Origin of the sequence: Photorhabdus tasmaniensis, assembly GCF_011189505.1 — a bacterium.
In the GTDB taxonomy this organism is placed as follows: domain Bacteria; phylum Pseudomonadota; class Gammaproteobacteria; order Enterobacterales; family Enterobacteriaceae; genus Photorhabdus; species Photorhabdus tasmaniensis.
This window is the reverse complement of the sequence record NZ_PUJU01000020.1, coordinates 1-57,671: the sequence shown is the minus strand read 5'-3', so window position 1 is coordinate 57,671 and position 57,671 is coordinate 1. Positions and strand designations below refer to the sequence as shown.

The following is a 57,671-nucleotide window of genomic DNA, read 5'->3' as shown; positions in this document are numbered from 1 at the left end:
GGACGATTAAAGGTGGTGTCTCCACGGGTTATCGCTCACCAGATCTGCGTCATGTAGCTCCAAATTGGGGGCAAGCAACGGGTGGCCGTTTCTTGAAAGGCATGATTTTAGGCAATTCAGATCTTAAGCCAGAGAAAACTGTTAGTGAAGAAATTAGTGTTATCTGGAACAATCAGGATAACTTTAATATTGGTGTAACTGTTTTTAATACAGATTTTAAAGACAAGATCACTGAAATTAGAGATTGCGATAAAGGCAGCGCTAAACCATGTGCTCCAGTTAATGGAGTAACTTATGACTTTATTAGTAAACGTGAGAACGTTGATAAAGTAAATATGCATGGTGTGGAGGCGACAATGAACTGGGATATCATCGAAGACTGGTCGTTGACAGCAAACTACACTTATACTGATTCAGAGCAAAAAAGCGGGGATTTCAAAGGGAAAGCACTGAACAAAACGCCTAAACATATGGCAAATGCGACTTTGAACTGGCAGACTTTACCGGAAATGCAAACCTGGACGCGCGTTAACTTCCGCGGCAAAACTTCGGATTACTTGTCACGTACCCGTATGGACAAGGGGACTCCCTCCTATACTTTTGTAGATATTGGTGCCAGCTATAATCTGACTAAAGAGTTACGTGTGTTAGGTGGGGTATACAACGTATTTGATAAACGCGTTACGGAAGAAAATTATGGAGCACAACTGGATGGTCGTCGCTATAACATTGGCATCACCTATGACTTCTGATAAATAACTTTTATTCAATGTGTCGCTGACCCCTTGCCTGCTTTTGGCGGGGGGTTTTGTTTTTTACTTAACCCGCAAAAACTGGGTGGCAATCCATTTTGTGTTGTGCTACAACTTAGTGCATGTCAAAAGAATGTATAAGACATAGTTAAATTCCATAGCGTGACCAATTTGTGTGGTAAAAAATATGGACTTTTAGTGCGGTGACTATTGCTATTTCAAGTCTTCAAGTGCAGAATTCGCCCACTGGAAAATAACTGATGCGTTTATATGTGTCGGTTATTTTTTTTGCTTAGACTTATTTTTTACTATACTAGAGGCCGGACTCTGAGCCGGATAGATAATTGGCCCACGAGCAACCATAACAAGAATCGGTTGCCGTAATGAGGAACGCTAATATGGAGCAATTATTCTTTTTCGCACTTGTGCCAATTGGCGCAAGCTGCTGTGTTGATGACTACGGAGCGTTGAGCTCTGCGTATAATCCAGCCTCTAATTCCACTGCCTATAGGCAGAAGCGAAGTCTTCCCAGTAACTGTCGATTAAGTAGTACCGTAACACGAATCGAAGTTATGGGAGGTTTCGCTCATGTCGCATAATACTGCAATTCCAATTGGCACCAACCAAACTGGTGCGAACAATCGTGTTCAACTCAGAAAAACACTGACCTTAGTTCAGGTGGTGATGATGGGGCTTGCTTATCTGCAACCTACGACCATCTTTGATACTTTCGGGATTGTTTCTGGCTTGACTGATGGTCATGTAGCAACATCTTATGCTATTGCTTTGATCGCAATTCTCTTTACTGCCCTGAGCTACGGGAAATTGGTAAAACGTTTCCCTTCTGCTGGGTCTGCATACACTTACGCACAAAAATCCATCAGCCCTCATGTTGGCTTTATGGTGGGTTGGTCATCATTGCTGGACTATTTGTTCATGCCAATGATAAATATCTTGTTGGCGAAAATTTATCTCCAGGCCATTTTTCCCAGCGTAGATCCGTGGATCTTCGTTGTAGGTTTGACATTGCTAATGACAGTTTTTAACCTGCGTGGTATTAACGTTGTTGCTAATCTCAACACCGGTATTGTTATTGTTCAGGTTGCAGTTATGTTTGTATTCGTGGGCTTGTTGATCCACGGTGTATACAATGGAGAAGGTGTTGGAACTTTATGGAGCGCAAGACCATTTACTTCTGAAGATGCCCATCTAATCCCGATGATTACCGGGGCAACGATTTTGTGTTTTTCGTTCCTGGGATTCGATAGCATTAGCACGTTGTCCGAAGAGACGCCGAATGCAGGCAAAGTGATCCCGAAAGCGATCTTTCTGACGGCATTAATCGGCGGCATCATCTTTATTATGGTTTCTTATTTCTTACAGCTCTATTTTCCTGATATCTCTCGGTTCAAGAACCCGAATGAAGCCCAGCCAGAAATTATGCTGTATGTAGCGGGTACTTTATTTCAGTCCATCATTATGGTGTTCTCTTGTGTCACCGTTTTGGCTTCTGGTATGGCGGCTCACGCAGGTGTTTCCCGTCTGCTTTATGTTATGGGGCGTGATGGTGTGTTTCCTGAGAAAGTATTTGGCTATGTGCATCCGAAATGGCGAACTCCAGCAATCAACGTATTGCTGGTCGGTCTTGTCGCGTTGTCTGCAATGACCTTTGATTTGGTTACTGCAACGGCTCTGATTAACTTTGGTGCGCTGATAGCGTTCACCTTTGTAAACTTGTCGGTCATCTCTCAGTTCTATATTCGTGAACGTCGTCACCGTACACTGAAAGATACAATCAACTTCCTGGTATTACCGGTGATTGGGGCTTGTACTGTTGGTGTGCTGTGGATGAATCTGGAACAAAGTTCTATGGAGTTAGGGCTGACTTGGGGAGCAATTGGTTTGATTTATATGATATTCCTGACCCGCAGCTTCCGTCAGCCGATGCCTCAGTGTTCTGAAATGGTTTAGTCTCCGGTTTGAAAAAGAATAACGGCGCCGAATTTGGCGCCGTTGTTTTTTGTGTTTCCCCTTGTAGTAATAATTCATAATAAGAATCTTAGGAAAAAAAACAGGGAGGCAGTTTGCAGATAAGAAAAATTTCAACAGTAAATGGAGAAAAACAATCTATGCTCTGAGAGGCGATTAAATTATAGAGGAAGAGACCATGAATGATGCAAAGACCTCTCAAAATCAACAATTCATCACTGCCTTGACCAATATTGTCGGTAAATCTCATATCCTGACTGCTCCCCATAAAACTGAACGTTATCGTAAAGGTTTTCGCTCTGGCCAAGGTGACGCTTTAGCTGTGGTATTTCCTGGTTCGCTGGTGGAACAGTGGCGTGTGTTTAAAGCCTGCGTTGAAGCAGATAAAATCATCTTGATGCAAGCGGCCAACACGGGTTTGACCGAAGGCTCTACTCCAAATGGTAAGGATTACGATCGCGACATAGTGATCATTAGTACATTGCGCATGAATAAAATACAGATCCTGAAACAGGGTAACCAAGTAGTTGCACTGCCTGGCAGTACATTGTGGCAACTTGAACGTGCCCTGAAACCACTGGGACGCGAGCCGCATTCTATTATCGGCTCTTCCTGTATTGGTGCTTCTGTGATTGGTGGTGTTTGTAATAACTCCGGTGGCTCTCTAGTTCATCGTGGGCCAGCTTATACTGAAATGGCGTTGTACGGATGGGTTAATGAACGTGGTAAACCAGAATTGATTAATCATCTGGGTATCTATTTGGGAGAAACACCGGAAGAGATCCTCTCTTGTCTGGAAGAACAACGTTACAGTGAGCAAGATGTAGAGTATGGTCAGCGTAAAGCGTCTGATTGTGAGTATGCGCAACGAGTACGTGATATAAATGCCGATACACCATCTCGTTTTAATTCTGACGAACGCCGTCTGTTCGAAGCCTCAGGATGTGCAGGTAAATTGGCTGTGTTTGCGGTCCGGCTTGATACTTTCCCGGCAGAGCCATTGTCTCAGGTATTTTATATTGGCACTAATCAAACTGACGTATTGGCGGAATTGCGGCGTCATATATTAGCGAATTTTCGTCATTTACCGGTGGCGGGTGAATATATGCACCGGGATATTTTCGATATTGCAGAAATTTACGGTAAAGATACTTTTATTATGATTGATAAGTTTGGCACTGATAAGATGCCGGCTTATTTTACCTTGAAAGGACGAATGGACGCTATTTTCAACAAGGTCCCATTTTTACCTTCCCATTTGATAGATCGCATAATACAAGGGTTGAGTCGCTTATTTCCTCCCCACTTGCCTAAGCGTTTGAAAGAATATCGACATCGTTTTGAGCACCATTTGATATTGAAAATGTCTGGTGATGGTGTTGAGGAAGCCAAAAATTGGCTGGAAAGTTATTTCAGCCGAGCAGAGGGCGCATTCTTTGCCTGTACGCCGGAAGAAGGGGCTAAAGCGTTCCTACATCGTTTCTCCGCTGCCGGTGCGGCGATTCGTTATCATGCTATGCATAGCAATGAAGTGGAGAATATCCTTTCGCTTGATATCGCTCTGCGCCGTAATGATCGTGAATGGTTTGAACAATTACCACCGGAGTTTGATGATGTATTAGTGCACAAGCTTTATTGTGGACACTTTATGTGCCATGTGTTTCATCAGGATTACATTGTGAAGAAAGGCGTGGATGTATATGCACTGAAAGAAAGAATGATGGAACTTCTTGATCAACGAGGTGCGGAATATCCGGCAGAACATAATGTGGGACATCTGTATCAGGCTAAACCTCATCTCAAGGCTTTTTACCGGATTGCCGATCCTACTAATACGCTCAACCCAGGAATTGGAAAAACATCCAAACTGAAAAATTGGGGCGGGGGATCTTAATGTTAATATTCTCAGCATTTATAACACGATGCTGATGCTAAAAAAGTTTAAATCTGTCAGGATTGATGAAAATTATCCTGTTAGAAAGAAAGGCGAGTGTCTAGCTCGCCATTCTATGTTTGTCCACTTATTTGTTTAATTACCCAGCTAGTTCTGCTGCATATTCCATTAGTGCTTTAAGTTGGCGGCATTTTTCTTCGTTGCCTTGGTGTTCAATAAAGAGCTGTTCAATGATAAAGATATATTCACTGAGTCTGTCTTGAGTTAACACGTCTTGACGGTGACGCAACCAGCTTTGTTGTTCATCATCAGTCAGAGTCGCAGGGTAGTTTCTGGCACGGTAGCGGAATAACAGCGTTTTAATCCTTGGATCCTGAAAAGTCAGATCAAGCGCAGGCAAATTCTGAGGTAATGTTTCACGAATAATATTCATCGCTGTTTTATCTGCATCACTAAAAAAGCCATTATACAGTTGAGCGTCAACATTATCTGATTCAGGGAAAGGCTCGGCCTCAGCAAAGAGTTCGACAACTTTCTCTCTGATTTGTGGATTATTTCGTAGGATAGTTAGATTTTTTTCACAATGATCACGATCCAATTTAAGACGTTGAGCATCTTCTGTTCTCAACGTGTTATCAGGTGCGATTATCGGACACTTATTAATATGAACCAATTTGACAGGAACTGATGGCTGATTGGGCTGCAATTCATCATGGCGGGTATACAAACGTTCACGTAAAGCATCTGCATCCAGCTCCAATAATGGTGAAATATCTCTGGTCAAATCGCACATGATAACGGCATTCCGGTTTATTGGGTGCCATGCCAAAGGAGCAACCAGACTGGTATTACTACGGGCAGCGCCAAACATACCGGAAACATGAACCAATGGTTTCATTTGAGGAATATCGATGAGATTGCTGACTTTCTGTTTATTTCTTAACTGAAAGAAATAATTGAACATTTTAGGTTGAGCTTGTTTAAGCAATTTTGCCATTGCAATCGTGGCGTAAACATCGGACATTGCATCGTGAGCTTGTAGATGCTCAACATTATTTGCTTTAGTCAAATGCTCCAGTTTAAAGCTGGGCAGACCATCGTCATTCTTGGGCCAGATAATACCTTCGGGGCGCAGAGCATAACAGGTCCGTAATACATCCAGCAAATCCCAACGGGAATTCCCTTTTTGCCAGCTATAAGCGTAGGGATCATAAAAATTACGGTAAAAAATATTCCGGCTGACTTCATCATCAAACCGGATATTGTTATAACCGAGGATGCAGCTATTCGGTACACTGAATACGTTGTGAATTTGCCGGGCAAATTCCGCTTCATTAACCCCTTTTTCCCGTGCAACCTGAGGCGTAATGCCTGTGATCATGACCGCTTCCGGTTGAGGGAGATAATCATCGGCAGGTAAACAGTAAATAACTAATGGCTCTTCAATAATATTGAAATCCATATCAGTGCGGACACCGGCAAATTGAGCGGGTCTGTCCAATGCAGGATGTTTACCGAAAGTTTCGTAGTCATGAATGTAGAAAGTGGGTTGTTCGCTGCTATTTTTCATTGTTGTTCAATGTCCAATGAGGTTAATTATTTGTTTTTTCTGCTTTTTAGAGGGGAATGATATTTTGCCCAGAAATATGGGTAATTATTGCTTACTATCTTAGAGAATCCATATGATTGCAATATCATATCCATATTTTCCTACTTTCTGCGCTACGATGGGATGTCAGTTATTAACATTTTTGGGGCTTGGAATAAATTATTGTATGTTTTTAGAACATTTATCCTTGACAATATTGATCTGCCTACTGCAATATGCATTAAAGTATTGAAAGGATAAATGAGGTGAATATGTCAAATTTAATTTATTTAACGGTTAAAGGTCAAAACCAAGGGTTAATTTCTGCGGGTTGTGGCAGAAGGGACTCAATAGGTATCAAAGCGCAAAATGGGCACGAAGATCAGATCTTCGTCTATAGTCTGCAACATCTTATGACTCGCAAACAAAATGTTTCACATCATCCGGTAATTATCACTAAACCTATTGATAAAGCTTCTCCTTTATTAGCAAAAAGCTTGGATGATAACGAAAGGTTAGAGTGTTTTCTTGAATCTTACCGTACCAGCGAAAATGGTGGACTTGAGCTTTACTATACAATTCGCCTTGGGCAAGCGTATATTGTTAGTTTAAAATCAGACCACCCGCATTCATTAACCAGTAATCATATGATGCCACAGGAAATTCTTTCAATGGTATATACTAATATTACTTGGAATAACGTGGCATGTTCAACGGGTGCGTATAGCATTTGGGATGAAAGGGTTTTTTAATGGACGGAGCTAAAGAAATTGCTGAAAAAATGGTTTCGACTATTAACGATGACAGTAGCTGGTTTACAGGATTTACTGAGGGAGTATTAGATATTCCGGTGGATTTTTATTATCTCGGTTATGATTATCTTGATACTGACCATCGATGGGATAATGAAAATGACAAATATCGTTTTGTTGGATTGATAAAATCAAAAGCAATTACGTTTAATAATCTTGAAAGGGTGATTCAGATTATTTTTGAGGATTATTTAGGTAAGCTGAGTGAAGAGCAAAAGCAACGATTAATCGAAACGAAAGTTGGGAAAGTATTTGGAGGTATGATTTCGAAGTATGCCATATTCAGAGGGAGCCTTGGTGCTTTTTTTGGTGCAAGATGGTTCACAAAATTTGGAGGATCAATGACGTTTGTTGGGACGTTGGGGATTGGTGCTTCAGTATCCAGGGCGATCTATACTTCTAGGGAATTAGCTCAAACAAACCCGAACTTATATATGTTATTAAGGAGAGAGGGTAACTTGGATTTACTCTATTTCTTGGTTGAGAGTAAAATGGAGTCATATGTCAGAGCCTTAGAGGCGTATGAAGAAGATCGTAGTTTATTTAATGAGATATTTAATGAATTCTCCGCAGGACTGGATAAATGATAATGACGATAATAAGTATATTGATGAAAATCGTGATGCATCTAATACAAGGGTTAGCTGTTAGTGTTGGCACAATTTCAATTGGTGGATTAATCTATTTTACACTAATGTCAACATTAGAAAATCGATATCAGTATGCGATAGTTGCAGGTACATGCTTGGCGTTTTCTGCTTTTATTTTCTACATCACAGAAAAAATAAAAGAAAAATGTGGGTTATTCCATTAGATTATGAAAAATGGTTCACTAAGCTTGGCGGATCTGTAACATTTACTGCGACCTTGTGGAGTGTCAGTATCCAGGGCGATCTATACTTTCTGAGAATTAATTCAAACAAATCCAATCTTATATTATGTAATTAATGCGAGAAGGTAACTTGGATTTACTCTATTTTTTGGTTGAGAGTAAAATGGAGTCATATGTCAGAGCCTTAGAGGCGTATGAAGAAGATCGTAGTTTATTTAATGAGATATTTAATGAATTCTCCGCAGGGCTGGATAAATGATGATGACAATAATAAGTATGTTGATGAGAATAGTGATGCATATGATTCAAGGGGTAATTGGTGCCGTGTGTGTATTTTCAGTCATGGGCTTAGTTTATTTTACCTTGATGTCAACATTAGAAAATCGATATCAATATGCGATAGTTGCAGGTACATGCTTGGCATTTTCTGTTTTTTTTTACTATATAACAGAAAAAATAAAAGAAAAATGTAGATTGTTTCATTAAGTTTATAATTAACAGGTAGATTCACATATTAAGGGTTATTCTTTGCCAGAATATAAATTTTTCCTTCTAATGACGCAATAATTCTTGTTTGATAATTACTGCCATTATAGTGCCAAATGGAATAATTTCATTTTATATATTGAAGTAGGTAGTGATTTATTGTCATTACTTTTCTAAATTTCCTGCAAAATCTTTTAAGGATTTCCCTATTATTGAGATACTATCACGGTAACCTATAAATACCGTCTATCTTTTATCAGATTAGTCGCCTTAAGCTCTATTGTTAAGAATAATAGAATCAGTGCTTTCTACTCGTTATTTGCTGATGGATTAGGTCGTTAATCTCACCAGCAAACGCAATGTGAAAAAATGGCAGGAGATAGGATCCTGTTATGTTTGGTTTTTTTAAGGATAATTTAGCCCTTGAAGATGTTCATTCATTAACTCAATATATTTATCGTTTAAGCCTGTTTCATATTGAATTCTTTCAAGTAAATTCTCTCTATTGACACTATAAAATGGTCTAATAGAAAGGCCATTTTGGGGATGGATTATTTTTATAATCGGAATCTTGGTTTTACGTGTGTAACCAAAGGAAATTTCATATCCATCTAAATCAAAAGGAATTTTTTTCATCACTTAACCTAATTGCCTTCACATTTTTCATCAATTTAAATAATGTTTCGTTAATAAGGAATCTTTTATTTTATTATTAAGATGAATGTCACAAATATAGTGTATTTTTCAATGCATTTGAATAATAAACTAATAAACTAATAAACTAATAAACTAATAAACTAATAAACTAATAAACTAATAAACTAATAAACTAATAAACTAATAAACTAATAAACTAATAAACTAATAAACTAATAAACTAATAAACTAATAAACTAATGGTTGGTTATGTGATTGGTGTATGTTTTTATTAAAACGTATTTTCTGAAAGCGCTGTCTATTATGCTGTTAAAACCATTATAAAATATTTATTATTTAAATGTTTAATAGTGTCACGCGGAATTAATAGTCTTTATTTGATTGTTTTCTTGATAATTGGCTCAGTAATTCTATTTACAAATAGAATGAGATTAATTTTATAATTTTTCATCTAACTTCTATGAAATAGGGTCAGAATGATTATCACATATAAGTCTTTTCTCTGATAAATATATAACTCCGTTTTCAGGTCATTGTGGCGAGAATAGTGCTTAATGAACATAATGCTTTTGCGCTAACTGTGGTAAGAAATGGAGAGGGAAGGAGAGAAAAAACGTCTATTTTCTACCTGAGAAGAATTGACTGTTTATTATTCATCTACATTGGTCAGTTGTTTTCGATTGGACAATGTGCTGAAATTTTCAGCAAGAGACGGGAAGTGAGCAGTTTCTGTAATCAATTAAAATCAATAAAGAACGGAAACTAACTTGTCTATTAATGGCTTTAACCTGTATTGTGTAATCAGATTGGATAATTTGTATGTTTGGGTTGAATAAAGGTAGGAAAATGGACAACATAAATAAGCCGTCATTCCACAATGTGTTGGAGTTTGTGCGTATGTTTCGTCGTAAGAATAAGTTACAGCGCGAAATTGTAGACAACGAAAAGAAGATACGTGACAACCAGAAACGTGTTTTATTGCTTGATAATTTGAGCGAATACATCAAGCCGGGTATGTCAATTGAGGATATTCAAAGCATCATTATGAATATGCGTAGTGATTATGAAGACCGTATAGATGACCACATCATCAAAAATGCGGATCTTTCTAAAGAGCGCCGTGAGTTGTCTAAGAAATTAAAAACAATGGGTGAACCCAAGTAATATCATCAGATAACCACGCATGAATGCGTGGTTATTCTTAGCGATTATGCAACAGCCCAATCAGGTTTAAGCTCTGGATCAACCAAGGCATAGATCTGCTGATATGAAGATTCCTCTTCTGCCATTATTGCCAGTTGATGCGCAACATCTTTGCGGCTGACGACACCATGAATATCATTCTGATATCGTTGGCAATGGCCTGTTCCTGGTTTGTCTGTTAATCCGCCTGGGCGAATAATTGTGTAATTCAGAGAGCTGGTTTGAAGGTAGCTTTCTGCCATTGATTTACGTCGGACAGATTGACCAAATAGTGATTTAGCTCTGGGGGACAGGGTTTTCCAACTTTCGCCACAACCTATTGATGTAACCAGTAACATACGCGTTGTTCCGGTTTTCTCAAGGGCATCAATGATTGCCATATTACCGAAGAGATCTGAATCAATTCCACCAATAGTAGAAAACACAATGGCTTCTGAACCTGCATCCTGTACGGCCTTTTCTACATTGATAGCATCACAGGCATCACCTTGTATCACGTTGATGCCCAAGGCCTTGAGCTCAAAAGCTTGCTGAGAATTGCGGATCAATGCAGTTATGGGGTGTTTTTGTTGTAATGCGATAGTGACTAAGTGGCGTCCAATCCCACTACCTGCACCAAAAATAAGCCACGGTTTCATAGGGCTGTTCTCCAGATCAAATAATAATGAATCAGTAGAGTGATAGTTACTCAATTTTAAACTTCATTCAGATGGAATGGAACTAACGATAAGTATTTTTGTGGGAGTGGTGGCAAAAAAATGGCTCCCAAAAAAGAGCCATTTTGCTAATATTAAATGATGTTGCTATTCAAAAGATCGCGGTTTAGCCATTGGGGAAGTGGCTGCGTTAGTAGCTGAATGGCCTCCAGCGCCTCCTTTCCCTCCGAAATGAGAAATAGAGCGTTGCCATTCGTTGATAATAATAGATTGTTCGATCATCTCTGGAGCGGATGCTTTGGTCATCGGCGCGTAGGCATGATGAACTTTGGCTATTATAGCAACAGGTTGTTTAGCTGTTTCATCTTTACTCTCTTCAATAGTAACCACTTCTGCAATTGCTTCTGTTGCTGGCTGCTGTTCAAATTCAAACGTAACCGGTGTTATTGTCGCAGGTTCAATAATTAACGGCTCTTGCTGTACTGATTCAGTTTGTTGTAGAACAACATCATTTTCTTTTGCAAGGGTAGATTCAGGTTTTATTTCATCCTGATAAGCTTCCGCCACCTCTGCTACCTTAGGCGATTCAGTGATGGTGGTTGGTTCGGATTCAGTCACAACTATTGCAGGTGCTGTTTCTGTCGCTATTGTCGGTAGTATCTCATTTTGTTGTTCGACAACAGATAGTTCCTCAGGCATGTCTGTGGAAACTGGAGTGACTGGATAGCGGACCCAAACTTTGCCGGAAGCCATTTCTGGTGATGCAACCGCCAGAGATAGTGGTACCGGTGATTGAGGCAGATTTCTCTCATCGCGGTAACGGCGGCGGCGTTGACCACTGACACGCAGATGGCGAGGTGAACGACGAGAGCGGCGTGGCATCACATTGTCTTGCTGCTCTTTACTTTCAGCCTGTTGTGATGGTTGAACTGTTTCTACTTGTATCTCAACGGGTGCGGGTAGTTGTTCTTCCGTGACAATAGGTACGGGCAGTGAAGTGATCGTTGTCGTTTCTTTCACTTCATCTGTGATACGAATTTTTTGCTCAAGCTGACGACGTTGGCGGCGTAGTATAACCGGCAGACGTTCTTCAACCTCACTTTCAACAACTTCTGGTTTCTGGGTTTCAAGTTGCTGCTGACGCTTTTCTTCCTGACGACGGCGTTGACGTTCTGCACGTTGCTCACGACGTTGCTGCTGCTGAGTTTCGCGAGCAGCGATCTCTACGGTTGCGTCGTTATCTTGAACACCATTTTTCTGCTGAGTATGACGATTTTTCCGTTGTTCGTCACGGTCGCGGTTATTACGCTGCTCATCACGCGGCGGATGATTATCATCACGATCTTTGCGTGAATTCTGACGGCGGTGATTGCGTCGCTCAGAAGGGCGACGGTTATCATGACCAAATGGTTTATTGTCTTTTTGCTGTACTGGCTTCTCTTCTTCTGCGCTGAACATTTTTTTCAAAGCAGTCAAGAGGCGGTTTAAGAGGCCTGGTTGTTCTGTTTTAACCTGAACTGGGTGGTTAGGTTTTTGCTCTTTTACTTTATGCGATGGCTGCTGTGTTGGCGCATCGGTTGGTAAGGCAAAAGCAGAAATAGCAGGCTGCTCAGGTCGTTTACGCTCAGGTTGGACATCTTCTTGAGGATTTGCCATTCCAGTTTCATGAAACTGAGGAAGCAGGTAACTCAGTGTAGAAACCTCTTCACCCTTACGCATGCGCAGAACAGAGAAGTGCGGTGTCTGCATCTGATCGTTAGGAACGATCACCACACCAACATCCCCTTGACGGCGTTCAATTGCACTGACTGCCTGGCGTTTTTCGTTTAACAAATATGAAGCGATTTGTACCGGAACAATGGCATGTACTTGATGCGTGTTCTCTTTCAGCGCTTCTTCTTCAATCAGACGTAAGATGGACAATGATAGGGATTCGTTATCACGGATAGTACCTGTGCCACTACAACGCGGACAAACATGATGGCTGGATTCACCCAGTGATGGGCTCAGACGCTGACGGGACATTTCCAGCAAGCCAAAGCGGGAGATACGACCAATCTGAATACGGGCGCGATCCTGACGGACAGCATCACGTAAACGGTTTTCTACTTCACGTTGATGGCGTACGGGCGTCATATCGATAAAATCGATAACAATCAAACCACCCAGATCACGCAGGCGTAACTGACGAGCAATTTCATCTGCTGCTTCAAGGTTGGTATTAAACGCTGTCTCTTCAATATCACCCCCGCGTGTTGCACGGGAAGAGTTGATATCAATCGCGGTTAATGCTTCTGTGGTATCAATAACGACAGCTCCACCTGATGGCAGGCGAACTTCACGCTGAAACGCAGATTCAATCTGGGATTCAATCTGATAATGGCTAAACAGGGGAACTTCACCACTATACAGTTTAATTTTGCTGGTGAAATCCGGGCGACCAAGTGCAGTGATATGTTGCCGTGCCAGATCGAGGATCTTGGGATTGTCGATTAAGATTTCACCAATGTCTGGGCGCAGATAATCACGGAAAGCGCGGACGATGACATTGCTTTCTTGGTGGATTAAAAATGGAGCGGAACGGTTTTCAGCGGCCTTTTTGATCGCTTCCCAATGTTTGAGGCGGAACGATAAATCCCACTGTAGCGCTTCGGCGGATTTACCGACGCCGGCAGTGCGAACAATTAGTCCCATGCCTTCCGGTACTTCTAAAGAGGCTAGGGCTTCTTTCAGTTCTGTGCGGTCATCTCCTTCGATACGGCGGGAAATACCACCGGCACGGGGATTATTAGGCATCAATACCAGATAGCTGCCCGCCAGGCTGATAAAAGTGGTTAATGCAGCCCCTTTATTGCCACGCTCTTCTTTATCGACTTGAACGATAACTTCCTGGCCTTCCCTGAGAACATCTTTGATATTAGGGCGACCATGAGGGTGATAGTTACTAGGGAAGTATTCGCGGGCTATTTCTTTAATAGGAAGGAAACCATGCCGTTCAGCACCATAGTCAACAAAAGCGGCTTCCAGACTAGGTTCAATTCGGGTGATTTTACCTTTGTAGATATTTGCTTTTTTTTGCTCGTGTCCTGGACTTTCGATATCCAAATCATAAAGGCGTTGCCCGTCAACCAGAGCAACACGCAACTCTTCTTGCTGAGTTGCGTTGATTAGCATTCTTTTCATTGTAACTTACTCATTATTTTTTCATTAGTTATAGAGCCACGGGCAAATATAGATGAGCTACTGGTAACCGATGGTCTCGTGTCTTTTACAAATCCGCCAACCTCCCGGCTGTCGTTTGTATAGAGACGCATATTTTCGGCGAGCCTGAATTTTCACTTAAAAAACAGCACTCTTTTCTAGGAGTAATCTGCAAATATGAATGACGCGGATTTGATCCAATACCAGTAAACTGCTACCCGTAGCCCGCTAATTATTTGATTCCCCAGTACGTCTTACGCCATTGCTGCGTTTTTGTGCAATCAAACAAAGAACAAACGTTTAACTTCGCCATTCAGAATTAAAAAACTGATGGTGGCTACGCATTATTCCATTGCTGTTGGGGTGATAGCAAGGTGACTTTATGCCTTTAAGTGGTTTTTCTGATGAAATATGAAGAAATAGTTAATATTTAGTCTTTATCTTAAAGTAGGAAAGGCGACAGGCAGAAAGTATGCATGATTTTTACTCATATTTAAAAATGAGTGGCGCTCTGCTTGAGTGGTAATTAAAATCACTGCCATGAAAACGAATAATCAAATTGTACAATTTGTCACTATTGATGACGATGAGGCTGGACAGCGTGTTGATAATTTTTTATTAGCGCGTTTGAAAGGCGTTCCTAAAAGCATGATTTACCGGATTGTACGTAAGGGTGAAGTCCGGATAAACAAAGGCAGGATAAAACCTGAGTATAAATTGTCTGCGGGAGATATCGTCAGGATCCCGCCTGTCCGGGTTGCAGAACGGCAGGTGGTGCCGGTTTCAGCCAAACTGGAGAAAGTGGCTGCATTGGGTGAGTGTGTCTTATATGAAGATGACCATATTCTGGTGATCAATAAACCTGCCGGTACCGCCGTGCATGGCGGCAGTGGCTTAAGTTTTGGGGTTATTGAAGGGTTACGGGTTTTGCGCCCGGAGGCAAAATTCCTTGAATTGGTGCATCGTCTGGATCGTGATACCTCTGGAATTTTGTTAATTGCGAAAAAACGTTCAGCTTTACGGGCCTTGCACGAGCAATTACGACTTAAACAGATGCAGAAAGATTATCTGGCTTTAGTCCGGGGACAATGGCAATCACATTGCAAGGTTGTTCAGGCGTCACTGCTGAAAAATATCTTACAAAGCGGTGAACGAATTGTGAAAGTGAGCGGCGAAGGTAAACCTTCTGAAACACGTTTTAAAGTAGAAGAGCGTTTTGCCAATGCAACGCTGGTGAAAGCCAGCCCAGTGACAGGCCGAACTCATCAAATCCGCGTACATGCTCAATACGCCGGGCATCCGATCGCTTTTGATGATCGTTATGGCGATAAGGCTTTTGATTCTCAACTATCAGATACCCGCCTTAATCGCCTGTTTTTGCATGCCAGTGCGTTGAAATTCACCCATCCTTCGACGGGGGAGACATTACGCCTTGAAGCGCCGATGGATGAACAATTGCGCTGCTGTATAAAAGTGCTGCGTAAAAGTAATTGTAATTAATATATTGCCGTCAGTGGGTTTACCCCCTGGCGGATTAATAATTCAGTCAGTGTAATTAAGGGTAAGCCAACCAGCGTATTCGGATCTTTTCCTTTAAGCCGTTCAAATAAAGTAATCCCTAATCCTTCGCTTTTAAAGCTTCCTGCACAATTAAGCGGTTCTTCCGCTGTTAAATAAGCCCGGATTTCATCATCAGTCAGATCCCTGAAATAAACATTGAATAATTCACAACGGGTATCAATTACCCCTGTTTTACTGTTGAAAAGAGAAATGCCGGTATAAAAGGTGACGCAATGACCACTGGCTTGCCGTAATTGTTTAAATGCATTTTCAAAACTGTGTGGTTTGCCGGTTATTTCACCATTAATAACACAAACTTGATCAGAACCAATAATCAAGTGCTGAGAATATTTTGTTTGTAATGCCTGTGCTTTGGCCTGTGCCAGGCGCATAACGAGCTGTTCTGCGTTTTCATTAATCTGAGGTGTTTCATCAACATCGGGAGCCGCACATATAAAGGGCAAACGGAGTTTCTCCAGTAGCGCACGGCGGTAAGCTGATGTAGAAGCTAAAACGATTTGTGTCATAATTTTTCTAAAATATATGGCGAAATAATTGCAGGCATTTTAAACTAAGCACGGCTTAATAAGCGAATATTTGGCGGAAAGGTGAAGATGTATGGCCTTTTTCTTTGACTATATCGCATTACAAAGATAATATGCGCGCCTTATGCAAAAGCTAAAATTACCCCTGACCATTGATGCGCTTCGCACAGCTCAGAAACGATTAGACTACATAGGTAGTTATTCTCCTGAGCAAGTTTTGCGTATCGCGGAATCTGTGGTTAGCGTGGACAATGATGTAGACAGCGTTTTATCGTTTCAGATAGATAATCAACGTCTGGCAGTTGTGCGGGGGCATTCCGATGTGGATGTTACGCTTGAGTGCCAGCGTTGTGGCGGTAATTTCAGCCATCACGTTCACATAACATATTGTTTTAGCCCGGTCATCAATGATGAGCAGGCTGAAGCATTACCGGAAGAGTATGAGCCAATTGACGTTGACGAATTTGGCGAAATAGATTTGCTGGCGATGATTGAAGATGAAATAATTCTTTCTCTGCCGGTGGTTCCGGTACATGATTCTGAACACTGTGAAGTGTCCGACGCGGATATGGTGTTTGGTGAATTACCTCCAGAGGCTGAAAAACCAAACCCATTTGCCGTATTAGCCAGTTTAAAGAAAAGTACTTAAGGAGTAAGGTCAATGGCCGTACAACAGAATAAACCAACTCGTTCTAAACGTGGTATGCGTCGTTCCCATGATGCACTGACCGCACCATTATTATCTGTAGATAAAACCTCTGGTGAAACTCACCTGCGTCACCATGTGACTGCCGATGGCTACTACCGTGGCCGCAAGGTCATCAACAAATAATCTCCGCCAGTCATTAGCAAGTTGATACCTTGACTAATCTGACTTTAGCGTTAGACGCCATGAGCGGGGACTTTGGTCCTCGCGTTACGGTGCCTGCTGCGTTGCAGGCACTGGCGTCTAATCCTAAACTTAAATTATTGTTGGTCGGGATCCCCGATACCATCTCTCCTTTGCTTGTAAATACTGATGCTAAGTTGCTCAGTCGTTTGCAGGTGGTTCCTGCCGAACAGGTTGTGGCTAACGGTGCAAAACCATCGCAGGCAATTCGTGCCAGCCGTGGTACATCAATGCGTGTTGCATTAGATTTAGTGAAATCCGGTGTGGCACAAGCCTGTGTTAGTGCGGGGAATACCGGGGTATTGATGGGGCTATCCAAATTGATACTAAGATCTATTGATGGTATTGACAGACCCGCTTTAATGCAAGTATTGCCCAATCTGAAGCAACAGAAAACGGTGGTACTGGATTTGGGTGCTAATGTTAATTGCGATAGTCGTATGCTGGTGCAATTCGCCATTATGGGTTCAGTAATGGCAGAGGAAGTGGTCGGTATAGCGAATCCTGCGGTAGCACTGCTTAACATTGGTACAGAAGAGAGTAAAGGGCTGGATAATATCCGCGAAGCCGCCACTATTTTAAAGAATATTCCGGCAATAAACTACATTGGTTATCTGGAAGGCGATGAGTTGCTGACAGGCAAGAGTGATGTATTGGTGTGTGACGGCTTCGCAGGTAACGTGACGTTAAAAACGATGGAAGGAGCAATCAGGATTATCTTATCCTTGCTTAAATCATCGGATGGACAAAAGAGACAATTATCCTGGTTGTTGAAAATAGTCAAGAAGTGGTTGCAAAAACGGATGACAAAACGCTTCGGTCACCTGAACCCTGACCAGTATAATGGCGCATGTCTGTTAGGATTACATGGAATTGTAATCAAAAGCCATGGGGCGGCTAATGAGCATGCGTTTAAAGCCGCAATCGAACAGGCTGTTCAGGCCGTTGAAAGGCAGGTTCCTGACAGAATTGCTGCCCGCCTGGCAACAGCATTACCCAAGAGTGACTGAACATACATGTATACAAAAATTTTAGGTACAGGCAGTTATCTGCCTGCGCAAGTGCGCACTAACGCTGATTTAGAAAAAATGGTGGATACCTCTGACGAGTGGATTGTTACCCGCACAGGCGTTCGTGAACGCCGTATTGCTACTGATGATGAAACCGTTGCGATGATGGGTCTTTGGGCTGCGGAAAAAGCAATTGAAATGTCTGGCATTGATAAAGATCAGATTGGTTTAATCATTGTGGCAACCGCTTCATCCAGTCATGCTTTCCCAAGTTCTGCGTGTCAAATTCAGCACATGTTGGGTACCAAGAATTCAGCTGCTTTTGATATTTCTGCTGCTTGCTCTGGTTTTGCTTATGCATTGAGTATTGCTGACAAGTTTATTAAAACAGGTGCGGCAAAACATGCGCTGGTCATTGGTTCTGATTCTATTACCAGAACGCTTAATCCAGAAGATCGCGGAACACTTATTTTGTTTGGTGATGGTGCGGGTGCGATGGTGGTAGGGGCTTCTGATGAGCCAGGAATTCTTTCAACTCACCTTCATGCAAATGGTAGCTATGGTGAATTGCTGGTGTTGCCTTATCAGGATCGCCAAAATCGAAAAGAACCTGCGTATGCCAGTATGATCGGTAATGAAGTCTTTAAAATTGCAGTCCGTGAATTGGCTAATCTGGTTGATGAAACATTAGACGCTAACAATCTATCGCATAGTGAGCTGGATTGGTTGGTACCTCATCAGGCCAATTTGCGTATTATCGCAGCGACAGCTAAGAAGTTGCACATGACTATGGATAAAGTGGTGGTAACGCTGGATCGTCACGGTAACACTTCTGCGGCATCGGTACCCACTGCATTTGATGAGGCCGTGCGTGATGGTCGGATTAAACGTGGTCAGCTAATCTTAATTGAGGCTTTTGGTGGTGGGCTGACTTGGGGTTCAGCACTGATACGTTTTTAATTTGACAGGAAAATGAACATGTCTGAATTTGCAATGGTATTTCCTGGGCAGGGTTCTCAGTCCCTTGGTATGTTGGCTGATTTGGCCACAATGTTCCCGGTTGTAGAGCAAACTTTTGCTGAAGCTTCTGATGTGCTGGGATATGATCTTTGGACTCTGGTTCAACAGGGGCCGGAAGAAGAATTAAATAAAACGTGGCAAACCCAGCCCGCGTTATTGGCAACGTCGGTTGCTATTTGGCGGGTCTGGCAAGAGAAAAGTGGAAAAGTACCATCACTGATGGCTGGGCATAGCCTTGGTGAATATTCTGCATTGGTTTGCGCCGGTGTCATTGATTTTAAACAAGCGATTAAACTTGTTGAACTGCGTGGCAAATTGATGCAAGAAGCGGTACCTGAAGGCACAGGTGCAATGTATGCTATTATTGGTTTAGATAATGAATCCATTGACAGAGCCTGTAAAGAAGCTGCTCAGGGGCAAGTTGTTTCCCCTGTTAACTTTAACTCGCCAGGTCAGGTTGTTATTGCCGGTGAGAAAGAAGCTGTAGAACGTGCTGGTACTGCATGCAAAGCTGCGGGCGCAAAGCGTGCGTTGCCTTTGGCTGTCAGTGTGCCGTCGCATTGCGCATTGATGAAACCAGCCGCAGATAAGCTGGCAGTTGTTTTGGAAGGAATTGAATTCAATCATCCTCAGTTCCCGGTGGTAAATAATGTTGATGTGAAAATAGAACAATCTGCTAAAGCTATCCGTGATGCACTGGTACGACAACTCTATAATCCTGTCCGTTGGGCGGAAACAGTTGAATTTATTGCTGGACAGAGTATTGGACAGATATTAGAAATAGGGCCAGGTAAAGTTCTGACGGGTTTAACTAAACGAATTGTCAGTACCTTAAGTGTAGCAGCGGTGAATGACACAACTTCATTAGTCACCATATTGGAAAGTAATTGAGGACAATACATGAGATTAGATGGAAAAATTGCATTAATAACAGGTGCCAGCCGTGGGATCGGCCGTGCAACTGCTGAACTATTAGCAGAGCGTGGAGCCCATGTCATTGGTACAGCAACAAGCGAAAAAGGCGCTGAAGCTATCAGTGCTTACCTTGGTGAAAACGGTAAAGGTTTTGTACTGAATGTTGCTGATCCTGAATCTATTGAACAATTGATGTCTATCATTCGTACCGAGTTTGGTGGAATTGATATTTTAGTGAATAATGCCGGTATCACTTGTGATAACTTGGTGATGCGCATTAAAGATGATGAGTGGCAGGATGTTATTGACACGAATCTCTCTTCCGTTTTCCGTATGTCAAAAGCGGCAATGCGCTTTATGATAAAGAAACGTTATGGCCGTATTATTTCTATTGGTTCTGTCGTTGGAGTAATGGGTAACCCTGGGCAAGCGAGCTATGCCGCAGCAAAAGCAGGAATTATTGGTTTCAGTAAGACATTGGCTCGTGAAGTCGTTTCTCGGGGTATTACGGTTAACGTTGTAGCTCCAGGGCTTGTTGAAACGGATATGCTCAAGAAGTTGCCAGATGAGCAGTTGGCAAATTTTTCGAATGATATACCCGTTAAGAGACTTGGAGATGTGAAAGAAATTGCCAGTGCTGTGGCTTTCTTAGCTTCTGATGAAGCGGCCTACATCACAGGTGAAACAATACATGTCAATGGCGGCATGTATATGAACTAAAAAGTGAGCGAACCAGTTGCATTTTTTGTGTTAAATAACGCAAAATAGAGCAAGATTGTGGTTCGACCAGCCGGGATTTGGTTGCATCTTTTCCTGTATTTTATAAACTACGAAAACCATCGCGAAAGCGAATTTTGATAGGAAATTTAATAGCATGAGCACTATTGAAGAACGCGTTAAAAAAATCATCGTTGAACAACTTGGTGTTAAAGAGGAGGAAGTTGTTAATTCAGCTTCTTTTGTTGATGACTTGGGCGCTGATTCTCTTGACACAGTTGAACTCGTAATGGCTCTGGAAGAAGAGTTCGATATCGAAATTCCAGATGAAGAAGCAGAAAAGATCACTACAGTTCAGGCAGCTATTGATTACGTCCAGAACCAAAGCGAATAAGTGAACACACCTAGGCGGTCACTCGACCGCCTATGTTTCTGCCTTAAATTATTTCCCTCCCTGGAGGATAAGCGTGTCTAAGCGTCGAGTAGTTGTGACCGGACTAGGCATGTTATCTCCTGTCGGTAATACAGCTGAATCTTCTTGGAAAGCTGTTTGTGCCGGACAGAGTGGTATCAGCCTGATTGACCATTTTGACACCAGTCGCCATGCAACTAGATTTGCTGGCCTGGTTAAAGATTTTAATCATGAAGATTTTAATATTTCGCGCAAAGATGCACGAAAGATGGATGATTTCATTCAATATGGTATTGCAGCAGGTGTGCAAGCTATTGAAGATTCTGGAATCGAAGTAACAGAAGCCAATGCTAGTCGTTTTGGTGCTGCTATTGGTTCTGGTATTGGTGGTCTGGGTCTTATTGAAGAGAATCACGGTGCGTTAGTGGCTAGTGGTCCTCGTAAGATCAGTCCATTCTTTGTACCTTCCACGATTGTAAATATGGTAGCAGGCCATCTAAGTATCATTTACGGCTTACGTGGGCCAAGTATTTCTATCGCCACCGCATGTACATCAGGTGTACATAATATCGGTCATGCTGCTCGTATTATTGCTTACAATGATGCGGATATTATGCTGGCAGGTGGTGCAGAAAAAGCCAGTACGCCTCTGGGGGTTGGTGGCTTTGGTGCTGCCCGTGCCTTGTCTACCCGTAACGATAATCCACAGAGCGCAAGCCGACCGTGGGATAAAGACCGTGATGGTTTTGTTCTGGGGGATGGCGCAGGGGTTCTGGTGTTGGAAGAGTATGAGCACGCGAAGAGACGCGGTGCGAAAATTTATGCGGAAATCGTTGGCTTTGGTATGAGCAGTGATGCTTACCATATGACGTCACCACCAGAAAATGGTGCTGGTGCTGCGCTGGCGATGGAAAATGCTCTGAAAGATGCCGGTATTACTACCAGGCAAGTGGGATATATTAATGCTCACGGTACGTCAACACCCACCGGCGACTTGGCAGAATCCCATGCGGTTGAGTCAGTATTTGGTGAAGGCACCGATGTTTTAGTCAGTTCGACCAAATCAATGACCGGCCATTTGTTGGGTGCGGCGGGTGCAGTGGAATCTATTTTCACCATCCTGGCACTGCGTGATCAAATTGTTCCGCCAACTATCAACCTGGAAAATCAGGATGAGAACTGCCGTCTGGATTTCGTTCCTAATGAATCCCGTAAGGTAGAGGGCATGGAATATGCGCTGTGTAACTCTTTCGGTTTCGGTGGGACGAATGGCTCACTGATTTTCCGTAAGATATAAGCCTTAATTGATAAGGCAAAGCCTGATGTGAACAGAAACATGTTGCTGAGTTTCTCTACAGTGTGATTTTGTAAATACTTTCAGGCGAAAGAATTAAAGAGCGCCAATAATTAATCATTATTGGTGCTCTTTCCATGGCAGGTTATGTGGGCATTTTTGCACTCATGTCGGCTATATACTATGATACCGCTTCTTGATAAGTTGGTTGAAATACCTTTTTTGAGTAATTAAGAACAAAGTCATATGTATTGGATTAATGGCGAGCGGTGCAACTATCTGCCAGTGAATGATCGTTCAATTCAATTCGGGGATGGTTGTTTTACAACAGCAAAAATAGATCAGGGGCAGGCCGCTTTACTGTCATTGCATATCCAAAGATTACAAAAAGGTGCTGAAAGGTTATCTCTTCCACAACCCAATTGGCAACAGCTTGAAAACCATATAAAACAGATTGCTTCCACTACGGAACAAGGCGTACTAAAAGTTATCCTTTCCCGTGGAGCCGGAGGGCGTGGTTACAGTGCACAGGGTTTCACGCGACCAAATCAGATCCTGTCTCTCACTCCTTATCCCGAAAAATATCTGAAACAACGCCAGGAGGGCCTTTCTCTGGTCTCCAGCCCGATACCCATGGGAATAAATCCCTACCTTGCCGGAATTAAACACCTTAACCGATTGGAACAGGTATTAATTAAATCATTTATCGAAAAATCCAATGCTGATGAAGCCTTGGTACTTGATACCAATGGTTTATTGGTTGAGTGCTGTACTGCAAACATTTTCTGGCGTAAAGGAAAAGATGTGTATACTCCTGATTTGCGGGGCTGTGGTGTTGAAGGCGTGATGCGGGAAAAAATAATACAGTTATTATCAGAAAGTGACTATAACTGTTCCTGTGTAAATCGTTATCCTGAAACATTGGCTTATGCAGACGAGGTAATAGTTTGCAATTCTTTAATGCCAGTGATACCGGTCAGTGAGATTCTGGCTCATGAAAATCAGCCCGCATGGAAATATCAGTCAAGGGAGCTGTATGAATATTTGCTTCCTGAATGTTTGAAGTTGTAATTTGCGCTGTGTTTAAGTGATTAATTGATGAAACGGAAAAAGCACTTTTTTAGCCTATTAGCTTTGATTGTCGTGGTGGCGGCAATATTACTCCATGCCGGTTATAAGAAAGTTGAAAGATTTGCAGATCAAACATTGGCAATCAAACAAGATCGGGTATTTACATTACCCGCAGGTATTGGCCGCCATAGTTTGGAAGCATTATTGGTTCAGGATAACGTGATTAAAGATAGTCATATTTTCCCTTGGTTATTAAGGTTGGAGCCAAAACTTGCCGAATTTAAAGCGGGAACTTACCTGTTGACACGAGAAATGACATTGCGGGAAATGTTGCAATTATTTTCCAGTGGCAAAGAGGCACAATTTACGGTCCGTTTTGTTGAAGGTAGCCATTTATCTGATTGGTGGAAAATACTACAACAATCTGAGTATCTTAAACATGAACTGAATGACAAAAGTGCTCAGGAATTGGCTGAAATACTGGGTATCAAAGAGACTGATACTTTGGAAGGGTGGCTCTATCCAGATACTTATCACTATACGGCGGGGACAAGCGATGTCGCATTACTGAAACGAGCATACCGGCAGATGAAAATGACGCTTGAAGAAGAATGGCAAAAGCGCGATAAAAACCTGCCCTATAAAAGTGCTTATGAAATGTTGATCATGGCGTCGATAATTGAGAAAGAAACAGCTGTTGAGGCTGAACGGACAAAAGTGGCTTCTGTATTTATTAACCGTTTACGGTTGAATATGCGGTTACAAACTGATCCGACAGTGATCTATGGCTTAGGAGAAAAATACACAGGCACTATTTTTCGCAAAGATTTAACCACACTGACACCATACAATACTTACATGATTAATGGCTTGCCACCTACGCCAATTGCTATGCCAGGTCTTGCTTCGATAAAAGCCGCTGCGCACCCGGCAAAAACTGAATTTCTCTATTTTGTCGCGGATGGTAAAGGCGGCCATACTTTTACGACCAATCTGGCGGCGCATAACAGGGCGGTGAATATTTACCGTCAGGGATTAAGACAGAGCAAATGAACAGCAAATTTATTGTTATTGAAGGGCTGGAGGGTGCAGGAAAAACCTCAGCAATGGAAACGGTCGTTGAAATATTGCAGCAGCACGGTATTCAGAACTTGGTTTTTACCCGTGAACCGGGTGGAACGCCACTGGCAGAAAAACTACGTGAGTTGATTAAGCAAGGTATTGAAGGTGAATCTCTGACAGATAAAGCAGAGGTGTTGATGTTATATGCAGCCAGGGTACAACTGGTTGAAAATGTGATTAAACCTGCTCTGGCTCGCGGTGCATGGGTTGTGGGTGATCGTCATGATCTCTCCTCCCAAGCGTATCAAGGGGGAGGTCGTGGTATTGATAAAAACTTGATGACCTCGCTGCGTGATACCGTTCTGGGTGATTTTCGCCCTGATCTGACTATTTATCTCGATCTTCCTCCTCAGATTGGTCTACTGCGCGCCCGTGAGCGCGGGGAATTAGACCGAATTGAAAAAGAGTCGATGGATTTCTTTGAGCGTACTCGCAGTTGTTACCTGGAGTTTGCGGCACAAGATAAGCGTATTGTGACTGTTGATGCGGCTCAGCCAATAGAGCAGGTACACGCAGATATTTGCCAAGCCCTTGAGCAATGGCTGAAACAGCAGGAAAATGGCTGATGAATTGGTATCCGTGGCTTAATCAGGCATATCGTCAGTTGGTAGAATTCCATCAGCAAGGACGAGGCCATCATGCTTTATTGCTTCATGCTAATGCCGGCACCGGGGCTGATGTGTTGATATATGGGTTAAGCCGCTGGTTGATGTGTCAGAATAAACAGGGGATGAAAAGTTGTGGGGAGTGTCATAGTTGTCACCTGATGATGGCAGAAACGCACCCTGATTGGCATATTATGTCACCGGAGAAGGGTAAAACCAGTGTGGGTGTGGAAGCGGTACGTCAGATTACGGAAAAGCTTTATAGTCGTTCTCAGCAAGGCGGCGTAAAAATTGTCTGGCTGCCTTTGGTTGAGTGTCTGACAGATGCTGCTGCCAATGCATTATTGAAAACGTTGGAAGAGCCGCCGGAACATACCTATTTTCTTCTGGAATGTCGTCAGCCAGCCAGCCTTTTGGCAACTTTGCGCAGTCGCTGTTTTTACTATTTTCTGCCGGTGCCTGAAGCAGAAACCAGCTTTTATTGGTTGCAAAAACAGTTATCTGTCATTTCTTCGGTTGATGCAATGACGGCTTTGAAACTGTCTCAGGGAGCGCCGGTTGCGGCAGAACGATTGCTGCAACCGGAACAATGGCAGATTCGGAGGCAATTCTGTCAGGCAGTTGAACAGGCTTTGGATAAACGTGATGCTTTGTCACTTTTATCCCAGCTAAATCACGAAGATGCGCCACAGCGCCTTCACTGGCTTATCAGTTTGTTACTTGATGCAGTAAAGTGGCAACAGCGGGCACCAGATTATTGCATCAATCAGGATCAACAAACGCTGATTTATCAACTAAGTTCCATGCATACTATGGTGGTTTTACTACAAGGCGTTGATGACTGGACATATTGCCGTCATCAGTTACTCTCAGTCGTGGGCGTAAACAGAGAGTTGTTACTGACAGAGCAATTGCTCAATTGGGAAAAACAGTTTACTTCACAATTCTGAAATCTTTTTTGTATACGAGTTTAATATGTTGTTAGTGGATTCGCATTGTCATCTTGATTGTCTTGATTATGAAAAACTACATAAAAATGTAGATGATGTTGTTGCAAAAGCGGCGGATCGGGAGGTTAAATTTATGCTGGCAGTAGCGACTACGCTACCTGGTTTCCAGCAAATGAAAACCCTGATCGGTGAGCGGGGAAATATTGTCTTTTCCTGTGGTATTCATCCGCTTAATCTGGATGAAGGCTATGATTTTGATGAGCTGGCACGTTTAGCAGCCGGCAAAGAAGTTGTCGCATTGGGTGAAACCGGGCTGGATTACTATTATCAGCAGGATAATGCTGAACTACAGCGAACCTCGTTTCGTGAACATATCCGTATCGGCCGTAAACTCAATAAGCCAGTTATTGTTCATACCCGCAGTGCCCGTGATGATACTTTGCGGGTATTGCGTGAAGAACAGGCACAAGAATGTGGTGGTGTTTTGCATTGTTTTACTGAGGATAAAGATACCGCCAGAGAATTATTGGATTTAGGCTTCTATATTTCGTTCTCCGGTATTGTGACTTTCCGTAATGCAGAGCAAATTCGTGAAGCGGCAAGATATGTACCGTTGGATCGTATTTTGATTGAAACCGATTCGCCTTATCTTGCACCGGTGCCGCATCGTGGCAAAGAAAACCAGCCTGCATACGTGCGTGATGTTGCGGAATATATGGCTGTGCTCAAAAGTGTGAGTATTGAGGAGCTGGCTCGGGTTACCACGCAGAATTTCTGCGATCTATTTCATGTTGATGTAGGCAAAATTTGATTTATCAACTTGAATTTGTGGTTTGTAAGCGTTCATATATCTCTTGTTATTTGAATAAAAGGAAAATGTGATGGCAGAAGAAACTATTTTCAGCAAAATTATTCGTCGTGAAATACCTTCTGATATTGTTTATCAGGATGATCTGGTCACTGCATTTCGCGATATTTCTCCACAGGCACCGATTCATATTTTGATTGTTCCTAATGTTTTGATCCCGACAGTGAACGATGTCAAGACAGAACATGAAGTAGCGTTGGGACGAATGATGACGGCTGCTGCGAAAATTGCTGAACAGGAAGGTATTGCCGAAGATGGATATCGCTTGATTATGAACTGTAACCGTCATGCGGGGCAGGAAGTTTACCATATTCATATGCATCTGGTTGGCGGCCGCCATTTAGGGCCATTACTGTTGAAGTAAATGCGAAGCACCAAAGTTCGCTTATTATATAGCCAGATATTCGGGGATGTTTTTCTCAGAATGGTCCCCGGATATCTTGGTTTTTAAATAAATGCTGCTGTTTTATTACTGGAGTTGAACTGATAATAGATTGCTGGTGTCACAGCCGAAACTTATCTGCTTCTTTAAACTCTGTAATTGGAATAGGTTGATGAAAAGAATTGTTTTTGTAGCACTCTCTGTCATGTTTCTGGCTGGTTGTCCATCCCTGCCTCCGCAGCAGCCTGAGCCTCCCACGCCGGTTATACCTGTGATCCCAACAGAACCGACGGTACCACCTGAAAAAGTTCCAGAGCCACCTAAAATGCGCGAAATTGATTGGGAAGGGACGGTGCAACCATTGGTAGAGCAAATGGTTAAGGCAAATGGGTTGGGAAATGGCAAGTTACTGTTAGTTGATACAGTAAAAAATAACACCAACGGTGTGTTGCAAACCATGCAAATCACTGATGTTTTGCGTCAAGCTATCAATAGTAAGAATATTTTTGTATTAGTACCGCAAAATCAAGTACAGAGCGCTCGCCAATCTTTGGGCCTGTCTGAAGAAGATAGTTTGGGGTTACGCAGCAAAGCGATTGGTCTGGCTCGTTACTTAAATACGGATTATGTTCTCTATTCTATCGTTTCAGGTAACAGTGACAAGCGTGATATGGTCATGCAACTGATGATTGTACAGACAGGTGAGATTCTCTGGTCAGGGCACGGTGACGTTAAGTAATCAAGATTGTTTATTGCGGGCGTTATGCAGGCAATGGCCTTATACAACAGCAAGTAACTGGAAGATAAGGCCGTTAAGCGGTCTGACAAATGAAAACTATTATGCCACCAATGGCGAATATCATATTGTCGGCCGCAGACAGTGGCAGCAAGGGAAGCAGCTTGGCGTTAACCGTCAGCGTGAAAATGCTATCCTGCGTCATCTCAGCCAGACAAAAATTGCTCCACAAGTCATTGCAATGGTTCCCCACTGGTTGTTATTGGAATGGCTGCCCGGTCATATTATTGAGCAAAATGAGTTTTCTCAGCCTGATTTTCTGCAAAAACTGGCGGCATTATTGACTACTTTGCACCATCAGCCATTATTCGGTTATCCGCTTCAATTACGGCATCAGTTAGCAAGCCACTGGTTGCAAATTGATAAAGCACGTCTTACTCCTCGTTGGTTGCGGTTGCATAAACGATTTATATCGTCGCCAATGCCTTCAATACTAAAACTATCACCTGTTCATATGGATGTTCATTGCGGTAACTTGCTGAATACGCCTCAGGGTCTGAAACTCATTGACTGGGAATATGCAACTGATACCGATATAGGATTTGCGTTAGCAACACTGTTTTGCACTAATCATTGGGATGAGCCGCAGCAGCAGGATTTTTTGCGTTGCTATTGTGGTCAGCCATCAGGATACCGGGATCGAACGTTATTGGCGCGTCAAATTAAACGTTGGCAACCTTGGGTTGACTATATGATTCTGATGTGGTTTGAAGTGCGTTGGAAACAGAGTGGTGATCCACAATTTTTAGCGTTAGCGCAACCGTTGCGTCTCTCTTTTGGTCTAACGTTTTAAATCAATTATGCTGCATTGATTGCAGCACATGAATACAAGTGAGGAATGTTATGGGTCCGGTAATGTTAGATGTTGTCAGTTATGAATTGGATAATGAAGAAAAGGAAATTTTGCAACATCCATTAGTGGGCGGTTTAATTCTGTTTACCCGCAATTTTCATGATGTTGAGCAATTACGCGAATTGGTACGTCAAATTCGTCAGGCATCCCGTCATCGTCTTGTGATTGCTGTTGATCAGGAAGGTGGCAGAGTTCAGCGTTTCCGTGAAGGTTTCACTTGCCTACCTGCGGCTCAATCTTTTGCTGGATTGAGTGATAATTTTAATGGCATTAAATTGGCGGAAGAAGCGGGTTGGCTGATGGCGTCTGAAATGATTGCAATGGATATCGACATCAGTTTTGCGCCTGTTCTGGATTTAGGTCATCAATGTGTGGCTATTGGTGAACGTTCATTCCATGAAAACCCTGAGCAAGCCAAGATAATGGCAGAGAACTTTATTAAAGGGATGCATTCTGCCGGTATGAAATCGACAGGTAAGCATTTTCCGGGGCATGGTGCTGTCTGTGCCGATTCTCATCAAGAAACACCTCACGATGATCGTCCATTAGCGGTCATTTGTCGTCATGATATGTCTATTTTTCGTGATTTTATCCAGCGTAATTTGTTGGATGCGATTATGCCGGCTCATGTGATCTATTCTCAGGTGGATAAGCATCCTGCCAGCGGATCGTCATATTGGTTGAAATCGGTACTGCGTCAGCAATTGGGTTTTAATGGTGTGATATTTTCGGATGATCTCTCTATGGAAGGTGCGGCGGTTATGGGCAGTTACGCTGAACGCGGGCAGGCTGCGCTGAATGCAGGTTGTGACATGATCCTGGTGTGTAATAACCGTGATGGGGCGGTCAGTGTGCTTGATAACTTGCCTCAAACCAAAGCAGAGAAAGTAGCGGAATTGTATCATCAGGGCGGACAATTTAGTCTGAATGAGCTAAAGAACTCAAAACGCTGGCAGCAGGCTAATAAAGCATTAACGGTTTTATATGAGAAATGGCAGTGTTGTGTTCGGTGAGGGATGTTAAGAGATAGGGGAATACGGGGGAGTCACATACTCCCCGTTTATCGAATCTAGTGTGTGCTATTACGTACCTAGTTTTCGGACAAAAGGTGAATGAAACAAATAAGCGCCAAATCCAACCAACTGGAAATAAATTGCTAATTTTTATAATTGGCGTTTATTTATTCAAAAGAATTTGATGTTGTTCAATTTTGGTATGACCCACTAACCAGCCGTGGTATTCTGGAACTATCACATCAGTTATTTATTTCAAGCCAAATGTTATCTAAGGATATTGTTTCAATATCCTTAGATAACATTTGATTTACATTTTGAGTGGAGTAGTCATGTCAACACCAAAGAAGAGAATTGTGATCATTGGTGGAGGTGCTGGTGGTTTGGAACTGGCAACCAGTCTGGGGCATAAGCTGGGGCGTAAAAAGAGAGCAGAAATTGTGCTGGTGGATCGTAACCAGAGCCATTTATGGAAGCCGTTATTACATGAAGTCGCGACAGGATCACTTGACGATGGGGTTGATGCGTTGAGTTATCTGGCCCATGCCCGTAATCACTATTTCACTTTCCAATTAGGGACCTTGACCGATATTCATCGTGACACCAAAAAGGTTTCTTTGGCTGAGATCCGGGATGAATATAATGAGGTGTTGGTTCCTGAACGTGAACTGAGTTATGACATTCTGGTTATGGCGCTGGGCAGCAAATCTAATGATTTTGGTACGCAGGGTGTGAAACAACACTGCATCTTCCTGGATAACCCACAACAGGCTCATCGTTTCCATAATGAAATGCTGAATCTGTTTCTTAAATACTCTGCAAGCAGTGGTCAGCAAGATAAGGTTAATATCGCTATCGTTGGTGGTGGTGCAACAGGTGTTGAGTTATCAGCGGAATTGCATAACGCGGTAAAACAGCTTAACAGCTATGGTTTTGAGGGGCTGAGTTCAGAAGCGCTGAATGTGACGTTAGTCGAAGCAGGCGAGCGTATTTTGCCTGCATTGCCGGCACGCATTTCCGCTGCGGCGCATCAGGAACTGACAAAACTCGGCGTCCATGTATTGACCAAAACGATGGTAACCAGTGCTGATGAGCATGGATTGAATACCAAAGAGGGTGAGTTGATTAAAGCGGATCTCATGGTATGGGCGGCGGGTATCAAAGCACCTGATTTTATGAAAGATATTGCCGGCCTTGAAACTAACCGGATTAACCAACTGGTGGTAACGCCAACGTTGCAAACGACATTTGATGACCATATTTTCGCTATTGGTGATTGTGCATCATGCCCGAAGAAAGAGGGGGGGATGGTTCCGCCAAGAGCACAGGCGGCTCACCAAATGGCGAGCCGTTGCCATAGCAATATTATGGCGTTGTTGAATGACAAACCGTTAAAAGAATATATCTACAAAGATCATGGTTCTCTGGTTTCATTATCTAAATTCAGTACAGTTGGTAGCCTGATGGGTAACTTAATGCGTGGTTCAATGATGATAGAGGGGCGTGTGGCGCGTGCTGTCTATATTTCATTATATCGAATGCATCAGGTCGCTTTGCATGGTTATATTAAAACTGGTCTGATGATGTTGGTTGGTGGAATTAACCGTGTGATCCGTCCGCGATTAAAGTTGCATTAATTATTTAATCGATACAAGGCCACTCGTGAAATAATGAGTGGCCTTGATAAAGCATCACTTCTTTAATTTGAAATAATGTATCTTAATTAAGAAAGTAGACGATCAATTAATTTGAAAGCATTTGCGACATTTGGCCGAGAACCCATTCCCTGTAGTTCCCCGGTTGAAAAGCCACTATTTTTAACCAGTGCCGCTATCTGAGAGCAATTAAAGTATCTATGATATTTTAATTTAGCATAGGATTGAATGAGTGCTAACGCCCCGGAAACTAAAGGTGTTGCACTGGATGTCCCATTATAACTACGAGTGTAGTTTCTATTATTTCCTGGCAGGCGCTGTAAATTTGAATATCCAGTGGTTGTAACATTCTCACCCCAGGAGTTTAAACTGGTATGGAGATTATGATTGGAAAAACCTAACCTGTATCCATTAATTGATGTACAGGCACCAATCATAATCCCGCCAGGATCGCCATAATTAGGGAAAGTGAAGTCATAGGCTAAATTAATACCGCTATTACCGGAAGAGAAGATAATAATTGCACCTGCGTCAGCACAGCTTTTTATTTTTTGCCAATTAGACGCGATATAGGTAAAAGGGTAATATCTATTATTGGCGACAATTTGAATATTTAAACTAATAATATCGCCTGGTGAGAAACTGTATATTATTCTGTCAAAATCATCAATGTCATAAAAACGGAAATCACATTCGTGAGCTATACCCGTTACACCGAATGCATTATTCTTTGCCGCAATACATCCGCTAGAGGCTGTACCGTGGTTACAGTCTTGTATTTCAGGGCGGCTGCTGACCACAGTAATATTACCCACTAAATCCTCATGGTTTCGGTAAACCCCGAAATCAAGATGGTGTACCGTGATACCCTGACCTTTATAACCAGTAGCCCAGGCATTTCTGATATTCATCCCATTGTATTCGTCTAAATACCCTTGTAGATATGAAAAATCTGGCGTAATGATATGAGAATCAAATTCGGCAATCGCCTCTTCTGGTTTGGATGAAATCAGAGGCGGCGGGGGCTGGTATTTTAGAACAGGTGTGAGAGAACAAAACTCGATATAATCCAGTTTTTCCAATTCATCAGCTAATCTGACTAAATCAGAATGACTAATATCAGATTCTATTTTGTAAAGATAAGTTAATTTATTGAATTCCTGGGTTTTCCAGGGTTTTTTATCGAAATTGTCTTTATTAAAGACAGGTTTTATCTCCATTTTATGTTTAGATGAATTAAAAATAGGTAATAAGTCAGTTTTTTCAGTTTCTAGTCTTTTTAATCCATCTGGGGAAAACATGATTTCAAGATTATACTTCAAATTATCATTTGGGATATGATTGTTTCCTTTCAAAGAAATAACATTATCCTCAGACGGTGTTTGTTTAGGTAATGGATAGCTAATATTATTGCTTTCATTTATAGTAATTTTATCTATTTCTCTATCTATATCAAACAGAAAATCTGATTCTTTTATTTCTATATTTTCTGGTGGAAGATTTTTGGTTATTTTTCCATTCTCAATGATAGTGGTTTCTATTGTGTAATTTGCGGGTTTAAGTGAGGTAAAACAGGCTAATTGATTATCGTCACTATAGTATTCATCTATATCTTTTGTATCTGAATTGATTAGTTTGTATTTTATTTCTATGTTGTCACTCATTTCGCCATAACATTTAAGATACAGATTACCGTCAAATTTTGCAGATTTAAAGTACTCAAGGGATATGGACATTGTCATTTTCCTCTTTAGTTAATCGCCTCCTTAGTATAACTACAAATGAGTATTCCATATTATTATTATTTCTTAGTCCGCTATTGCGTTAGGGAATGGCTGTATTATCTGTATTGATTATTACCGAATGTGATTTTATATTGAATATATAGTTTTATTTGTTTTGGATTTATCTCTCATTGGAGTGAGCGGTGGGTTTTAATTAATAAAATCAGGGGTGGATTATGATTGACTCCCAACAGATTTATATCTGTTTTAGCTGATAGCTACATTGTAGTGGCAGAGTAACCAATAACTACAATGGGAGTCAAAATAATGGATTTTTCTAGTTATTTCTATGCTATTAGGGCTTGATTGTTAAATACGGGATCAGATTGAATATGGATCCTCTGTAAATGTCGCTCTGATTTAGCCGTAAATCCTTCTCGCCCATGTAGCAGAGAAAAATTATCCACAATCACTAAATCGCCTTTTTGCCAGGCATGAGCATATAAATGGCGCTTATCGTATAGCGTATTGATAAAATCTTGCTGAAATTCTGCTACCTGATTAGGATTGATATTATGATACTCAATAGCATGTTTATTCAGGAATTTCTCACCATCTATTGCAGGTTCATTGTATCTGATAACAGATCCACATCCATCCGGATGTTCTTCTAATAAAGGCGAATGGACTATTCCGCCATAATGAGTAACTTTATTAATGCGATAAGTAACAGATACATTTTTCCATTGTTCTAATTGTTGCGCAGTGGCATTAGCAACCACAAGACGGGTATTGACAAAGGTGGTTCTACCCCCTTGGTCGCTTTCCGGTGCGTGTGCACAATGGAACATGATAAATTCGGGAATTGTCGGTTTATACATGCCATCCCAATGAAGTGGCATATAGCTGTTATCAAATACGTGATCGGTAGCATCCTGATGTTCACGGACATCTAAAATAGCACCGAACGGCCACATCATGATTTCCCCCCAATTACGGGCATAATCTTCATACTTTTTGTGATCAGTCAGGCCAGATTTGAAGCCACGTAATATAAGTAAATGGTGTTTTTTGATCAGTTGTTTTAATTCTTCTACAGATAACGTATCAATATTCTGGTCGGAATATTGTGGCGTAATCCTTAGGCCAAAGGGGGTCATCTCTTCTGTCTGAAATTTATTTAAATCTGTCATAATTATTTTCCTTTAAATCACATAATGGCTGGGTTTTCCATGAATATTGACTAATTTTCCGCCCATCATCTGAACTTCTTTATGTTTCATTAATATGAACTGCCCATTTACATTGGCTGCGACACCATGCCAGGGGGTTAACCAATCATCCCTGGTTGGCATCATATGAATACCGAGTTTAATACTGTCTGCTGGCTGAGGATGAATAGACAGACGTATGGCTTCCGGGAAATGCGTATCTAATAAACTTCCCCAGGCCCAACTTCGCTGAATAACACCGATAGCTCTCTGTTTGGCATCTTTTTGCAGGGCATTGTTTGATCCGGTATAGCCGGGTAATAAGCTATCTTCATATAAAAATCGGGTAACTGCCCGATACAATTGCAATCCCTCACTGTTTTGTAACAGTTGGTTTTTGATGGATTCCTCAGGTCGGGCGTAATGTTTTACTAACATATGCCTCTGTAAATCAAAATTATCACTATGCTCGCAGAGGTTCTTATCGTCATTGAGATTAAATGTGCTTAAGTTTATAGCACCCATCTCATTGAGTAATTGTTTAATATCTTCATGATATTGACTGATGACTTCATCATTGACCCGAATGAGATCACCGAAAACATGCCCATCTGAACAGATAATAATACGGGCACCAGACGGATAATAAAGCTGTATACGCTGGCACAGAGAATTAAGAAAAGTCAAAGATAAGCGTTCTGCCATATCGGGAGCAGTGCCAAGTACTTTATTTTTATTTGGTGATTTTGTCGGGAATGCCGGCAGAATAAATTCGATCGGTTTTTTATTTTTGACGAAATATTCAATTCTGGGTAATTGTACGCTTTTAATAAGCTTTTCTTCTTGAACTAAGTCTCTTTCTGATTCAGTAAAGCGTCTGCGGTATTGTAACAACTCATGCAGAATCTGCATGGAAATATTGCTAGAAGACACATTATCAGAAGTAACGTTATCGTAAGTAATGCTTTGCATAATGACTATTTCTCATTTTTATCATAAATATCTATTCTTTTGCTTCTTAAAAACAGATAAATACGAGTTCAACTAATTGGTATGAACGAAGTTTAAAATGATGCAATTAAAAGGCAATATAATATTTAGGAATATATAATAATTTATTTTTTAACAAACAATATGTTTGAATATAATTTTATTAATTACTCAATATATTTGATTGATTGTTACAATAGGGCACAGTTTTACCAGGATATTATAATATTAGACATCTGGTACGACCACCAAAGTTAAATGTTAAATAAGTGCTTAAGATGTTTCTTTCCTCCTCTAATATATTGTTTAATTGTATGCAAGCGGTTGAATATATAAGCAAAAATTATGATTATAACAGAATGATATAATTCAGGTTAGAGTGGTAAATTATTGTATGGGATTGATAATCGGGGTTACCATTACGAGCATGGCTATATCGAGTTATTATTTCCCGAAAACCGGCTTTTTTAATCTAATCAAGGTAATAATTCAGGTTCTATGTGAATATTTCAGTATGGCTGTGATTTTAGCAAAAATGCTGGGTTCTGCTGGAGGGTTATGCGATATGCTGGCGCGGTTGGTTAAATCAATGTGAGTCTGCAAGAACGGGTGTAATCGCGCCAGCGCGTCGATGTATATAGGCCTGTACATCGACTAACTGCCTTTCAAGTCTTACAGACGCCTTTTGTACTTGAATGCAGGAGCTATTTTCTTTTTAATGAAACAATGCGTTGTAATAATCGTGGGAAAAATCGGTTGAGATATACACCGATCACCTCTTTGCCGCCAGGATATATTTCTCTTTTTTTGCCAATAATTGCCTTAATAATTTTTTTTGCACACAAATTAACTGGCATACCATGTACCAGTTCGTTATCTATGTGTTGATAAGCACTCCCATTTCCCGTGAGTGATCTCATTGTAATATCGGTATTAATGAAACCGGGACAAACCAGCGTGACATTAATATGGTCTTTTGTGTGTTCAGCTCGCAGAGATTCAAAGAAACCATGCAGTGCATGTTTTGATGCTGAATAACCCGACCTGTCAGGGGTACCAAACTTACCGGCTATACTGGAGAGGACGACAAAATGGCCGCTCTTTTTTTCTACCATCAATGGTAATATGGCTAATGATATATTAATTATAGATAAATAATTTAATTTAACTAAACGTTCATAAACAGAAAATTGGGTATCTGCAATTAAAGAGCGCTGACTCACCCCAGCGGTAAAAATGACACAATCGATATTACCCATGAGTCCAATAACTTTATTTGTTGCTTCTTTTGCTTCTTCGTAATGTGTTATGTCAAACGGGATAATATTTTCCGACGGCAGATTAATTTCCTCAGCTAATCCTTCCAATAGTGCTTCTTTCCGGCTTGAAATGACCAGATTTTTAGTATAAGTGGCGAGTTCCTTGGCTAAAGCATTACCAATCCCCATTGATGCGCCGATGATCCAAATATTTTTGCCTACTATATTCATATTATACCCCCTTATCGTCAGGCGACTCTCTCCAGACCCCATTAACACCATTGACAGGTCTGATGGTTATGCCTGCTTTTAATTCCGGATATTCCTGATAATTTGTTTCGAAAAATCCTTTTTTACAAAATTCACCAATAATAATAGGTAAAACCATGCGAGCATAATTTATACCCAGACAAATCCGGGGGCCTGCGCCAAAAGGAATAAAAGTGCGGTTAAGCTTATGGCTATTAATTTCCCCAAGCCAGCGTTCAGGAATGAAGTCGTCAGCTTTATCCCAGTAATCAGGGTGTCTTTGCAAACAATAAGGGGAAACAACAACCATTGTTCCTGCTGCTATTTTATACTCACCTATAGATACATCTTCTTTGGCTGTGCGGGAAAAAGACCATACCGGAGGTAGAAGACGCATACTTTCATTAATAACAGCATTGGTATACTTTAATTCGAATATATCTGAGGCATTTTCTAGCACTGCCGAAGTGTATTCATCTTTAATGATTTTATACCAGCGTTTATAGCGAGAAATGAAATAAAATGTCCATGTGGCAGCTGATGCTATTGTTTCATAAGAGGTTAAAAAAAGAGTAAGAAGTTGATTCTTTATCGCATCATGGTCATTTTCATTCTCTATAATCATGTTTAATAAGCAATCTTGATGACCCTCACTGGCATTATTTTTTATTATTTCTGCAATTTTCCTATCAAGTACTGATTTTTCCTTCTTGAATTTTAAGGAAGAGATAGTAGGGATTTGAGGAGGAAGTTTAATGATTGCTTCAAGACGTTTAATGACATAATCGGATGCCCTCTCAAGAGCTATTGAAACATTATGCCTGCTGGTGTCAATACTACTTTGTCCAAATAGTGTTTTTAACGCAATACTCATTGAAAGATCAAGCATATCCTTGAAAATGTCACGTTGATGACCATCTAAAACAGTATGATAAGAAAATTGAGTGATGATATCTTTTACGGGAACAATTAAGGAGTTTAAACTCGTTATATGAAATGCATGCCTTGCATTATCGCGTTGTTTTTTCCAGACATCTCCTTCTGTTGTTACCATACCTTGCCCAAGAAGTAATTCTAATTCTCTATAGCTGGGACTCTTAACAAAAAAATTCATTTTCTTTGCTAATATTTCTGCCACCCAGTCTGGGTTGTTAACAAAGACTATACTTTCTGGACCCATTTTTATAATACTAATATCACCATTTTCTCTTGCCGCTTTAAGAAATAGCGATAAAGCATCAGATTTATAATCCAATATAGAACCAATTAAAGGCAAGCCTTTTATTTTTTTAATTTCTTGATATCTCACTTTACTTAACTCCTTTAATTTTTTATTAAAAATTACCGATAATAAGTAGAGGATGACGGAGGCCGGACTTTTCAGCGATCCGGCACTGGTAATCGAAGTCGTGATACGCGTGTTGCATTTGTTGAACCGTAGAGTAGCCATGAATGTTGAAAGAGGTATTTATAAGCGCAATATATCCGGTTTCATTTTCGATTTTCTGTAGCATTGCCACATCAACTTTTGATTTGGCAATAAGCGGCCTGCCGGTAATTTTACCATCGTGCATTCTATGCATGATGCCCGCATATTTTTCTTCTGATATATTATCATTATAACTTAAGGCGATAATCATACCGTGAAGTGAACCAACGACTCTGTTTATTTCTTTAATATTAAATAGAACAGATAGATTTTCAGCTCTTAATACCGGAGCCATCGGCATATGGTCATCTCTTCCATTGAGAAGGTTAATTTCTTGTTTAAGTTCGGCTGTGGGTAAACACAGCGTTGAATTTGACAACAGCGCTCTGGGGCCTAATTCTCCCCAATTTTTCACTGTATTAACAATATATCCCTTGCTAATATAATAAGCAGCTTTTTCAATAAAATCATCTTCATTATCTGTATGAATAACATGCTTTCCATACTTACCGTGGTAAGGCAAAGATAAATTACGTTTTAGCAAGAGTAGGTCTACGCTTCTTTTCGATAATTCTTTATCAAGAATAACCGCACCTGTTAAAGCATGAACAATATCACCAGCAAGTGGGGAACAACAGATATCACCTTTTATATTGTTCAGTAAGACATTATTTAATTTTACATTGAAATGAACGCCACCACCAACAATCAGGTTTTCAACTTTTTCAATATTAATCAGTTTTATCAGGTAGGTTTCTAAAAATTTGTTGGCAATATATGATGAAATGATGCGTATTTCTAATTTACTTAATCCGTTTAAATGCCTTAGCAACCAAGAGGGCATCCTGACATGCTTCGCTGCTATTTCCTGCATATATTTAACAGAAAAACCATGCTCAAAGTGCTGATGTGCGATTTTATCTGAAAGAATTTCTGATGGAGATTGCTTTATTCCCAGCAGGGTTATGGGATGACGGGAATTGCTCCATTGCAGTTTGATTTTTTTTCGTTCATAGTGATCCACGTTTTTCTCTGAAAAATTTGTATCATCTACTCCGGGTAAAAAAGATTTGATGTCATTTCTGATGGCTGATATTAAACCACATTGCTTATTAGATAAAAAACGGTCTGATAATTTGCTTATAATACCGTTGAGTTGATTAATCTTTTTCTTGTCTAACAGGCTTGTTATCTCTGTTTCGTAACCAAGTGATTTATACTCGTCTTTTAGTGGCGAAAAGCCCGTATCGGCATTGCATACCAATCGAGCAAAAAGTATTCCACATGAGAGGTCAGCCGCAGATATTCTTTTTACTCTCTTTAGCGTTTTTATACAGTTTTCCAATGTTTTACTTTTATCGATAGTCACTGTATATAGGGAAGTGGCTTCATAATCGTCACCTGTACCATCAGTGATCAGTATATGGTACATTTTAGGTTCTTTATTTTTCTTATGATGTTCCCAAGCTTCAATAATACCATTAATTGCGTGGGTAGAGTGATGATTGACTTTTAATTCGTATAAGCTTATTTTTGCAATGAATTTATCAAATGCCATTTTGTCATTGCCACATAACGCCATGATGACATGGTTATAATCTATTTCCCCAAGAAAGTTAATTATATTCAGCTCATTAATGTCATATCGCATCAGTTTTAAAATCGTATGAATGGGGACATATTCCCCACCTTTGGAACGACTCTCTTTTTCATCTTCGATGGCAAACATATCATCGGCATTATTCCATATTACGGCTGAAGCATTATGTCCTAAAAAGAGACATGCGTTTTTATAGTACTCTCTTTTTGTCTGAGTCATATTCATTACATGTTGCCTTTTAAGTTAAAGTTAATCAGATGTACTCTTTTATAATATTGAGAACTTTATTTATATCCTCAACCTTGTGACCATAATTAATAAATAATCGCAAGCGAGCTTTGTTTTCGGGTACAGCAGGATACAAAATAGGTTGTACATTTATTAAATTATCCCTCAGTTTCTGGTAAATATGTATGCATTTATTTTCGTCACCGATCATGAGAGGGATAACCGGGGTATCTTTACTTAATCCAGTATCCAGACCCAGCTCGTTGGCTTTATGTATAAAATATTTTGATAATTCTTGTACATTATGAACTCTGAATTTTTCCTTTTGTATGACCTTAATTGCCGCAAGCGCAGAGGCTGCAACAGCCGGTGGCATTCCCGTTGTGTAAACAAAACCTGGAGTCGTATACCTTAAATAAGTTATAAATGATTTTTTTCCTGCGATATAACCACCACAACTTGCGAAGCTTTTACTTATTCCACCCATAGAAATATCTATTTCTGCTGGAGTGACATCACAATGCTCACAAATACCCCTTCCACTTTCACCCACAACGCCAATGGAGAGGCATTCATCAACCATCAGAAGTGCTTTATATTTTTTCTTTATTTCAACAAATTTTTTCAGGTCAGGAATATCTCCATCCATGCTGTAAGCACCCTCAATGAAGATCATCACTTTCTTGTAGTTTTTCCTTTTTTTACTAAGAATCTCCTCTGCCATCCGCCAATTATTATGAGCAAATGGCATCATTTCTGCCTGAGACAGTTTTCCGCCCTGAATAAGGCTGTCATGGCTATACTCATCGTACAAAATGAGATCACCACGTTGCATTAAGTGTCCTATAACCGTGACGTTGCAAAAATTACTGCTCACAAAAGTAATCGCGTCTTCATGACCGGTAAATTTAGCTATTTCTGCTTCCAGCTCAACATGAACCGGGCGTTGACCAGCAACAATTCTCGCGGCCGAAGGGCTGGTGCCATAGGTATTTATGGCATATATTGAGGCCGATTTAACGTCAGGATGTTGAGCCAGACCAAGATAATTATGGTTAGAGAAATTGAGATAATTTTCCCCATTCATGACGGTATGAGAACCATTCACACCCTCATGTGTTGTAAAAAATGGGGGACTGACGCCTTTCATTGACTCAAGACGAGATTCAATTTCTTTAACTCCTTTCAAATATATTGGATTGAAGAAATCATCTGATATAACGGCAATATCTTCAAAAACGTGATGGTCATCCTTATTTTCCAATTGACCCGTAATTTGGTTACGCAACTCAGGTGATAGTTTATTGTATCCGCTAATAAAATTATATATTGCTTCCAGTTCATTCAAAAAAGATCCCAGATATTCATGGCGATCAAACATATCCGAGGGTAACGGATGAGATGTTAAATCTGAAAAATCAGCCAATAGCGTTGCTTTTTGCAGTGAATCAATTGGCAGGTGCTCAAGGCGAAATTCTTCACTTTTTATATCTGCTAGCGTTTCTCCCGTTTCTCGCATCAGCCAGTGATCAAACCAGTTTCTGATGACGGAGCTATGAGAATCTTCGTTATTATTTTTCTTATCACTATTTGCACTCTGGGTATGCCATTCATCAATAGCAATTAATTTTCCTGAGTTAAACATTTCCTGCATTGCTTTTCGGCGCACTTTACCGCTTGAAGTTTTGAGGATCCCGCCGGGTTTAATCAGTATTACTTTACTCACGGAAACTTCATGATGATTAGTGACATTAACTCTTATTTTTTTTATTATTTCTTGAGTGTTTATTTTGTTAATTTCAATTCTTTTTACTTCTTGTATAACCACCACGCCTTTATCGTCCGAAAAAGCGATACTTCCTCCAGAAATCAGCGAGGGATCCGTCATATGTGACGTATTCTCAATATCCTGTGGATAGTGATTTTTTCCTCTTATGATAATTAAGTCTTTAATTCTTCCACTGATGTATAGTTCATCATCAAATAGAAAACCTAAGTCACCCGACCGTAAATACGGTCCTTTATTATCTGATGTATACTGATTGAAGGTATTATCGGTGGCAATTTCATTACTCCAGTAACCATAGGTAACTGAAGGCCCTTTTACCCAGATTTCACCCACTTTCCCTTCTGGTAATATTTCTGATGTATCTGGGTTGCAGATAATAATTTCGTGATTTTCATCTGGTTTTCCATGACTAATAAGCACAGCGTTATCATCTGCTTTGTTGGCTTTAATAACATTTCCTTCACTTAACGCTTTGGAATTAAAGTTTTCTACTTTCATTCCGCTGCTATTCGTTACCGGCCCTGAAACATACAGAGTACTTTCGGCGAGTCCATAGCAGGGATAAATAGCTTCCTTGTTAAAACCGTAAGGGCTGAATCGGTCGTAAAAACGCTGAATAACATCTGCTCTTACCGGTTCTGCGCCGCAAAATGCGTTCTTCCAACTTGAAAGGTCGATAACTTCCAGATCTTTGTTACTTATTCTTTCAACGCTTTGTTCATAAATAAAATTAGGTCCTCCTGAAATGGTTGCTTTATATTTTGAAATGGCTTTTAACCATCGAATTGGTTGTTGAATAACCGACGTTGGCGGCATTAATACCACCGGAATTCCGCTATATAAAGGTTGAAGGATCCCACCTAATAACCCCATATCATGGTAAGGTGGAAGCCAAATGACGCCGCAACCTTCTTGCGAACATGAAAATCTATTTTTTATTGATTCTAAGTTACTCATTAAATTTTCATGACTGACCATGACCCCTTTGGGATCCCCCGTTGAACCTGAAGTATATTGGAGGAGTGCCAGGTTTGATCCGGTTCGATAGGGCGCACTTTCTTTCGCGTTTATTAAATCTTCAGGACAAATTACAATAACGTTATTGAGGCTATTCACTTTTGCAAGTGCTTGCTTTATTTTTTCAATCTGTTCTGAACTGGTGATGATTAACTTGGCATCGCTGTTCATGATGATTTTTATCATCGTATCCCAGCCTCTTCCATTAGGGCGGGAATGATTCACGGGTACAGCGACAACACTTGAATATAAGCAAGCTGCCATTGTTTGAACAAATAGCAGGCCCGAAGGCAACATGATGATTACTCTCTCTCCGGGCTGACAATATTGCTGTAAGTAATAAGCAATACTTTTTTGCCCCTGATGCAGATCCTTCCAACTCAATTGTTCTTTTTCACTTTCACCGTCACATAGGAACTTGAAAATTAACTCGCCAGCTGTTTCTGATGCTCTTTTTTCGATCATTTGACAGATTGCATTCATTGATTCATTCCCGTTGCCAAGCTCGCGCCAATGATTCAGTTTTATTTACTTTATTTGAAATGTAAAGTGTTGATATAACAATAGTTAAATATAAATTACTATAAACTATTTTTGATATAATAATCTGATTTTGATTGATTTTTATCATAATTTAGTTAGTGTATAGTTAAATAAAATAACGTATATGATTAAATCATAATCATTTCGCTCTGTCTAAAGTGGCGTAATTTGGCAGTAATAATTAAATAAAACTGTCTAAATTGGCGGAATCCAGGATCAAATAATGATTGGCAAAGTGCAGAATAGTGACCTTATTTTTTCGCTGTCCAGATTCTGTGTTGATATGCGCAGGTAGGGGAAATATGCCGCGCCCGCCGTTTTTTGCTAGCTTTGTCTTGCGCGAAATTAAGGCTAAAATGTCATTGCGTAAACGAGTGTTTACGCAATGGGTTGTAAAGGTCCGGGAAAGTAAAAAAGGCGTTAAGAACCGAGTTGATGATGTTCAAAAGTATTCAGTAATTGCTGAATAAATTCCAGGCGTGCCATCCTCTCGTTCAGGTTAGTAATGAATTTCAATTTAGCGGGGCCATCTAACCGGTAAATTTCAGGCTGTTTCTGTAACAGGCCGATCAGATAAGTTGGATCAACTTTATTATTTTTCTCACTAAATTCGATGAAACCGCCTTTTTCATGGGCTTCTATGCGCTTAATCCCTAATTTCTGAGCGGATAAACGAATTGCCGCCGATTGTAATAAATGGCGTCCAGGATCAGGTAATGTGCCGAACCGGTCTATCAATTCAACCTTTAATTCTGCTAATTCCGATTCGTCTCTGGCGCTGGCAATACGTTTATAGAAAGATAAACGCATATTGACCTCAGGTATATAATTATCAGGTAATAAAACAGGCATACGCAATTCAACCTCCGTCTGACTATTCGCCAAGTCTTCAAGTGAAGGTTCACGACCCGTTTTTAGTGTATTAACCGCATTTTCCAATAGCTCCATATAGAGTGTGAAGCCAATCGTTGTCATCTGACCACTTTGTTCTTCACCGAGAAGTTCACCGGCTCCGCGGATCTCAAGGTCATGGGTTGCCAGTGCAAAACCCGCGCCCAAATCCTCAAGGGAGGCGATGGCTTCCAGACGTTTGTGTGCATCGGTTGTCATGGCTTTTGGATGCGGCGTCAGAAGATAAGCATAAGCCTGATGATGAGAGCGTCCGACACGTCCTCGTAGCTGATGCAATTGAGCCAGGCCGAAATGGTCAGCACGTTCAATAATGATGGTATTGGCACTTGGAATATCAATACCTGTCTCAATAATGGTGGTGCAAATCAGGACATTAAACCGCTGATGATGGAAATCAGTCATCACCCGTTCCAAATCTCGTTCACGCATTTGCCCATGACCAACGGCAATCCGTGCTTCCGGTACTAACTCTTCGAGGCGCAGTTTCGCTTTCTCAATATTTTCGACATCATTATAGAGATAGTAAACTTGACCACCGCGCAAAATTTCACGCAACATCGCCTCCCGAACAACCAGGCTGTCATATTCGCGCACGAACGTTTTGACCGCCAGGCGACGGGCGGGCGGTGTCGAAATGATCGAGAGATCTCGCATACTACTCATGGCCATATTGAGCGTTCGTGGAATAGGGGTTGCGGTAAGTGTCAAAATATCCACATCGGCGCGCATCGCTTTAATCTGCTCTTTATGGCGAACACCAAACCGGTGCTCCTCATCGACAATTAACAAACCCAGATCTTTCCAGTGCAGGCCACTTTGCAGCAATTTATGAGTACCGATAATAATATCGACTTTACCTTCGGCTGCCATTTCAACGACTTGTTGCTGTTCTTTCGCGCTGCGGAAACGGGATATCATTTCAATACGTACCGGCCAATTCGCAAAGCGGTCACGGAAATTATCAAAATGTTGTTGAGCCAGAAGCGTTGTCGGAACCAATACCGCCACTTGTTTGTCATTATGGACTGCCAGAAATGCAGAGCGCATTGCAACTTCGGTTTTACCAAATCCCACATCGCCGCAAACCAAGCGATCCATCGCTACGGGTTGACACATATCATTGAGGACGGCGTTAATCGCCTGCTCTTGATCTGGTGTAGTTTCAAATGGAAAGCTCTGACAGAACAATTGATATTGTTCCCAATCATGTTTAAAAGCAAATCCTGGTTTTACGGTGCGGTGAGCATAAATATTAAGCAGCTCCGCAGCCACGTCGCGTACTTTTTCAGCCGCTTTCTGACGGGCCTTGCTCCATGCCTCTCCGCCCAATTTATGTAATGGTGCATTTTCATCTGCGCCACCGGCATAGCGGCTAATCAGGTGCAGGGAAGACACCGGAACATAGAGTTTGTCTTCACCGGAATAGCTCAGGATCAGATATTCAGCCTTGATCCCTCCGGCTTCCAGAGTGGTTAACCCTTGGTAACGGCCAACGCCATGTTCCAGATGGACCACTGGCTGACTGGGGCGTAATTCTGCAAGGTTACGGATCAGGGTATCTGTATTGATGGTGCGGCGGGTATCCTGACGGCGGCGTACAACACGCTCACCGAGCATGTCACTTTCACAGATCAGCGCAAACGCATTCTTTGCATCAATAAAACCATGTTCAGCCGCACCAATCATCAAAAAGTAGCCTGATGATTGTGCTTCATGTAATTTGCTGATTTTAATTGGCTTGATCTTTATTCGTGACAACAATTCTTGCAATGTTTCTTTTCGGCCTTCGCTCTCAACGGAGAAAATAACGCGGCCACTGAACTGTTCAAGGAAACGGCGAATCTTATCCAGTGGTGCCTTATTTTGTGCAACAACGGCGAGATCCGGCAGTCGCTGATAATCAAGATTGATGTGGCTGGCTTTTTGACTGAGCTCTGCCGTTTTGAGTTGAATGCGGGGCCAGTTTTTCAGCTCTGAGAATAATTTATCAGCCGGAAGCCAAAGTTCTTCTGGTGGTAGGAGAGGACGCATGGGGTCAACTTTACGACTCTCAAAACGTTGTTGAGCATCTTGCCAGAAACGTTCCGCAGCGGGAATTATCTCTTGATTGATAATCAAGGTGTTGTCTGGCAGATAATCAAATAGCAAAGGCAAGGGTTGGTTGAAAAACAGGGGTTGCCAGTATTCTATCCCAGCCGGTAATGTCCCTTTACTGACTTGCTGATAGATGTGCTCACCGTCACGACGAACTTCAAAACGTTCTCGCCACTGGCTGCGAAACAGTTCAATCGTCTCTTTATCCGTAGGGAATTCATGAGCCGGCAGTAAGTTGATTTGCTTGACCTCGGTCAGCGTGCGTTGGCTGTCAACATCGAAAATTCGCAGGCTATCAATTTCATCATCGAAAAAATCAATACGATAAGGGTGCTCGCTCCCCATTGGAAAAAGATCAAGCAGTGCGCCACGGGTAGCAAATTCGCCATGTTCAAGAACTTGTTCAACACTGCGATAACCCGCTTGTTCCAATTCCGTACGCAGTTTATCCCGCGAAAGCCTCTGACCTTTGCACATAACCAGCGCGTGCCCGTGAAGAAACTCATGAGGGCAAACTCGTTGCATTAAGGTATTTATCGGCAGGATTAAAACACCTTTGGTCATGGTTGGCAGACGATAGAGTGTGGACAGGCGATTGGAAATAATTTCCTGATGAGGAGAAAAACTGTCATACGGCAATGTTTCCCAGTCAGAAAGGAGATCAATAGGGCAGTCGGTAAACTGATGGATTTCATCATGCAGACGTAAGGCGTTTTGCATATCCTTGGTTATCAGTACCACAGGGCCTTGATGGCGTTCGACAATTTCAGCACACTCTACAGCATAAGCTGCGCCAGTAAGTTGGCCTAACTGGCGGCTATCACCGCGGCGTTCAGGAAGTTCATAACGGTATTTTGAGGACATAAGCGTTAATGTGTTCTCTATGATTCAGTCCATTCCCAACAGATTTTTCGACTCATAATGGTCTTAAAGTAAACACGCTGGCAGGTTGAGAGAAAATAAAAAAAACCACAGATCCGGGCGTTGGTGGTTCCATAAAGTATAGCTACCCTTTATTATCCCCGAACACTTTGCTTTGGCAACAGGGGAGTAACAGATTTCATGTTTCAATCTGTCTCATTATTTATAGGTTTGCGGTATATGCGTGGCCGTGCGGCTGACAAATTTGGTCGGTTTGTTTCATGGTTATCGGCAATTGGTATTACTCTCGGTGTTGCGGCATTAATTACAGTATTGTCCGTGATGAATGGTTTTGAGCGTTCACTGGAAACCAGTATTCTTGGTTTCATGCCGCAGGCTGTTGTGACGTCGGTGAAAGGTTCTCTGGATCCGGGAAAGCATCCCGCCAGCGAGCTTGCGGATTTGAAACAAGTTAGCAGGATTACCCCCTTGGTGGTGGGAGATGTCGTATTACAAAGCCCCCGCAATGTTGGTGTGGGCGTGATGTTGGGTATCACTGCTGATGAATATGAACCGCTGACGGAATATCTGATCAGCACTTATCGTCAGCAACTGGAACCCGGCAGCTATAATACGATTTTGGGCGAAAAACTGGCCAAGGAGCTTGGGGTAAAACGTGGTGATCGGGTCCGCTTTATGGTGCCGGGTGCAAGCCAATTGACACCGATGGGGCGGATTCCCAGCCAGCGTCTGTTTACGATTGTGGGAACTTTTGCTTCTAACAGTGAAGTAGACGGCACACAGGTTCTGGTTAATCAGCAAGATGCGGCTCGTCTGATGCGTTATCCGCAGGGTAACATCACCGGTTGGCGTCTCTATCTCACAGAACCCTTGGCTGTAGATAGTTTGAGCTTACAAACCCTGCCGGAAGGATTGTTGTGGAAAGATTGGCGTGAACGTAAAGGTGAATTTTTCCAGGCGGTAAGGATGGAAAAAAACATGATGGGCTTACTGTTAAGTCTGATTATTGCTGTAGCTGCATTTAATATCATTACTTCGCTTGGCTTGCTGGTGATGGAAAAGCAGGGTGAAGTGGCGATTTTGCAAACACAGGGACTGGTACGCCGTCAGATTATGACCGTTTTTATGATCCAAGGAGCCGGTGCCGGGATCATCGGTACATTACTGGGAACTGGGCTCGGTGTGCTGCTTTCCAGCCAGCTTAATAACTTAATGCCATTGGTTGGCCTGTTAACCTCCGGGGTTGAATTGCCTGTTGCGATTGAGCCATTACAGGTAGCCACAATTGCAATTTCAGCGATGGTTATCGCCTTGTTATCTACGTTATATCCTTCCTGGCGTGCTGCTGCCATTCAACCTGCTGAGGCTTTGCGTTATGAATAATCAACCATTACTGCTGTGTCATAATTTGTGTAAAAAATATCAGGAAGGGCAAGTACTGACCGAAGTGCTGAAAAATGTCACTTTTGCTATTAAGCAGGGTGAAATGATGGCGATTGTCGGGAGTTCTGGCTCAGGTAAGAGTACACTTCTGCATTTGCTGGGTGGATTGGATACACCGACCTCCGGTGAAGTCCTGTTTAAAGGGCACTCTTTGAATAAAATGTCTTCTAAAGCCAGAGCAGCGCTGCGCAACCATGAATTGGGTTTTATTTATCAGTTTCACCATTTGTTGCCTGATTTTAACGCAATAGAGAATGTGGCTATGCCACTGCTGATTGGCGGAAAAAACCGCAGCCAGGCACAGAAGAAAGCATTGGAAATGTTGGCAGCGGTTGGTCTGGAGAAACGGGCTCATCACCGCCCGTCAGAATTATCAGGGGGTGAACGCCAGCGAGTGGCGATTGCCAGAGCTCTGGTTAATGAGCCGGCTTTAGTTTTGGCTGATGAACCTACTGGTAACCTTGATTTACGTAATGCCGATAGTGTTTTTGAATTATTGGGCGAGCTTAACCGACAGCAAGGCACGGCATTTCTGGTTGTCACCCATGATTTGACACTGGCTGGCAGGTTGAATCGTCAGGTGGAGATGCAGGATGGTTATTTACAGGATAAATTGACCCTGACGGGGGCATTGTAATGGCGAATTTGCCTCTCTCTTTAGTCACTGCCCTGCGATTTAGCCGGGGGCGTCGTCGTGGTGGCATGGTATCCCTGATTTCAGTGATTTCCACGCTGGGGATTATGCTTGGTGTTGCTGTTCTGATTATTGGTCTGAGTGCCATGAATGGTTTTGAGCGGGAATTGAGAAACCGGATCCTTTCGGTCGTTCCTCATGGTGAAATCTATGCGGTCAATCAGCCTTTTGAGCATTGGCGGCCAGCATTGGAACGGGTAAAAAACACAACCGGCGTAGTTGCTACTTCACCTTATATTACTTTGACCGGATTAATGGAAAAAGGTGCCAGCTTACATGCTGTTCAGGTGAGAGGTGTTGATGCAGTCACTGAGGCTCAGGTCAGTTCATTACCACAGTTTGTACAAGATAATGCATGGCAAAACTTTCAGGCAGGTCATCAACAGGTCATTCTTGGCCAGGGGGTTGCTAATGCTTTGAAGGTTAAACGGGGCGATTGGCTGACTGTTATGATCCCGAACAATGATCCAGAAATGAAACTATTGCAACCAAAGCGGATCCGCTTACAGGTCAGTGGGATTTTTCAGCTAAGTGGCTTACTTGATCACAGCCTGGCGTTGATTCCTTTGGCGGATGCACAGCAATATTTGGATTATGGACAGGGGATCACCGGAATTGCGATCAAGGTTGATGATGTGTTTGCCGCGGATCAACGGGTAAGGGCTGCCGGTGAAGCATCACAAGAATATGTCTATATCAGTAGTTGGATAAGAAATTACGGTTATATGTATCAGGATATTCAGATGGTACGCGGCATTATGTATCTGGCAATGATTCTGGTGATTGGCGTGGCGTGTTTTAATATCGTTTCTACACTGGTCATGGCGGTAAAAGATAAAGGCAGTGATATTGCTATCCTGCGAACCCTCGGCGCGAAAGATGGGCAAATCAGAGCAGTTTTTCTCTGGTATGGATTACTGGCGGGTATGGCAGGCAGTATTGCCGGCGCGATAGTTGGCGTGTTGGCATCACTGAATCTGACAGCCCTTATTTATGGCCTGGAAAAACTGATCGGCCATCAATTTCTTTCTGGTGATGTTTATTTCATTGATTTCCTGCCATCTGAGCTACATAGCATGGATGTTCTGTATGTTTTGGTGACAGCCTTGATTCTGAGTTTACTGGCAAGTTGGTATCCGGCCAGACGGGCAAGCCGACTTGATCCGGCGCGAATTTTAAGTGGGAAATAATAAGCCGGCTATTGGCATGAGCTAAACAAAGGCGCTATGGTATAAAAAATAGAGACCTAAGCAGTATTGAGAAATCTTAAAGGAAATCATATGCGTGTTCGTCGTCGGCCTGGTCGGTTTCGTAAGGTTAAGCGTTTGCGGCATCAGCGGTTTCGTAGCCGAATTTTCTATAGGGATAATCGATTGGCACTGAATATGAAAAAACCCTATGTAGTGGTATTGACCGGCGCGGGTATTTCGGCTGAATCGGGTATTCGGACGTTCCGTTCCGCTGATGGATTGTGGGAAGAACACCGGGTAGAAGATGTTGCTACACCTGAAGGTTTTCAAAAAGATCCCGCATTAGTACAGGCATTTTATAACGCCCGGCGTCATCAACTTCAGCAGCCAGAAATCAATCCGAATGCGGCGCATTATGCTTTGGCGGCACTGGAAAATGAGCTTGGCGATCATTTTCTGCTGATTACCCAGAATATCGATAATCTTCATGAGAAGGCGGGTAGTTATCGTATTGTGCATATGCATGGTGAGTTACTCAAAGTCCGTTGCTGTCAGTCTGGGCAAGTGTTCGAGTGGGCAGGTCCTCTGACGACAGATGAACGTTGCCATTGTTGTCAGTTCCCATCACCATTGCGTCCGCATATTGTTTGGTTTGGTGAAATGCCTTTTGCTATGGAACAAATCTACTCTGCATTGGCTCAGGCGGATATTTTCATCGCTATCGGCACTTCCGGGCATGTTTATCCTGCGGCTGGATTTGTGCATGAAGCTAAACTGGCAGGGGCACACACAGTAGAGCTGAATTTGGAGCCGAGTCAGGTAGAAAGTTTGTTTGATGAAAAGCATTATGGGCCAGCCAGTAAGATAGTGGACGAATATGCCCGAAGGTTAATTAATAAGATAAAAGAATTTAAAGCTGATTTGACGCAATAATTATTCTGTTTCTCTTCCTCATAATGGGCAGTCAGGTTCCCGGGGGGAGAGAATAATGGACAGACTACTAGAGCGTTTTTTTAAATACATATCTTTTGATACTCAGTCAAAGCCGTCAGTGAAAACCATTCCCAGCAGTGATGGTCAGCTTGAACTGGCCAACGCGCTGAAACAAGAGCTGACCGAGCTGGGTTTCTCCAATGTGATTCAGAATGATTATGGCTGTGTTATGGCAACATTACCTGCCAATACACCATGGCCTGTACCGGCTATCGGTTTTATTGCTCATCTTGATACTTCGCCAGATTTTCCTGGAAAAAATGTCAGCCCACAAATGCTGGAAGATTACCGAGGGGGTGAGATTGCCCTCGGGGCTGGTGATGACGTGCTATCGCCAGTCATGTTTCCTGTATTGCATAGCATGTTGGGGAAAACATTGATTACCACAGATGGCAAAACGCTGCTTGGTGCTGATGATAAAGCGGGTATTGCAGAGATCATTACCGCAATGGTTCGCTTGAAAAACAGTAATATTTTACATGGTGATATTCGGATAGCGTTTACACCTGATGAACAGACGGGGAAGGGAGCACGCTATTTTGATATTAATTCATTTGATGCTGAATGGGCGTATACCGTAGATGGTGGTGGTGTGGGTGAACTGGCATTTGAAAACTTCAATGCGGCAGTGGTAACAGTCAAAATTGTTGGCAATAATGTTCACCCTGGTAATGCTAAAGATGTCATGATCAATGCCTTATCGCTGGCAATTTGTATTCATCAGGCATTGCCATCGCAAGAAACACCGGAACATACCGACGGATATGAAGGTTTCTACCATCTGAAACGTATTAAAGGTACGGTGGAGCGCGCCGAAATGCACTATATTATTCGTGATTTTGATCGGCATAATTTCGAAGAACGTAAGAAGAAGATGATCAAAATTGCGGAAAAAGCCGGTGAGGGATTACATCCTGATTGTTATATTGAACTGACTATTGATGACAATTATTACAATATGCATGATGAAGTTATCAAATACCCACATGTTATTGAGATTGCCAAACAGGCGATGTTGGATTGTGACATCGACCCCATTATTAAACCTATTCGTGGTGGTACTGATGGGGCACAATTGTCATTCCGTGGTTTGCCATGCCCGAATATATTCATGGGAGGATATAATTATCATGGCAAGCATGAATTTGTTTCATTGGAGGGAATGGAACAGGCTGTAAGTGTCGTCATGCGTATTGCTGAGTTGACTGCACTGTTGTCTAAAAAAGTTGAGAAAAATTCAGGTGCTTTACACTATTGAATAATTTGAACAGATATTAATGGCAAATCCTAGCGCCACAAGTTTTTGCATTTACGTGGAGGTGACTTGGCTGATAAACACGATTAATACAACTTTTGATAACTGCCTCTTAATCGGAAGATCTGATTAAAAGGCAGTGAAGTAATAACCGGGTGAGAAGTGACACAAAATTATTTAAAGGTTCACCTTTTGTGATGAGACATTAATCATTAAAGTACCAGTAGCCACTGTTTACCAATGCAGTGAGCAGCCTGATAAAACGCACATCATCTATTGCTTCACCCAGCATTTTTGCATTAATCACATAATGGTGGCAAAGAACATCAGCGGCTTTAATATGAGGCGTATCGATTAATTCACCGTTCACAAAGCACTGATCACCAATTCTGATAACGCGTAATCCGTTAAGGCGGTGGAGATTTTCACCTTGTTTCATTAATTCATAAATTTCATCACTTTCATAGGGCGGTTCTGGCGGGGCAATATCAAATTCATGCCGAGACTGAGAGATGAATTCGCCAAACCATTGTTGGAAAGTTTCAGGTTGTGCCAATAATTCGTTCATCATTGCGTTCAGCGCAGATAGTTCATGTTGCTGGACCCGTGCCGGGTTTTCGCGGAAGGTCAGATCAGGATCGCTATAGCGATAACTACCTAAATCATTAGCCAGCACATAATCGGCAAAACTACTGAACAGCTCGCGGGAATTGGGCGCACGGAAGCCAACTGAATAATTCAGTGAATCTTCAATCGCATAACCTTCATGGGGAAACCCGGGTGGAATATAGAGAATATCGCCGGGTTCCATCTCTTCATCAATAATGGCATTAAAGGGATCGACCTGTAACAGATCGGGATGAGGGCAGCGTTGCTGCATGGGGATCTTTTCCCCAATGCGCCAATGACGGCGACCTATCCCTTGAATGATAAACACATCATATTGGTCGAGATGCGGGCCAACGCCCCCACCGGGAACAGAAAAGGAAACCATGAGATCGTCCATCCGCCAGTCAGATAACACGCGGAAGGGTTGCATTAATGCGGCAGAAGGATGATGCCAGTGATTAACCGCTTGTACTAGCAGTGACCAATCCTTTTCACCTAAATGATCGTAACTTTCGAATGGACCATGAGAGACATCCCAACGGCCATTTTTCTGGCTGACCAGACGGCAGTCAACTTCATTTTCCATCGCCAGACCTGCCAGCTCATCGGGAGTAAGTGGATCAATGAATTGACGGAAGCCTTGTTTAATCAGTAAAGGGCGTTTTTGCCAGTGATTTTGCAAAAACGCCTGCCAGTCCAGATTCAACTGATAGTCCATAGTGACATCCTGAGTGTGAAGTGAGTTTCAGGATATTATAACGAATGAGTTGAATTGAGTATCAGACTGCACAGGCATATTTAGCAAAAATAGCCGTAAATCTTCGTCCAATGCGGGCGGAGATAGAAGAGTGGAGAGCAGTCGCTTAATCGTCATCATTAATTTGCTGACACCGGAATATGACGCAAATTCTGGCACCGCCAAGCGGGCTGTCACTGATACTGATATCACCGGTATATTGTTCAATAATTTCAGAAGCAATTGACAGCCCAAGCCCCTGACCAGGCCGTAAGGTATCGACACGTTGGCCCCGTTGGAAAATCACTTCCCGTTTATCAATTGGAACGCCTGGGCCGTCGTCATCGACAATAATCATCACCGAGTCATGATCAACAGTGACTGAGATTTCGACAAATTTAAGGCAATATTTACAGGCATTTTCCAGCACATTGCCCATGACTTCCATAAAATCATTTTTTTCACCAAGCCAGGTGATCTCCGGCGATACATCTAACGTCAGGCTGACCCCTTTACGTTGATAGACTTTTGTTAAAGCGCTGCACAGGCTATCCAATAACGCTGGAACAGAAGAAACTTTCCGCATAATAGTGCTGTGTTCGCTGCGCATACTGGCCCGATGCAGGTAATAGCCTATTTGCTGAGAAATACGGCTGATTTGCTCAAGCATGATGGGTTCGGCCTGTTGAATCGTCATTTGCTGACTGTTACGTAAAGAGCGGAGGGTTGATTGCAAAACAGCCAGTGGAGTTTTCAGGCTGTGTGTCAGATCGGCCAGTGTTGTCCGGTATTTTGTATAGCGGTTGCGTTCATTATTGAGCAACACATTAAGGTTACGCACTAATCCTCGCAGCTCGGTTGGTGGATTTTCATCCAGTTTTTCCCGTTCACCTTTCTCCAGCGAGCTGACCTGATGAATCAGCGACTTAATGGGTCGCAAACTCCAGTGTGCTGCCAACCAGATTAAGGGGATAACCAGAATCAGATTGGCAATCAATACATAGCCGAACCATTCCCACACCATAACTGTTTTTTGTAAATCTTGGGGAATAGTATCGATGACGACAATGGTTAACGCTGGCAGATGATCTGTCGCACTGTATCGGTTAACAGAAACGGAGTGGGTCAGCTCATTATCTTCATTTTCGTCGAGCTCGTTAAGTTTACTTAATTGTCCTTGCATAGTGGCCGAGTCTTTTAACAAGTCTCGGCTATTTTTCAGGTTGGTATCCAAATCATATAAACCATCTTCCTTTAACCATTCACTTGGAATCGAGTTTTCTACTTTCGGGAGATGACGTTGACGCCAGAGGATAGTCCCTTTGTTGTTATAAATCAGAACCAGTGATGGGTTATTCAATGTGAAATTGGGGGGGACTGAAATATCCAGTTTATTGTTATTCCACTGGGCAAGACTGAAAAATAGGTTACTCTGACTGCGTAGCAGTGTATAAGCGGTTTTATCAAAACTGACCAGATAGCCGACAATGGCAACAATACCGTAAGACATTGTCAGAGCCAGAATAACGGCGGCAGTCGCCATTAAAAACCGGGTACGGAGTGAGAAAGGCTTCTTTTTGTGCTTTAGCACTGTTTTACCCATCAAAGTTTTACACATCAAAGCGATAGCCTTGACCACGGACAGTCACGATAGCTTCATAAGGCCATATATCTAGTATTTTCTTTCTTAACCGACCGATTAAGACATCAATGGAATGGCCTTCGCGTAGTTCAGCATCGGGGTATAACTGGCGCATTAATGCATCTTTAGTAACCACTTTGTCGCTATTGCACATCAGTATTTCAATAATTCGGTATTCAAACGCGGTTAGTTTAACATTTTCACCATGAATCGTTAATTCTTTGCGTGACAGATCAATTTTGAAGGGGGGAAATTCAATAACCTGAGAAACCAATCCATTATTACGGCGCAGAAGTGCCTGCATCCGGGCAATAATTTCCTCAAGATGAAATGGCTTGGTGACATAATCATCGGCCCCTGCATCAAGAACGGTGACTTTTTCCTGCCAGCTTTCACGGGCGGTCAGAACAAGAATGGGGAGTTTTTCATCTTTCTGACGCCAGCGACGGATCAAACTCAAACCATCTTCGCCGGGCAAACCAAGATCAACAATAGCAATATCTGGTTCGCTTTCTGCCAGATAGTAATCGGCTTCTTTGGCATTTGCCGCAGCATCAACCAGATGGCCTGTGTCACGAAGCTGTACTGTCAAATGATGACGCAGCAGCATGTTGTCTTCAACGATCAATATCCGCATGGAATATTCCTTCTAAAAACACCAACTGGCAGTATTGTAATAATCAATTTATTCAAACTGTTATTGTTATATAGACAAAACTGCCGGTAAAAAATGCAATGCAATGGGCTTGGCTGAATATGTTAGATATATGGATCTGTAACAGCAAGTCATCAAGTAGAAATATAGAATATAACTTCACTATGTGTTTGGGATTGGTTTATAAAAATATTCCTAAATACATAAGCAGAATGTCACACCCCTGCCGGATTGGGGACGTAATATCATTAATAAACTTAAAGAACGGGTATTATTTTAAAAAAAGTATTTTCAGCCTTATCACCACTTTCCAGCATTTAATACATCGCATTCCCCATTGTCAGGATTAAACAACTCGACTTTGATCACATTTCATACCATTCATTCAGACAGATAAATAATTACACATTAGAATAGTTTGTTCATGTCACTATCAGGTTATCACTATTTTCTATGGAAAGATGACCGTTTTATCACCAAAGCCAGATTCACTAAAAAAAGAGAGAGTACGATGGATCAACGCAACACCCCGATGGTCAGGGCCACGAGTTATCTTTTAATTTACCTGACTGCGGTCTATCCGCTTCATCCTGCTATTGCGGCTGGGATAACGCCGGATAACGGCCAAACACAGGTACAAAATCAGGGTAATGTCCCGGTGGTGAATATCGCCACACCGAATGACGCCGGGATATCCCATAACACCTATCAAGAGTTTAACGTTGCCACTCAAGGTGCCGTACTCAATAACGCCACTCAGGCAGCCCAATCACAACTGGC

General features: G+C 41.9%; 47 protein-coding genes (1 of these 47 running past the window's edge). 31 read left to right on the top strand and 16 right to left on the bottom strand.

Translation table 11 applies throughout. The features are described 5' to 3' along the window. From C5471_RS11385 to dld, 3 genes are all read left to right on the top strand, one after another. Positions 1–752, top strand: partial view of a ligand-gated channel protein gene (locus C5471_RS11385; RefSeq protein ID WP_133812633.1) — the final stretch only. 1,222 nt of this gene lie to the left of the window's left edge; only the last 752 of its 1,974 coding nucleotides appear in the window; its start codon lies beyond the left edge, outside the window; the stop codon is at positions 750–752. A 588-nt stretch (positions 753–1,340) separates the two neighbouring features. After that, positions 1,341–2,723, top strand: coding sequence for an APC family permease (locus C5471_RS11375; protein WP_133812635.1), 1,383 nt, complete (start codon positions 1,341–1,343; stop codon positions 2,721–2,723). A gap of 196 nt (positions 2,724–2,919) precedes the next feature. After that, positions 2,920–4,635, top strand: coding sequence for a D-lactate dehydrogenase (gene dld, locus C5471_RS11370; RefSeq protein WP_133812636.1), 1,716 nt, complete (start codon positions 2,920–2,922; stop codon positions 4,633–4,635). A gap of 139 nt (positions 4,636–4,774) precedes the next feature. Here dld and sbcB read toward each other — a convergent pair whose 3' ends face one another. Further along, positions 4,775–6,205, bottom strand: a complete 1,431-nt coding sequence (gene sbcB, locus C5471_RS11365; RefSeq protein ID WP_166295873.1) for an exodeoxyribonuclease I — start codon at positions 6,203–6,205, stop codon at positions 4,775–4,777. A 290-nt stretch (positions 6,206–6,495) separates the two neighbouring features. Between sbcB and C5471_RS11360 the strand changes: the two genes are divergently transcribed. Together C5471_RS11360 and C5471_RS11355 are read left to right on the top strand one after the other, a co-directional pair. Next, on the top strand, positions 6,496–6,975 hold the full coding sequence (locus C5471_RS11360) for an Hcp family type VI secretion system effector (protein ID WP_133812637.1): 480 nt from the start codon (positions 6,496–6,498) through the stop codon (positions 6,973–6,975). Beyond that, entirely contained in the window at positions 6,975–7,622 is a 648-nt protein-coding gene (locus tag C5471_RS11355; RefSeq protein ID WP_133812638.1) for a hypothetical protein, read from the top strand. Before C5471_RS11360 ends, C5471_RS11355 begins: the two co-directional genes overlap by 1 nt. Before the next feature lie 1,136 nt (positions 7,623–8,758). Here the strand turns inward: C5471_RS11355 and C5471_RS11350 are convergent. Further along, on the bottom strand, positions 8,759–8,989 hold the full coding sequence (locus C5471_RS11350; protein ID WP_133812639.1) for a hypothetical protein: 231 nt from the start codon (positions 8,987–8,989) through the stop codon (positions 8,759–8,761). Positions 8,990–9,856: 867 nt separating this feature from the next. Here C5471_RS11350 and tmaR point away from each other — a divergent pair. Continuing rightward, complete coding sequence (gene tmaR / locus C5471_RS11345; RefSeq protein ID WP_133812640.1) at positions 9,857–10,174, top strand: PTS system regulator TmaR; 318 nt, start codon at positions 9,857–9,859, stop codon at positions 10,172–10,174. Between the two features lie 44 nt (positions 10,175–10,218). On the opposite strand, the gene C5471_RS11340 is transcribed toward tmaR, so the two are convergent. Together C5471_RS11340 and rne are read right to left on the bottom strand one after the other, a co-directional pair. Beyond that, on the bottom strand, positions 10,219–10,851 hold the full coding sequence (locus C5471_RS11340) for an SDR family oxidoreductase (protein WP_133812641.1): 633 nt from the start codon (positions 10,849–10,851) through the stop codon (positions 10,219–10,221). Between the two features lie 165 nt (positions 10,852–11,016). Beyond that, positions 11,017–14,052, bottom strand: coding sequence for a ribonuclease E (gene rne, locus C5471_RS11335; protein ID WP_133812642.1), 3,036 nt, complete (start codon positions 14,050–14,052; stop codon positions 11,017–11,019). 558 nt (positions 14,053–14,610) lie between these two features. Here rne and rluC point away from each other — a divergent pair. Next, entirely contained in the window at positions 14,611–15,570 is a 960-nt protein-coding gene (rluC, locus tag C5471_RS11330) for a 23S rRNA pseudouridine(955/2504/2580) synthase RluC (RefSeq protein WP_133812643.1), read from the top strand. Here the strand turns inward: rluC and C5471_RS11325 are convergent. Continuing rightward, positions 15,567–16,157, bottom strand: a complete 591-nt coding sequence (locus C5471_RS11325) for a Maf family protein (RefSeq protein ID WP_133812644.1) — start codon at positions 16,155–16,157, stop codon at positions 15,567–15,569. The two genes, rluC and C5471_RS11325, sit on opposite strands and share 4 nt — an antisense overlap. A gap of 142 nt (positions 16,158–16,299) precedes the next feature. Between C5471_RS11325 and yceD the strand changes: the two genes are divergently transcribed. The 18 genes from yceD (at position 16,300) to C5471_RS11235 (ending at position 31,729) form a co-directional block, all read left to right on the top strand. Continuing rightward, entirely contained in the window at positions 16,300–16,824 is a 525-nt protein-coding gene (gene yceD / locus C5471_RS11320; protein ID WP_133812645.1) for a 23S rRNA accumulation protein YceD, read from the top strand. A gap of 12 nt (positions 16,825–16,836) precedes the next feature. Beyond that, positions 16,837–17,007 carry a 50S ribosomal protein L32 gene (gene rpmF, locus C5471_RS11315; protein ID WP_011147057.1) on the top strand — a complete coding sequence of 57 codons (171 nt, stop codon included), beginning with the start codon at positions 16,837–16,839 and terminating at the stop codon, positions 17,005–17,007. 29 nt (positions 17,008–17,036) lie between these two features. Next, positions 17,037–18,074, top strand: a complete 1,038-nt coding sequence (plsX, locus tag C5471_RS11310; protein ID WP_133812646.1) for a phosphate acyltransferase PlsX — start codon at positions 17,037–17,039, stop codon at positions 18,072–18,074. Positions 18,075–18,080: 6 nt separating this feature from the next. Continuing rightward, positions 18,081–19,034 (top strand): beta-ketoacyl-ACP synthase III, encoded by a 954-nt coding sequence (locus C5471_RS11305; protein ID WP_133812647.1) that lies wholly within the window; start codon positions 18,081–18,083, stop codon positions 19,032–19,034. A gap of 18 nt (positions 19,035–19,052) precedes the next feature. Then, the gene (gene fabD, locus C5471_RS11300) at positions 19,053–19,985 is read left to right on the top strand and encodes an ACP S-malonyltransferase (RefSeq protein WP_133812648.1); all 933 of its coding nucleotides are present in this window, start codon (positions 19,053–19,055) and stop codon (positions 19,983–19,985) included. Positions 19,986–19,994: 9 nt separating this feature from the next. Next, the gene (fabG, locus tag C5471_RS11295) at positions 19,995–20,729 is read left to right on the top strand and encodes a 3-oxoacyl-ACP reductase FabG (RefSeq protein WP_133812649.1); all 735 of its coding nucleotides are present in this window, start codon (positions 19,995–19,997) and stop codon (positions 20,727–20,729) included. A 154-nt stretch (positions 20,730–20,883) separates the two neighbouring features. After that, on the top strand, positions 20,884–21,120 hold the full coding sequence (gene acpP / locus C5471_RS11290; RefSeq protein ID WP_011147052.1) for an acyl carrier protein: 237 nt from the start codon (positions 20,884–20,886) through the stop codon (positions 21,118–21,120). A 73-nt stretch (positions 21,121–21,193) separates the two neighbouring features. Further along, positions 21,194–22,435: a beta-ketoacyl-ACP synthase II gene (gene fabF, locus C5471_RS11285; protein WP_133812650.1), complete on the top strand. Its 1,242-nt coding sequence runs from the start codon at positions 21,194–21,196 to the stop codon at positions 22,433–22,435. Between the two features lie 243 nt (positions 22,436–22,678). Next, positions 22,679–23,503 carry an aminodeoxychorismate lyase gene (pabC, locus tag C5471_RS11280; RefSeq protein ID WP_133812651.1) on the top strand — a complete coding sequence of 275 codons (825 nt, stop codon included), beginning with the start codon at positions 22,679–22,681 and terminating at the stop codon, positions 23,501–23,503. A gap of 27 nt (positions 23,504–23,530) precedes the next feature. Beyond that, positions 23,531–24,556, top strand: a complete 1,026-nt coding sequence (mltG, locus tag C5471_RS11275; RefSeq protein WP_133812652.1) for an endolytic transglycosylase MltG — start codon at positions 23,531–23,533, stop codon at positions 24,554–24,556. Next, positions 24,553–25,191 carry a dTMP kinase gene (gene tmk, locus C5471_RS11270; RefSeq protein ID WP_133812653.1) on the top strand — a complete coding sequence of 213 codons (639 nt, stop codon included), beginning with the start codon at positions 24,553–24,555 and terminating at the stop codon, positions 25,189–25,191. Before mltG ends, tmk begins: the two co-directional genes overlap by 4 nt. Next, positions 25,191–26,180 carry a DNA polymerase III subunit delta' gene (holB, locus tag C5471_RS11265; RefSeq protein WP_133812654.1) on the top strand — a complete coding sequence of 330 codons (990 nt, stop codon included), beginning with the start codon at positions 25,191–25,193 and terminating at the stop codon, positions 26,178–26,180. Before tmk ends, holB begins: the two co-directional genes overlap by 1 nt. A gap of 25 nt (positions 26,181–26,205) precedes the next feature. Next, a complete protein-coding gene (locus C5471_RS11260; RefSeq protein ID WP_133812655.1) occupies positions 26,206–26,991 on the top strand; it encodes a metal-dependent hydrolase in 786 nt (261 codons plus the stop codon). A 70-nt stretch (positions 26,992–27,061) separates the two neighbouring features. Continuing rightward, on the top strand, positions 27,062–27,412 hold the full coding sequence (gene hinT, locus C5471_RS11255) for a purine nucleoside phosphoramidase (RefSeq protein ID WP_133812656.1): 351 nt from the start codon (positions 27,062–27,064) through the stop codon (positions 27,410–27,412). Between the two features lie 190 nt (positions 27,413–27,602). Further along, the gene (gene lpoB / locus C5471_RS11250) at positions 27,603–28,169 is read left to right on the top strand and encodes a penicillin-binding protein activator LpoB (RefSeq protein WP_133812657.1); all 567 of its coding nucleotides are present in this window, start codon (positions 27,603–27,605) and stop codon (positions 28,167–28,169) included. Next, on the top strand, positions 28,156–29,019 hold the full coding sequence (gene thiK / locus C5471_RS11245; protein WP_133812658.1) for a thiamine kinase: 864 nt from the start codon (positions 28,156–28,158) through the stop codon (positions 29,017–29,019). The genes lpoB and thiK overlap by 14 nt, the downstream gene beginning before the upstream one ends. Before the next feature lie 50 nt (positions 29,020–29,069). Further along, a complete protein-coding gene (gene nagZ, locus C5471_RS11240; protein ID WP_133812659.1) occupies positions 29,070–30,092 on the top strand; it encodes a beta-N-acetylhexosaminidase in 1,023 nt (340 codons plus the stop codon). A gap of 332 nt (positions 30,093–30,424) precedes the next feature. Continuing rightward, on the top strand, positions 30,425–31,729 hold the full coding sequence (locus C5471_RS11235) for an NAD(P)/FAD-dependent oxidoreductase (RefSeq protein ID WP_133812660.1): 1,305 nt from the start codon (positions 30,425–30,427) through the stop codon (positions 31,727–31,729). A gap of 86 nt (positions 31,730–31,815) precedes the next feature. On the opposite strand, the gene C5471_RS11230 is transcribed toward C5471_RS11235, so the two are convergent. The 8 genes from C5471_RS11230 to mfd form a co-directional block, all read right to left on the bottom strand. Next, positions 31,816–33,483, bottom strand: a complete 1,668-nt coding sequence (locus C5471_RS11230; RefSeq protein WP_133812661.1) for a S8 family peptidase — start codon at positions 33,481–33,483, stop codon at positions 31,816–31,818. Positions 33,484–33,818: 335 nt separating this feature from the next. Continuing rightward, on the bottom strand, positions 33,819–34,664 hold the full coding sequence (locus tag C5471_RS11225) for a TauD/TfdA dioxygenase family protein (RefSeq protein ID WP_133812662.1): 846 nt from the start codon (positions 34,662–34,664) through the stop codon (positions 33,819–33,821). A gap of 12 nt (positions 34,665–34,676) precedes the next feature. After that, positions 34,677–35,654, bottom strand: a complete 978-nt coding sequence (gene pvcA, locus C5471_RS11220) for an L-tyrosine isonitrile synthase (protein ID WP_133812663.1) — start codon at positions 35,652–35,654, stop codon at positions 34,677–34,679. A 722-nt stretch (positions 35,655–36,376) separates the two neighbouring features. Next, positions 36,377–37,162: an SDR family NAD(P)-dependent oxidoreductase gene (locus tag C5471_RS11215; protein ID WP_166295870.1), complete on the bottom strand. Its 786-nt coding sequence runs from the start codon at positions 37,160–37,162 to the stop codon at positions 36,377–36,379. A gap of 1 nt (position 37,163) precedes the next feature. Continuing rightward, positions 37,164–38,489, bottom strand: a complete 1,326-nt coding sequence (locus C5471_RS11210) for a cytochrome P450 (protein ID WP_166295867.1) — start codon at positions 38,487–38,489, stop codon at positions 37,164–37,166. A gap of 25 nt (positions 38,490–38,514) precedes the next feature. Beyond that, the gene (locus C5471_RS11205) at positions 38,515–40,434 is read right to left on the bottom strand and encodes a carbamoyltransferase C-terminal domain-containing protein (protein WP_133812666.1); all 1,920 of its coding nucleotides are present in this window, start codon (positions 40,432–40,434) and stop codon (positions 38,515–38,517) included. 28 nt (positions 40,435–40,462) lie between these two features. Then, entirely contained in the window at positions 40,463–43,726 is a 3,264-nt protein-coding gene (locus tag C5471_RS11200; RefSeq protein WP_133812667.1) for an aminotransferase class I/II-fold pyridoxal phosphate-dependent enzyme, read from the bottom strand. Between the two features lie 480 nt (positions 43,727–44,206). Continuing rightward, complete coding sequence (mfd, locus tag C5471_RS11195) at positions 44,207–47,656, bottom strand: transcription-repair coupling factor (protein ID WP_133812668.1); 3,450 nt, start codon at positions 47,654–47,656, stop codon at positions 44,207–44,209. Positions 47,657–47,854: 198 nt separating this feature from the next. On the opposite strand from mfd, the gene lolC reads away from it, so the two are divergent. The 5 genes from lolC to pepT all read left to right on the top strand — a co-directional run bounded on the left by lolC (position 47,855) and on the right by pepT (position 53,252). Then, positions 47,855–49,057 (top strand): lipoprotein-releasing ABC transporter permease subunit LolC, encoded by a 1,203-nt coding sequence (gene lolC / locus C5471_RS11190; RefSeq protein WP_133812669.1) that lies wholly within the window; start codon positions 47,855–47,857, stop codon positions 49,055–49,057. Next, positions 49,050–49,754: a lipoprotein-releasing ABC transporter ATP-binding protein LolD gene (lolD, locus tag C5471_RS11185; protein WP_133812670.1), complete on the top strand. Its 705-nt coding sequence runs from the start codon at positions 49,050–49,052 to the stop codon at positions 49,752–49,754. Before lolC ends, lolD begins: the two co-directional genes overlap by 8 nt. Continuing rightward, positions 49,754–51,001, top strand: a complete 1,248-nt coding sequence (gene lolE, locus C5471_RS11180; RefSeq protein WP_133812671.1) for a lipoprotein-releasing ABC transporter permease subunit LolE — start codon at positions 49,754–49,756, stop codon at positions 50,999–51,001. Before lolD ends, lolE begins: the two co-directional genes overlap by 1 nt. A 90-nt stretch (positions 51,002–51,091) precedes the next feature. Next, positions 51,092–51,934, top strand: coding sequence for a Sir2 family NAD+-dependent deacetylase (cobB, locus tag C5471_RS11175; protein ID WP_133812672.1), 843 nt, complete (start codon positions 51,092–51,094; stop codon positions 51,932–51,934). Positions 51,935–51,989: 55 nt separating this feature from the next. Then, positions 51,990–53,252, top strand: a complete 1,263-nt coding sequence (gene pepT, locus C5471_RS11170) for a peptidase T (RefSeq protein ID WP_133812673.1) — start codon at positions 51,990–51,992, stop codon at positions 53,250–53,252. A 202-nt stretch (positions 53,253–53,454) separates the two neighbouring features. On the opposite strand, the gene C5471_RS11165 is transcribed toward pepT, so the two are convergent. The 3 genes from C5471_RS11165 to phoP form a co-directional block, all read right to left on the bottom strand. Continuing rightward, the gene (locus tag C5471_RS11165) at positions 53,455–54,576 is read right to left on the bottom strand and encodes a ribosomal protein uL16 3-hydroxylase (RefSeq protein WP_133812674.1); all 1,122 of its coding nucleotides are present in this window, start codon (positions 54,574–54,576) and stop codon (positions 53,455–53,457) included. 145 nt (positions 54,577–54,721) lie between these two features. After that, positions 54,722–56,185 carry a two-component system sensor histidine kinase PhoQ gene (phoQ, locus tag C5471_RS11160; RefSeq protein ID WP_133812675.1) on the bottom strand — a complete coding sequence of 488 codons (1,464 nt, stop codon included), beginning with the start codon at positions 56,183–56,185 and terminating at the stop codon, positions 54,722–54,724. A 19-nt stretch (positions 56,186–56,204) separates the two neighbouring features. Further along, positions 56,205–56,873 carry a two-component system response regulator PhoP gene (gene phoP, locus C5471_RS11155; protein WP_133812676.1) on the bottom strand — a complete coding sequence of 223 codons (669 nt, stop codon included), beginning with the start codon at positions 56,871–56,873 and terminating at the stop codon, positions 56,205–56,207. A gap of 529 nt (positions 56,874–57,402) precedes the next feature. Here phoP and C5471_RS11150 point away from each other — a divergent pair. Next, on the top strand, positions 57,403–57,671 hold a 269-nt coding region (locus tag C5471_RS11150), incomplete at its 3' end, for a two-partner secretion domain-containing protein (protein WP_166295882.1).

What these genes read in the sequence shown, in the direction of transcription:
- tmaR (WP_133812640.1), top strand. Translation starts at nt 9,857, where the DNA reads ATGGACAACATAAATAAGCCGTCATTCCACAATGTGTTGGAGTTTGTG.
- C5471_RS11235 (WP_133812660.1), top strand. Translation starts at nt 30,425, where the DNA reads ATGTCAACACCAAAGAAGAGAATTGTGATCATTGGTGGAGGTGCTGGT.
- C5471_RS11325 (WP_133812644.1), bottom strand. Translation starts at nt 16,157, where the DNA reads ATGACACAAATCGTTTTAGCTTCTACATCAGCTTACCGCCGTGCGCTA.
- lolE (WP_133812671.1), top strand. Translation starts at nt 49,754, where the DNA reads ATGGCGAATTTGCCTCTCTCTTTAGTCACTGCCCTGCGATTTAGCCGG.
- nagZ (WP_133812659.1), top strand. Translation starts at nt 29,070, where the DNA reads ATGGGTCCGGTAATGTTAGATGTTGTCAGTTATGAATTGGATAATGAA.
- rluC (WP_133812643.1), top strand. Translation starts at nt 14,611, where the DNA reads ATGAAAACGAATAATCAAATTGTACAATTTGTCACTATTGATGACGAT.
- rne (WP_133812642.1), bottom strand. Translation starts at nt 14,052, where the DNA reads ATGAAAAGAATGCTAATCAACGCAACTCAGCAAGAAGAGTTGCGTGTT.
- cobB (WP_133812672.1), top strand. Translation starts at nt 51,092, where the DNA reads ATGCGTGTTCGTCGTCGGCCTGGTCGGTTTCGTAAGGTTAAGCGTTTG.
- C5471_RS11230 (WP_133812661.1), bottom strand. Translation starts at nt 33,483, where the DNA reads ATGTCCATATCCCTTGAGTACTTTAAATCTGCAAAATTTGACGGTAAT.
- C5471_RS11200 (WP_133812667.1), bottom strand. Translation starts at nt 43,726, where the DNA reads ATGAATGCAATCTGTCAAATGATCGAAAAAAGAGCATCAGAAACAGCT.
- fabG (WP_133812649.1), top strand. Translation starts at nt 19,995, where the DNA reads ATGAGATTAGATGGAAAAATTGCATTAATAACAGGTGCCAGCCGTGGG.
- lolC (WP_133812669.1), top strand. Translation starts at nt 47,855, where the DNA reads ATGTTTCAATCTGTCTCATTATTTATAGGTTTGCGGTATATGCGTGGC.
- acpP (WP_011147052.1), top strand. Translation starts at nt 20,884, where the DNA reads ATGAGCACTATTGAAGAACGCGTTAAAAAAATCATCGTTGAACAACTT.
- yceD (WP_133812645.1), top strand. Translation starts at nt 16,300, where the DNA reads ATGCAAAAGCTAAAATTACCCCTGACCATTGATGCGCTTCGCACAGCT.
- pvcA (WP_133812663.1), bottom strand. Translation starts at nt 35,654, where the DNA reads ATGCAAAGCATTACTTACGATAACGTTACTTCTGATAATGTGTCTTCT.
- C5471_RS11350 (WP_133812639.1), bottom strand. Translation starts at nt 8,989, where the DNA reads ATGAAAAAAATTCCTTTTGATTTAGATGGATATGAAATTTCCTTTGGT.
- phoP (WP_133812676.1), bottom strand. Translation starts at nt 56,873, where the DNA reads ATGCGGATATTGATCGTTGAAGACAACATGCTGCTGCGTCATCATTTG.
- C5471_RS11165 (WP_133812674.1), bottom strand. Translation starts at nt 54,576, where the DNA reads ATGGACTATCAGTTGAATCTGGACTGGCAGGCGTTTTTGCAAAATCAC.
- mfd (WP_133812668.1), bottom strand. Translation starts at nt 47,656, where the DNA reads ATGTCCTCAAAATACCGTTATGAACTTCCTGAACGCCGCGGTGATAGC.
- C5471_RS11375 (WP_133812635.1), top strand. Translation starts at nt 1,341, where the DNA reads ATGTCGCATAATACTGCAATTCCAATTGGCACCAACCAAACTGGTGCG.
- C5471_RS11355 (WP_133812638.1), top strand. Translation starts at nt 6,975, where the DNA reads ATGGACGGAGCTAAAGAAATTGCTGAAAAAATGGTTTCGACTATTAAC.
- mltG (WP_133812652.1), top strand. Translation starts at nt 23,531, where the DNA reads ATGAAACGGAAAAAGCACTTTTTTAGCCTATTAGCTTTGATTGTCGTG.
- rpmF (WP_011147057.1), top strand. Translation starts at nt 16,837, where the DNA reads ATGGCCGTACAACAGAATAAACCAACTCGTTCTAAACGTGGTATGCGT.
- C5471_RS11340 (WP_133812641.1), bottom strand. Translation starts at nt 10,851, where the DNA reads ATGAAACCGTGGCTTATTTTTGGTGCAGGTAGTGGGATTGGACGCCAC.
- lpoB (WP_133812657.1), top strand. Translation starts at nt 27,603, where the DNA reads ATGAAAAGAATTGTTTTTGTAGCACTCTCTGTCATGTTTCTGGCTGGT.
- C5471_RS11360 (WP_133812637.1), top strand. Translation starts at nt 6,496, where the DNA reads ATGTCAAATTTAATTTATTTAACGGTTAAAGGTCAAAACCAAGGGTTA.
- pepT (WP_133812673.1), top strand. Translation starts at nt 51,990, where the DNA reads ATGGACAGACTACTAGAGCGTTTTTTTAAATACATATCTTTTGATACT.
- sbcB (WP_166295873.1), bottom strand. Translation starts at nt 6,205, where the DNA reads ATGAAAAATAGCAGCGAACAACCCACTTTCTACATTCATGACTACGAA.
- C5471_RS11305 (WP_133812647.1), top strand. Translation starts at nt 18,081, where the DNA reads ATGTATACAAAAATTTTAGGTACAGGCAGTTATCTGCCTGCGCAAGTG.
- holB (WP_133812654.1), top strand. Translation starts at nt 25,191, where the DNA reads ATGAATTGGTATCCGTGGCTTAATCAGGCATATCGTCAGTTGGTAGAA.
- tmk (WP_133812653.1), top strand. Translation starts at nt 24,553, where the DNA reads ATGAACAGCAAATTTATTGTTATTGAAGGGCTGGAGGGTGCAGGAAAA.
- C5471_RS11260 (WP_133812655.1), top strand. Translation starts at nt 26,206, where the DNA reads ATGTTGTTAGTGGATTCGCATTGTCATCTTGATTGTCTTGATTATGAA.
- C5471_RS11225 (WP_133812662.1), bottom strand. Translation starts at nt 34,664, where the DNA reads ATGACAGATTTAAATAAATTTCAGACAGAAGAGATGACCCCCTTTGGC.
- dld (WP_133812636.1), top strand. Translation starts at nt 2,920, where the DNA reads ATGAATGATGCAAAGACCTCTCAAAATCAACAATTCATCACTGCCTTG.
- C5471_RS11205 (WP_133812666.1), bottom strand. Translation starts at nt 40,434, where the DNA reads ATGAATATGACTCAGACAAAAAGAGAGTACTATAAAAACGCATGTCTC.
- hinT (WP_133812656.1), top strand. Translation starts at nt 27,062, where the DNA reads ATGGCAGAAGAAACTATTTTCAGCAAAATTATTCGTCGTGAAATACCT.
- pabC (WP_133812651.1), top strand. Translation starts at nt 22,679, where the DNA reads ATGTATTGGATTAATGGCGAGCGGTGCAACTATCTGCCAGTGAATGAT.
- C5471_RS11215 (WP_166295870.1), bottom strand. Translation starts at nt 37,162, where the DNA reads ATGAATATAGTAGGCAAAAATATTTGGATCATCGGCGCATCAATGGGG.
- lolD (WP_133812670.1), top strand. Translation starts at nt 49,050, where the DNA reads ATGAATAATCAACCATTACTGCTGTGTCATAATTTGTGTAAAAAATAT.
- fabD (WP_133812648.1), top strand. Translation starts at nt 19,053, where the DNA reads ATGTCTGAATTTGCAATGGTATTTCCTGGGCAGGGTTCTCAGTCCCTT.